47 protein-coding genes, 1 tRNA gene and 3 pseudogenes (2 of these 51 cut by a window edge) are annotated in these 57,671 nt (G+C 53.4%); 45 read left to right on the top strand and 6 right to left on the bottom strand.

The window, feature by feature from the left end; genetic code table 11:
- The 7 genes and pseudogenes from ltrA to ACNSPV_RS03660 all read left to right on the top strand — a co-directional run.
- Nucleotides 1-1,028: the 3' portion of a group II intron reverse transcriptase/maturase gene (gene ltrA, locus ACNSPV_RS03690; RefSeq protein WP_348583747.1), read on the top strand. 655 nt of this gene lie to the left of the window's left edge; the window shows 1,028 of its 1,683 coding nt (coding positions 656-1,683); its start codon lies off the left edge, out of view; the stop codon is at nt 1,026-1,028.
- Between the two features lie 73 nt (nt 1,029-1,101).
- Nucleotides 1,102-2,037, top strand: a pseudogene (locus tag ACNSPV_RS03685) (VirB4-like conjugal transfer ATPase, CD1110 family); the annotation flags it as partial.
- Nucleotides 2,034-3,707 (top strand): CD1108 family mobile element protein, encoded by a 1,674-nt coding sequence (locus ACNSPV_RS03680; RefSeq protein WP_348584581.1) that lies wholly within the window; start codon nt 2,034-2,036, stop codon nt 3,705-3,707. The pseudogene ACNSPV_RS03685 and the gene ACNSPV_RS03680, both read left to right, overlap by 4 nt.
- A 594-nt stretch (nt 3,708-4,301) precedes the next feature.
- Nucleotides 4,302-6,098 (top strand): reverse transcriptase domain-containing protein, encoded by a 1,797-nt coding sequence (locus ACNSPV_RS03675; protein WP_227613826.1) that lies wholly within the window; start codon nt 4,302-4,304, stop codon nt 6,096-6,098.
- 120 nt (nt 6,099-6,218) lie between these two features.
- Nucleotides 6,219-6,329, top strand: a pseudogene (locus ACNSPV_RS03670) (peptidase P60); the annotation flags it as partial.
- A 13-nt stretch (nt 6,330-6,342) separates the two neighbouring features.
- Complete coding sequence (locus ACNSPV_RS03665) at nt 6,343-6,609, top strand: DUF4315 family protein (protein ID WP_097839652.1); 267 nt, start codon at nt 6,343-6,345, stop codon at nt 6,607-6,609.
- On the top strand, nt 6,599-7,324 hold the full coding sequence (locus ACNSPV_RS03660) for a DUF4366 domain-containing protein (protein WP_348584582.1): 726 nt from the start codon (nt 6,599-6,601) through the stop codon (nt 7,322-7,324). Before ACNSPV_RS03665 ends, ACNSPV_RS03660 begins: the two co-directional genes overlap by 11 nt.
- Nucleotides 7,325-7,363: 39 nt before the next feature.
- Here the strand turns inward: ACNSPV_RS03660 and ACNSPV_RS03655 are convergent, their stop codons facing one another.
- The gene (locus ACNSPV_RS03655; protein WP_348584583.1) at nt 7,364-8,587 is read right to left on the bottom strand and encodes an ATP-binding protein; all 1,224 of its coding nucleotides are present in this window, start codon (nt 8,585-8,587) and stop codon (nt 7,364-7,366) included.
- A gap of 161 nt (nt 8,588-8,748) precedes the next feature.
- Between ACNSPV_RS03655 and ACNSPV_RS03650 the strand changes: the two genes are divergently transcribed.
- The 5 genes from ACNSPV_RS03650 to ACNSPV_RS03630 all read left to right on the top strand — a co-directional run bounded on the left by ACNSPV_RS03650 (nt 8,749) and on the right by ACNSPV_RS03630 (nt 14,079).
- Nucleotides 8,749-10,779, top strand: coding sequence for a DNA topoisomerase 3 (locus ACNSPV_RS03650; protein WP_418268293.1), 2,031 nt, complete (start codon nt 8,749-8,751; stop codon nt 10,777-10,779).
- Nucleotides 10,779-11,696, top strand: a complete 918-nt coding sequence (locus ACNSPV_RS03645; RefSeq protein WP_348584585.1) for an LPD16 domain-containing protein — start codon at nt 10,779-10,781, stop codon at nt 11,694-11,696. Before ACNSPV_RS03650 ends, ACNSPV_RS03645 begins: the two co-directional genes overlap by 1 nt.
- Nucleotides 11,686-11,889: a transposon-transfer assisting family protein gene (locus tag ACNSPV_RS03640; RefSeq protein WP_291018010.1), complete on the top strand. Its 204-nt coding sequence runs from the start codon at nt 11,686-11,688 to the stop codon at nt 11,887-11,889. The genes ACNSPV_RS03645 and ACNSPV_RS03640 overlap by 11 nt, the downstream gene beginning before the upstream one ends.
- Before the next feature lie 110 nt (nt 11,890-11,999).
- The gene (locus ACNSPV_RS03635) at nt 12,000-13,475 is read left to right on the top strand and encodes an ATP-dependent nuclease (protein WP_291018012.1); all 1,476 of its coding nucleotides are present in this window, start codon (nt 12,000-12,002) and stop codon (nt 13,473-13,475) included.
- Nucleotides 13,476-13,689: 214 nt separating this feature from the next.
- Nucleotides 13,690-14,079: a hypothetical protein gene (locus ACNSPV_RS03630; protein ID WP_113993120.1), complete on the top strand. Its 390-nt coding sequence runs from the start codon at nt 13,690-13,692 to the stop codon at nt 14,077-14,079.
- 321 nt (nt 14,080-14,400) lie between these two features.
- Here the strand turns inward: ACNSPV_RS03630 and ACNSPV_RS03625 are convergent, their stop codons facing one another.
- On the bottom strand, nt 14,401-14,931 hold the full coding sequence (locus ACNSPV_RS03625) for a hypothetical protein (protein ID WP_348584587.1): 531 nt from the start codon (nt 14,929-14,931) through the stop codon (nt 14,401-14,403).
- Nucleotide 14,932: 1 nt separating this feature from the next.
- On the opposite strand from ACNSPV_RS03625, the gene ACNSPV_RS03620 reads away from it, so the two are divergent.
- The 16 genes and pseudogenes from ACNSPV_RS03620 (at nt 14,933) to ACNSPV_RS03545 (ending at nt 34,812) form a co-directional block, all read left to right on the top strand.
- A complete protein-coding gene (locus ACNSPV_RS03620; RefSeq protein WP_332376699.1) occupies nt 14,933-15,289 on the top strand; it encodes a TnpV protein in 357 nt (118 codons plus the stop codon).
- Between the two features lie 161 nt (nt 15,290-15,450).
- The gene (locus tag ACNSPV_RS03615) at nt 15,451-20,544 is read left to right on the top strand and encodes a DEAD/DEAH box helicase family protein (RefSeq protein WP_418268292.1); all 5,094 of its coding nucleotides are present in this window, start codon (nt 15,451-15,453) and stop codon (nt 20,542-20,544) included.
- Nucleotides 20,545-21,134: 590 nt separating this feature from the next.
- Nucleotides 21,135-22,076: pseudogene (locus ACNSPV_RS03610) on the top strand (reverse transcriptase domain-containing protein); the annotation flags it as partial.
- Nucleotides 22,077-22,108: 32 nt separating this feature from the next.
- The gene (locus ACNSPV_RS03605) at nt 22,109-22,777 is read left to right on the top strand and encodes a DUF6551 family protein (protein ID WP_348585161.1); all 669 of its coding nucleotides are present in this window, start codon (nt 22,109-22,111) and stop codon (nt 22,775-22,777) included.
- 92 nt (nt 22,778-22,869) lie between these two features.
- Nucleotides 22,870-23,274 carry a type II toxin-antitoxin system PemK/MazF family toxin gene (locus ACNSPV_RS03600; RefSeq protein ID WP_418268291.1) on the top strand — a complete coding sequence of 135 codons (405 nt, stop codon included), beginning with the start codon at nt 22,870-22,872 and terminating at the stop codon, nt 23,272-23,274.
- 138 nt (nt 23,275-23,412) lie between these two features.
- A complete protein-coding gene (locus tag ACNSPV_RS03595) occupies nt 23,413-23,631 on the top strand; it encodes a DUF6462 family protein (protein ID WP_348584590.1) in 219 nt (72 codons plus the stop codon).
- A 123-nt stretch (nt 23,632-23,754) separates the two neighbouring features.
- Nucleotides 23,755-25,347, top strand: coding sequence for an AAA family ATPase (locus ACNSPV_RS03590; protein ID WP_348584591.1), 1,593 nt, complete (start codon nt 23,755-23,757; stop codon nt 25,345-25,347).
- Nucleotides 25,348-25,535: 188 nt separating this feature from the next.
- A complete protein-coding gene (locus tag ACNSPV_RS03585; protein ID WP_348584593.1) occupies nt 25,536-26,768 on the top strand; it encodes a site-specific integrase in 1,233 nt (410 codons plus the stop codon).
- A gap of 790 nt (nt 26,769-27,558) precedes the next feature.
- Nucleotides 27,559-27,807: a DUF6061 family protein gene (locus ACNSPV_RS03580; protein WP_348584595.1), complete on the top strand. Its 249-nt coding sequence runs from the start codon at nt 27,559-27,561 to the stop codon at nt 27,805-27,807.
- A 202-nt stretch (nt 27,808-28,009) separates the two neighbouring features.
- The gene (locus ACNSPV_RS03575) at nt 28,010-28,588 is read left to right on the top strand and encodes a GntR family transcriptional regulator (RefSeq protein ID WP_348584596.1); all 579 of its coding nucleotides are present in this window, start codon (nt 28,010-28,012) and stop codon (nt 28,586-28,588) included.
- Entirely contained in the window at nt 28,566-29,210 is a 645-nt protein-coding gene (locus tag ACNSPV_RS03570) for a GntR family transcriptional regulator (RefSeq protein WP_005940691.1), read from the top strand. Before ACNSPV_RS03575 ends, ACNSPV_RS03570 begins: the two co-directional genes overlap by 23 nt.
- 19 nt (nt 29,211-29,229) lie before the next feature.
- Nucleotides 29,230-29,850 (top strand): DUF1847 domain-containing protein, encoded by a 621-nt coding sequence (locus ACNSPV_RS03565; RefSeq protein WP_112144378.1) that lies wholly within the window; start codon nt 29,230-29,232, stop codon nt 29,848-29,850.
- A 426-nt stretch (nt 29,851-30,276) separates the two neighbouring features.
- A complete protein-coding gene (locus ACNSPV_RS03560; protein WP_348584598.1) occupies nt 30,277-31,545 on the top strand; it encodes an SLC13 family permease in 1,269 nt (422 codons plus the stop codon).
- A 74-nt stretch (nt 31,546-31,619) separates the two neighbouring features.
- Complete coding sequence (gene ttdA, locus ACNSPV_RS03555; protein WP_044953528.1) at nt 31,620-32,519, top strand: L(+)-tartrate dehydratase subunit alpha; 900 nt, start codon at nt 31,620-31,622, stop codon at nt 32,517-32,519.
- Nucleotides 32,519-33,145 carry a L(+)-tartrate dehydratase subunit beta gene (gene ttdB / locus ACNSPV_RS03550; protein WP_005940583.1) on the top strand — a complete coding sequence of 209 codons (627 nt, stop codon included), beginning with the start codon at nt 32,519-32,521 and terminating at the stop codon, nt 33,143-33,145. Before ttdA ends, ttdB begins: the two co-directional genes overlap by 1 nt.
- Before the next feature lie 392 nt (nt 33,146-33,537).
- Nucleotides 33,538-34,812, top strand: coding sequence for an SLC13 family permease (locus ACNSPV_RS03545; RefSeq protein WP_348584600.1), 1,275 nt, complete (start codon nt 33,538-33,540; stop codon nt 34,810-34,812).
- 487 nt (nt 34,813-35,299) lie between these two features.
- Here the strand turns inward: ACNSPV_RS03545 and ACNSPV_RS03540 are convergent, their stop codons facing one another.
- A complete protein-coding gene (locus ACNSPV_RS03540) occupies nt 35,300-35,437 on the bottom strand; it encodes a hypothetical protein (RefSeq protein ID WP_348584601.1) in 138 nt (45 codons plus the stop codon).
- A 210-nt stretch (nt 35,438-35,647) separates the two neighbouring features.
- Here ACNSPV_RS03540 and ACNSPV_RS03535 point away from each other — a divergent pair, with 210 nt between their 5' ends.
- The 6 genes from ACNSPV_RS03535 to ACNSPV_RS03510 all read left to right on the top strand — a co-directional run bounded on the left by ACNSPV_RS03535 (nt 35,648) and on the right by ACNSPV_RS03510 (nt 41,971).
- Nucleotides 35,648-36,706 (top strand): MoxR family ATPase, encoded by a 1,059-nt coding sequence (locus ACNSPV_RS03535; protein ID WP_348584602.1) that lies wholly within the window; start codon nt 35,648-35,650, stop codon nt 36,704-36,706.
- Between the two features lie 4 nt (nt 36,707-36,710).
- Entirely contained in the window at nt 36,711-38,468 is a 1,758-nt protein-coding gene (locus tag ACNSPV_RS03530) for a DUF2201 family putative metallopeptidase (protein ID WP_348584603.1), read from the top strand.
- 15 nt (nt 38,469-38,483) lie between these two features.
- Nucleotides 38,484-39,593: an RtcB family protein gene (locus ACNSPV_RS03525; RefSeq protein WP_348584604.1), complete on the top strand. Its 1,110-nt coding sequence runs from the start codon at nt 38,484-38,486 to the stop codon at nt 39,591-39,593.
- The gene (gene prfH / locus ACNSPV_RS03520) at nt 39,590-40,180 is read left to right on the top strand and encodes a peptide chain release factor H (protein ID WP_348584605.1); all 591 of its coding nucleotides are present in this window, start codon (nt 39,590-39,592) and stop codon (nt 40,178-40,180) included. Before ACNSPV_RS03525 ends, prfH begins: the two co-directional genes overlap by 4 nt.
- 86 nt (nt 40,181-40,266) lie before the next feature.
- Nucleotides 40,267-40,563 carry a hypothetical protein gene (locus ACNSPV_RS03515; RefSeq protein ID WP_339395505.1) on the top strand — a complete coding sequence of 99 codons (297 nt, stop codon included), beginning with the start codon at nt 40,267-40,269 and terminating at the stop codon, nt 40,561-40,563.
- Nucleotides 40,564-40,639: 76 nt separating this feature from the next.
- Nucleotides 40,640-41,971: a GTPase gene (locus ACNSPV_RS03510; RefSeq protein WP_348584607.1), complete on the top strand. Its 1,332-nt coding sequence runs from the start codon at nt 40,640-40,642 to the stop codon at nt 41,969-41,971.
- A 622-nt stretch (nt 41,972-42,593) separates the two neighbouring features.
- Here ACNSPV_RS03510 and ACNSPV_RS03505 read toward each other — a convergent pair.
- Entirely contained in the window at nt 42,594-43,163 is a 570-nt protein-coding gene (locus tag ACNSPV_RS03505) for a biotin transporter BioY (protein ID WP_348584608.1), read from the bottom strand.
- A gap of 532 nt (nt 43,164-43,695) precedes the next feature.
- Between ACNSPV_RS03505 and ACNSPV_RS03500 the strand changes: the two genes are divergently transcribed.
- The 11 genes from ACNSPV_RS03500 (at nt 43,696) to ACNSPV_RS03450 (ending at nt 55,927) form a co-directional block, all read left to right on the top strand.
- Entirely contained in the window at nt 43,696-44,271 is a 576-nt protein-coding gene (locus tag ACNSPV_RS03500; RefSeq protein ID WP_339395509.1) for a hypothetical protein, read from the top strand.
- 400 nt (nt 44,272-44,671) lie between these two features.
- Nucleotides 44,672-45,166, top strand: a complete 495-nt coding sequence (locus ACNSPV_RS03495) for an RNA polymerase sigma factor (RefSeq protein ID WP_249238031.1) — start codon at nt 44,672-44,674, stop codon at nt 45,164-45,166.
- Nucleotides 45,153-46,283, top strand: coding sequence for a DUF4349 domain-containing protein (locus tag ACNSPV_RS03490; RefSeq protein ID WP_348584609.1), 1,131 nt, complete (start codon nt 45,153-45,155; stop codon nt 46,281-46,283). The genes ACNSPV_RS03495 and ACNSPV_RS03490 overlap by 14 nt, the downstream gene beginning before the upstream one ends.
- Before the next feature lie 114 nt (nt 46,284-46,397).
- Nucleotides 46,398-46,474: transfer RNA gene (locus tag ACNSPV_RS03485), tRNA-Met, on the top strand.
- Nucleotides 46,475-46,531: 57 nt separating this feature from the next.
- Nucleotides 46,532-46,768, top strand: a complete 237-nt coding sequence (locus tag ACNSPV_RS03480) for a hypothetical protein (protein ID WP_339395511.1) — start codon at nt 46,532-46,534, stop codon at nt 46,766-46,768.
- Between the two features lie 145 nt (nt 46,769-46,913).
- Entirely contained in the window at nt 46,914-47,762 is an 849-nt protein-coding gene (locus ACNSPV_RS03475) for a PRD domain-containing protein (protein WP_348584611.1), read from the top strand.
- Between the two features lie 100 nt (nt 47,763-47,862).
- Entirely contained in the window at nt 47,863-49,980 is a 2,118-nt protein-coding gene (locus ACNSPV_RS03470) for a PTS transporter subunit IIABC (protein ID WP_249238034.1), read from the top strand.
- A 241-nt stretch (nt 49,981-50,221) separates the two neighbouring features.
- Nucleotides 50,222-51,664, top strand: coding sequence for an extracellular solute-binding protein (locus ACNSPV_RS03465; RefSeq protein WP_348584613.1), 1,443 nt, complete (start codon nt 50,222-50,224; stop codon nt 51,662-51,664).
- 34 nt (nt 51,665-51,698) lie between these two features.
- Nucleotides 51,699-54,734 carry a bifunctional diguanylate cyclase/phosphodiesterase gene (locus ACNSPV_RS03460; protein WP_348584614.1) on the top strand — a complete coding sequence of 1,012 codons (3,036 nt, stop codon included), beginning with the start codon at nt 51,699-51,701 and terminating at the stop codon, nt 54,732-54,734.
- Between the two features lie 43 nt (nt 54,735-54,777).
- Nucleotides 54,778-55,722, top strand: coding sequence for a GTP-binding protein (locus tag ACNSPV_RS03455; protein WP_348584616.1), 945 nt, complete (start codon nt 54,778-54,780; stop codon nt 55,720-55,722).
- A 58-nt stretch (nt 55,723-55,780) separates the two neighbouring features.
- The gene (locus ACNSPV_RS03450; protein ID WP_339395516.1) at nt 55,781-55,927 is read left to right on the top strand and encodes a hypothetical protein; all 147 of its coding nucleotides are present in this window, start codon (nt 55,781-55,783) and stop codon (nt 55,925-55,927) included.
- A gap of 51 nt (nt 55,928-55,978) precedes the next feature.
- Here the strand turns inward: ACNSPV_RS03450 and ACNSPV_RS03445 are convergent, their stop codons facing one another.
- Both ACNSPV_RS03445 and ACNSPV_RS03440 read right to left on the bottom strand, forming a co-directional pair.
- Nucleotides 55,979-56,494 (bottom strand): PTS glucose transporter subunit IIA, encoded by a 516-nt coding sequence (locus ACNSPV_RS03445; protein WP_348584617.1) that lies wholly within the window; start codon nt 56,492-56,494, stop codon nt 55,979-55,981.
- Nucleotides 56,495-56,650: 156 nt separating this feature from the next.
- Nucleotides 56,651-57,671, bottom strand: partial view of a threonine aldolase family protein gene (locus ACNSPV_RS03440; RefSeq protein WP_249238040.1) — the 3' portion only. Its footprint extends 2 nt past the window's final position; 1,021 of the gene's 1,023 nt are visible here — the last part of the coding sequence; its start codon straddles the right edge of the window (only 1 of its three bases is visible, at nt 57,671); the stop codon is at nt 56,651-56,653.

Genomic DNA, 57,671 nt, shown 5'->3' with positions numbered 1-57,671 from the left:
ACATTTTGAAGCAGTTCTTAAAGGCGGGATTTATCTATCAGCGCGAACTCTTTCCTACCGAGGAAGGAACTCCGCAAGGTGGTATTATCTCCCCCATTCTGGCGAACATGACGCTGGATGGTATCGAGAAGAAGCTGGTCGAACGCTTTCACACGAACGCGCTCGGTAAGGTCGATTCAAGATTTAAGAATGCCCACAAAGTAAACTTCGTCCGCTATGCAGACGATTTTGTGGTCACAGCGGCAACACCTGAACTGGCTCTTGAAGCAAAGGAGCTGATTCGAGAGTTTCTCGCTGAACGCGGATTGGAACTTTCTGATGAAAAGACCGTTGTCACCAACATTGACGATGGTTTCGACTTCCTCGGCTGGAACTTCAGAAAGTATAACGAAAAGCTGATTATCAAGCCTTCCAAAAAGGCGGTCAAGGCTATCGTTTCCAATATCTCTGACACGATTCTCCGCAGAGGAAAAGCGTGGCAGCAAGATGTTCTGATTATGAAGTTGAATGAACAAATTCGAGGTTGGACTAATTACCACCAGTCCGTATGCGCAAGTGATGCGTTCGCGCATCTGGATTATGTCCTGTACGAACTGCTGTGGCGATGGGCTAAAAGACGGCACCCAAAGAAGAACAAGTGGTGGATTTCCATGAGATACTGGCATCGTGTCGGTAATCGGAACTGGGTGTTCTCTACGGAAAACAAGGAGCTGATACGGGTAGACAGCACAGCCATTGTGCGACATACCAAGATAAAAGCTACTGCAAATCCGTTCCTCGATGAGGCGTATTTTCAAAAAAGGAAATTCGATAAAGGAATGCACCGGCTGACTGGAAAATTCAAGACGATTTGGAAAAACCAGAACGGGCTGTGCTACCACTGCGGAATGCCGATGGATGTAACGGAAGAAAGAGAAATCTTCTACCTTGCACCAAAAGCAAAGACTGGCGTGGAAGATGTTCGTAATATGCGCTACGTTCATTGCGCCTGTCAGAGAATTTATGCTGAGAACCGCTTGAAAAAGTGATGAAATGCTTGAGCCGTATGACGGGAAACTGTCACGTACGGTTCTTAGGCGGGAAGGCGGTGGTAACACCGCTGACCCAGCCGATTACTCGCCGCTGGTGAATCGTTTGAAGGGTCAGGTCATTAAAATCTCGCCCAACAGTACCCAGTTCATCAATCCCATGGACATTAACGCCAACTATTCGGAGGAAGATAATCCGCTTTCCCTGAAAGCTGACTTTATTCTTTCTTTGTGTGAACTGGTGGTGGGCGGCAAAGAAGGGCTGCTGCCGGTGGAGAAAACCGTCATTGACCGCTGTGTGCATCTGATCTACCGCAAATATTTTGCGGACCCCTGCCCGGAGAATATGCCCATTCTTGAGGACTTGTACAATGCCCTGCTCCAACAGGACGAGAAAGAAGCCCACCATGTTGCCACGGCTCTGGAAATCTATGTGAAAGGCTCCCTGAACCTGTTCAACCATCGCACTAACGTGAACGTCAATAACCGCATCGTCTGCTACGACATCAAGGAACTGGGCAAACAGATGAAGAAACTCGGTATGCTCATTGTGCAGGATCAGGTATGGGGGCGTGTCACCGCAAACCGCAGCAGTGGCAAGTCCACCCGGTATTATATGGATGAGATGCACCTGCTTCTGAAAGAGGAGCAGACTGCGGCGTATTCCGTGGAGATCTGGAAGCGTTTCCGCAAGTGGGGCGGTATTCCCACGGGGCTGACCCAGAACGTGAAAGACCTTCTTTCTTCCCGTGAAGTCGAGAATATTTTCGAGAACAGTGACATGATCATCATGCTGAATCAGGCGGCAGGAGACCGGCAGATTCTCGCAAAGCAGCTCAACATCTCGCCCCATCAGCTTTCCTATGTGACCCACTCCGGCGAGGGCGAAGGGCTGCTGTTTTTCGGCAACGTGATTCTGCCGTTCGTTGACCGTTTCCCGACTGATTTGGAACTGTATAAAATAATGACCACCAAGTTAGGTGAGGTTTCGGAGGGCGCACAGAAATGAGCAATCCGAAGCTGAACATCAAAGAGGAAACGTCTGCCAAAAAGACCCGTTCTCCTCCGAAAAAAGCCAAGGTAGAGCAGTCGGTGCCCAAAAAGAAAAAGCTGAAAACCGATGCAGATAAAGCTGCGGAAAAGGCACAGCATCTGCGGTTTGGCAAGGCGGAACTGACCCCGGACGAGTTGAGCCGTTTGAGCAAGGCACAGAAGCGGGAAATGTACGCCGCCCATGCCGCCCGGTCTGCGGTGCACCGGGAGGTTGACCAGTACGAGGATGACAATGTGGGCACGCAGGCTTTGAGCGAGGGCGAAAAGGCGGTGGGAAATATCCGGGATATTTCCAAAAGCCGCTATGCCCGCAAACTTAAAAAGAAAGCCAAGATGCAGGGCAAGAAAGGCTCCAAAACCGCAAAATCTTCTGCACAGGAGCCGTCTGCGCCACAAGATGCAGGTGCATCTGGCACCGGCGAGGGCGGCTCCAACTGGCTTTCCCGCTGGAAACAGCGGCAAGAAATCCACAAAAGCTACTATGCCGCCGCCCGGTCGGGCACGGCGGCGCAGACCGCAGGCGGCAAGGCGGCATCCAACGGTGCATCTGCTGCCCGGTCCGGCGTGGAACAGGCGGTGGAGAAAGGCAAAACTGCCGTCAGCACCGCCGTAAAGGGGCTGATGAATGCCGCCAAGGGCAACGCACACGTTCTGGTAATCGTGGGCGTTTTTCTTTTGCTCATCCTGATGGTGATGTCCGGCTTTTCCTCCTGCGGCATCCTCTTTTCCGGCGGCACACAGGTGTCCGGGCAGACCATGTACTCTGCCGAGGACAGGGACATCCGGGGTGCAGAACAGGACTACAAAAAACTGGAAAAAGAGTTGGACAAAAAGATCAAACGCATCCCCACCGACCACCCCGGCTACAACGAGTACCAGTACCACCTTGACCCCATCGAGCACGACCCATGGCAGCTGACTTCGTTCCTGACCACCTTGTATGACGATTACACTCGGTCAGAGGTGCAGGGCAAGTTGAAGGAGACTTTCAAAAAGCAGTACAAGCTGACCACATGGGTGGAGGTACAGATACGGTATAAGACCGTGTGGGTCATCAGTCCGGCAGGAATCCCTGTTCCCACGCAGGTGCCTTATGAGTATCGTATTTTTCACACAAAGCTGGTGAACAAAGGGCTGGAAGTCGTCATCCGAGAGGAACTGGACAACGACCAGTGGAAACGGTATGAGATCTTTCAGGACACCTTGGGCGGCAGACCTTATCTTTTTAATGGAGGCTTGCCGCCCGGTGGCTCGGATGGCTCCGGCACACCGGGCATCGGCTATACCGTTCCGGCAGAAGCTCTGACCGACAGCGAATTTGCCGCCATCTACAAGGAAGCCCAAAAGTATGTGGGCACGCCCTATGTGTGGGGCGGTTCTACACCGGAAACCGGGTTCGATTGCAGCGGTTATGTCTGCTGGGTCTACAACCAGAACGGCTACGATGTGGGGCGCACCACCGCCAACGGTTTGTGGAACAAGAGCCAGCACATCAGCGAGGCCGAAGCAAAGCCCGGTGACCTTGTTTTCTTCGAGGGAACGTATGATACCCCCGGAAAAAGTCACGTTGGAATCGTGCGTCCAGTAAGGACGATAGTAGAAGTAGAGAAAGGAGGCTGTGGCTAAGGTACTACCCCGCAAAGCAACGCGGGAATCCACCTGCTTTACCGAAAGTCGAAAGATGTACGGGAAAAGAGCACGGCAGGAAAGCGGTAAGTTGCCTAAAGACAATCGGGCACGACTGAACCGCAAGGATAAGTGAATATAAGGATAAAACTGAATTGTTTAAGGTGAGTTCCAAGCCCTCGTTACGTGTGGGCAAAGGAAAATTGTCTGAACCCTTTGGTACAGAGACCATAGGAAATAGAGTCCTTCCTATGGGTTGCTAATCCCCTGTACGGCACGTCGGAGAACCGATAGTAACGGAACGAAAGCATATCCGATAATTCACATTGACCTACTACTATCGTCAACTGGAGATTGTCTAAACCAGAACGCTTGAAAAAGCTATGTGTAATGCAGTAATGTGATAAATTTCAAAGCTATGCTAGAAAGATGACACTGAAAATCTGGCATGACAACGGAGCTTCTATAGTAGTCCGAGAATCCTGAATTGACAGGAAAAGCCGTAAAATCGGATGCGGGAAAGCCGCTCACATGGCGAAGAGAAGCAGTTTTTTGCGCATTAAAATCAGAAATTGATTAGAGAGGAAAGCCTCAATGAAATCAACAATGGAGATTTTAACAAAATTACAAGAAAATTCCCAAAAGAACCAAGATGAAGTGTTTACACGACTGTACCGCTATCTTTTGAGGCCGGATATTTACTTCATTGCCTACCAGCATCTTTACTCCAATAAGGGTGCAGGAACGAAGGGTGTGAATGATGATACGGCTGATGGATTTAGCGAGCAGTATGTGACAGCCATCATTGAAGCATTGAGAACAGGGTCATATGAACCCAAGCCGGTACGCAGAACCTATATTCAAAAGAAGAACGGTAAGCTGCGCCCGTTGGGACTTCCTGTATTCGCTGACAAGCTGGTGCAAGAAGCTATCCGTATGATTCTGGAAGCCATCTACGAGCCAATTTTCTCTATCTATTCCCACGGCTTTAGACCGGGCAGAAGCTGCCACACGGCACTTGCCATGATCAAGCATGAGTTTACCGGAGCAAAGTGGTTCATTGAGGGTGACATCAAGGGATGCTTTGATAATATCGACCATTCCACGCTGATTGATGTGCTGAACCGAAAAATCAAGGACGCTCGTTTTCTGAACCTGATTCGTATGTTTCTGAAAGCCGGCTATATGGAAGATTGGAACTTCCATGAAACCTATAGCGGATGCCCGCAGGGTGGAATCATCTCCCCGATTCTTGCAAACATTTATCTGAACGAACTGGACAGGTATATTATGCAGCTGAAGAAGGAATTTGACCACGGATACAATCCGAGAAACTTTACGGAAGAATACAACACGATAAGACACAAACGAGATGCACTGCATGAGAAAATCAAGAAAGCTGAAGGAACAATGCGGGAGCAGCTGATTGCTCAGCACAAGCAACTGACAAAGCAGTTGTTTCGGACACCTGCAAAAGCGTGTACCGATAAGCGATTGAAATATGTTCGCTATGCAGATGACTTTCTGATTGCAGTCAATGGGACAAGAGAGGAATGCGAAGCGATTAAGGCAAAACTCACGGATTTTGTCCGGGACACTCTGAAAATGGAGTTGAGTCAAGAAAAGACCCTTATTACGCACAGCAATACTCCTGCCCGATTCCTTGGTTTTGATGTTCGGGTGCGCAGGGATGCCAGTGTCAAACGCTCTGGAAAACGAAAAATGCGTACTATGAACAACAAAGTGGAACTCAATATTCCACTGAAAGATAAGGTGGAGACCTATTTACTGTCCCATAGCATCGCTGAAAGGGATGGAAAGAGGTTGATTCCTATTCATCGCCCAATTCTGCTGAACCGCACGGATTTGGAAATCGTAATGATTTATAATGCGGAACTCCGAGGACTCTGTAACTATTATGCCATTGCAAGCAACTTCAACAAGCTCGTTTACTTTGGTTATCTGATGGAATACAGCTGTCTGAAAACACTCGCAAACAAGCATCGCTCCCGAATTGCTAAGGTTCGTTATGAATACAGAGATGGGACTGGTGCATGGGGCGTTCCGTATGAAACCAAAAAGGGAAAACGCCGTATGATGTTCGCTAAGTACAGCGATTGCAAAGGCAAAGATTTGACGGAAAAAGTGCCCGATTTGGCGTATCGCTATTCGCACAACACAACCTCCTTCGAGGAACGTCTGAAGGCCAAAGTCTGTGAAGTCTGCGGCTGTACAGACAGCGATAGCTATGAAATCCACCATGTAAACAAGGTCAAAAACCTGAAAGGTAAAGCTGATTGGGAAAAAGTCATGCTGGCAAAGAGGCGCAAGACAATCGTTGTGTGCCACAAATGCCACATGAGAATTCATCATGGAACTAAAACGGAATAACTTTTGAAATGGAGCAAAAAATGGGGAGCCGTGTGCGTTGAGAGGCGCAAGCACGGTTCTGGGAGAGGTCTGTGCAAACCTGTCGTAGAAATACGATAAGGCGGCACTTTCCTACTCTACTACCTCGGAAATGGGATGATGGTGTCCGCTGGCGACCCCATCAAGTACGCAAACATTCACTCGTCCTACTGGGAGAAGCATCTCGCCGGGTTCGGACGGCTTTCAAAATGATTGGAGGAGTTTTATGAGCGAAAAATCGGATAAGCTGCGGGCGATGCTGGAAAAAGAGAAGGAGCGCCGCATCAAACTGAACAACCGCATCGAGATTTTGGAACGGCGCATTCAGGAAGAGGATTCCGCCGAGGTCAACGAGATGGTGCGGACCGCAAAGGTCACCCCGGAACAGCTTGCCGCCCTGCTGCGGCAGTCGGCAACCGCCACCCCGAACCCGGCTGCGCTGTCTGCTGTGGGTGCAACTTTTGAGAAGGAGGTCGATACAGATGAAGATTAAGAAACTGGGTACGCTGCTGGTATCGGCGGCACTGTGCGCTGGCATGGCGGCTCCTGCCTTTGCCTTTGAGGGCGAAGCTGCCCCGGTGGAACAGCCGATTCTGCCGGAAATCGTGGAGGAGGATGTTGTCACCGTCACGGACGAAACCTCTGGTGCCCTGACCCCGGAGGGCAATCTGACGCTGGTAGACGATTACCACACCAACTATTCGGATGGTTCTGGGCAGCAGTTCATCACGCTGGTATCGAAGTCGGGCGCGACATTTTATCTGGTAATTGACCGTAATGCCAAGGGGCAGAACACTGTCCACTTTATGAATCTGGTGGATGAAGCCGACCTTCTGGCTCTGATGGAGGAAGAAGCTGCCGATGCCTACACTGCGGAGAAAGAAGCGGCGGCACAGGCAGAACTGGACAGGCTGAAAGCCGAGGAAGAAGCCAAGAAAGCCGCAGAGGAAGCAGCAACCGCTGAACCGCCCAAAGAAAACAAGGTGACGAAGTACGCAGGCGCATTTCTGGGCGTAGTTGCAATGATCGCACTGGCTACGGGCGGCGTTTTCTATTTCTATCGCCAGCAGATGCAGAAGAAAAAGGCGGAAAAAGAAGCCCTTGACCCTGATGCAGATTACACCGAGGACAAGGGCGATTTCGATATCCCGACCGATGTGCCGGATGAGGACGAAGCCCCGGACGAGCAGGACACTGAACCCATCTGATTTCAAGGCGGCGTTTGCCGCCGTACATAGAAAAACGATTCAAATCGTCCAGATCGGAACGATGTAGTTGTCCCGGTCGATCACACCGACTTTGGGCTTCATGCAGACAATGGCACCTTTTCCGCGCGGAACGGATGCCTTGTCCAGCAGCGAAAACACCTTTGTCAGCTCCGTTCCGGGGTTGGAAGTCTTTTTGATCTCGATGGGATTCAGGACACCATCTTGCTCCAGCACAATGTCGATTTCCTTGGCATCCTTATCCCGATAATAGTACATGAACGGCTCCCTGCCGGTATTCAGATAGGTCTTGGCGATTTCGGAAACGACATAGTTTTCGAGGATAGCCCCATTCATAGCCCCGCATTCCAGAACTTCGGCACTGCTCCACCGGGTCAGGTAGCAGACCAGTCCGGTATCGTAGAAATAGAGTTTCGGAGTTTTTACCAGACGCTTCAGCAGGTTGTTAGAGTAAGGGTGCAGATAGAAAATGATTCCAAGCGTTTCCAGAATGTGCAACCAGTCTTTAGCCTGTTTCTGGTTGATGTCCGCATCCTGTGCAATGTCCGAAGCGTTCAGCATCTGAGAACACCGAGCCGCAACTGCCGTCATAAAACGCAGGAACTTCAAAGCATCAATCGCATCCGAAAGCTCTTTGACATCGCGCTCGATATAGGTGGACAGATAGCTGCTATAAAAAATCTGGCTGTTCGTGTTCTTCCCGCTTGCGATTGCCGGCATAGACCCTCGATAGATTCGCTCAAAAATGCCTTTGGTATCTACCGGCTTACTCTGGTTCTCTCGCTTCAGAAGTGCCTCCAAATCTACCCGGAACGGTTCTACTTCAGCTCCGTTCAGTTCTGACTGCGAAAGAGGGGTCATGGACAGCACAGCAACACGCCCGGCAAGGGATTCCTGTACACCGCGCATCAGCTTGAACACCTGCGAACCGGTCAGCCAAAAGGCACCCGGCTCCTGATGGGTGTCGGCATATACCTTGATATAGGTGAATAGCTCTGGGGCGTACTGCACCTCGTCAATCAAAACCGGAGGCTTGTGCAGCTGCAAAAATAGCTCCGGGTCATTTTTTGCCAGTGCCCGATCGTTCAAATCATCCAGTGATACATAGCCACGGGAACTGCCCTCCATAAGCTTTTTCAGCATAGTCGTCTTGCCAACTTGTCGGGGGCCCGTCACAAGAACGACCGGGTATTCCTTCGTGACCTGCTCCACAACTTTTTCCAGACTTCTTTGAATATACGCCATCTCATTCACCGCCTTTATGCTTCGGCTGATTTTTCTTACAATTCCATTTTAGCCGAAACGGTTGTAACTTGCAAGCACATTTTGCAATCCATAGAAAATTATAGAGGAGTTGATGCTTATTGTCTTATCGCTTAGTCATCAGTGAAAAGCCCTCGGTGGCTATGTCCTACGCCAAAGTCCTCGGTGCCACCAACCGCAAAGACGGTTATCTGGAGGGTAACGGCTATCTGGTAAGCTGGTGCGTTGGTCATCTGGTGGAGTTGGCACCGCCCAATGTCTACGATGAAAAGTTCGTCAAGTGGAGCATCGCAGATTTGCCCATCCTGCCGCAAAAGTGGCAGTACCTCGTGTCCGCATCCACCAAAAAGCAGTTCGATATCCTGAAAGACCTGATGCACCGCCCGGATGTAGACAGCATCGTCTGTGCGACGGACGCGGGGCGCGAGGGCGAACTGATCTTCCGCCTTGTCTACCAGCAAGCGGGCTGCAAAAAGCCCTTCTCCCGCCTGTGGCTGTCCAGCATGGAGGAAAATGCTATCCGGGAGGGGTTCGCCCACCTGAAACCATCAACTGAATATGATGCGCTGTACAACGCTGCACTCTGCCGGGAATGCGCCGACTGGATGGTCGGTATCAATGCGTCCCGGCTTTTTTCGTGTCTGTACGGTCAGCCTTTGGCGGTGGGGCGTGTTATGACCCCGGTGCTTGCCATGACGGTGGTGCGAGAAGCCGCCATTGCCGCCTTTGTGCCGGAGAAGTTCTACACGGTCGCCCTGACTCTCGCAGACGGCGGCACCGCATCCAGCAAACGGTTTGCACAGAAAATGGATGCCGAGCTGTTGCTATCCAAATGCCGAAAGGAGGAGCGTGTCACGGTGCAGAAGATGGAGCGCAAGGAAAAGTCCGAAAGTCCGCCGCCACTCTATGACCTTACCGCATTACAGCGGGATGCCAACCGCCTGCTGGGATTTACGGCACAGCAGACCTTGGATTACGCCCAAAGTCTTTACGAAAAACGGCTCATCACCTACCCCCGCACGGACAGCCGCTTTTTGACGGAGGATGTGGCGGCATCTCTGCCGGGACTTGTGGCGGACACGGGCAAGGCGTTTGCCGTGGAGGAACCGCTTCCCATCCATGTGCAGCAGGTCATCAACGGCAGCAAGGTCACCGACCACCATGCGCTGCTGCCCACGAAAAGCATGGCAAAAGCAGACCTTGCCGCACTCCCTGCCGGGGAGCGGAATGTCCTGCGGCTGATTGCCGCACGGCTGCTCTGCGCCGTAGGTGAGCCGCACCGCTATGCAGAAACCACACTCACCACCATCTGCACCGGAGAGGAATTTACCGCCAAGGGCAAGGAGGTTCTGGAGGAAGGCTGGAAAGCGGTGGAGCGCAAGGTGCTGGCAGACATCCTGAACCGAAAACAGGAACTCACCGCCCTGCCCAATGCGGCAGAAAACGAGTGCGGCATCCTCAATGCAGAGCTGAAGGAGGGTCAAACGTCCCCACCGAAGCATTTTACCGAGGACACCCTGCTGCACTCGATGGAGACCGCCAGTGCGGACAGTATGCCGGAGGGTGTGGAGCGTCAGGGCATCGGAACCCCAGCGACCCGTGCCGCTACTATCGAAAAGCTGGTGGCGAAAGGTTTTCTGGAACGCAAAGGTGACAGGAAAACGAAAGTGCTGCTGCCAACCGACAAGGGTAAAGCCCTTATCACCGTAATGCCCGAAGAAATCCAGTCACCGGAAATGACCGCCGACTGGGAAACGAAACTGTTGCGCATCGAGCGCGGCGAGATGGAGCTGGAAGAATTTATGACCGAAATCAAAGATATGATCTCCTCGCTGGTCAATACCACCGAGGCTATGAAGGGAGCAAATGTGCTTATGAAGAACAAAATCGTTGGTGTCTGCCCGAACTGCGGCAAGTCTGTTGTGGAGCGCGAAAAGGGCTATTTCTGTGAGAACCGGGAGTGCCGTTTCGTGCTGTGGAAGGACAATGCGTTCTTCAAGCGTCTGGGAAAGCGTCTGGATTCCCATGTTGCGGACAAGCTGCTGCGGGATGGTCGCATCCGCCTGAAGGACTGCCGCAGTGCCAAGGGCAAGACCTACAATGCTACCGTCCTGCTGTCCACCGAAGCGGATGGCCGCAGCAAGTTTTCTCTGGAATTTGAGGGTGGCCGCTGATGGATCAGAAAACGGAAGCCCTCTATCTCATCAACGGAGACAAATTTCTGCATCTGCGTGAAAATGGCGCAGGGGTCGGCTTTGCCACCTACAACTGCGCCACCGGTGAACCGCAGGAGTTTGGGCAGATCTCCAAGCAGAATCTGCCTCCGGATGGTCGCAATGCCATTCCCGCCGCCCGGAACTGGTATCTGTTTGAGCTTTCCAGCGATATCCGCAAGGCAATTCAGGAGGTCAGCTTGCAGCACCTCGATACCATCCCGCAGTCTGGTGTCCGCAGGCGGCGCATCTGGGATGACCCCACGATTCCCAGAGATGATGTCCGGCTCATCAACAGCCATTACGATGACCTCTACCGTGTGCCGAATCATGGCGTGATTCAGGTTGACCGCTCGGACGGCAGCAGCTACACGGCGCGTGTGGAACATCTGGATGATTACCATTTTGATCTGGGCGAATACGGAAACGTCTATCACATCTGTCAGTTTGGCGAGATGATGGAGCGCAGCGGTTCGACCGCCTATCCTGAGATTCAGACGCAGGATGAGCAGGGTGCATGGGAACTGGGCGGCAAGGGCTATCTTGCTGTCCAGTCCTGCGAGGATGGCTGGGATTATACCCTCTATCACAGCGATTATTCTGTGATGGATGGCGGGCAGATCGACGCACCCGAATTGACGATTCAGGAAGTCCGGGAGCAGATTCTGGAAGCGCACCACATGGAAAAGGGGCGGCGTGTGCTGAAGGACTATGACCTCATCATGGACAAGGTTGCCGAAGCCGAAGAACTGGGGCTGTCTGACCGTCCTTCCACACTGGAAAAGCTGGCAGAACTGGCTGGTGCAAAAGAAAAATGCGATGCCCCGGAATGCAACCCTTTTGGATGTAAGAAAGCGAGGAATTTCCATGAACTTTGACCACGAAGAACTGATGCTGATGATGCTTTACAACACCGGCACCCGGCTGGGGCTTATCCATGAACTGCGGCTCATGCAGTGCTACCTGATGCCGGATGAAACTGCCCTGCGGGAACTGTCCGAGGGCGTTATCGAAAAGCTGAAACTGCTGACCGATGCGGAGTTTTCCAATCTGGAATTTTCCCCGGACTGACTTTTGCCGCCTGCAGGCGGCGTACATAAGGACTACCAATTTCTTGAAAACATGATATACTTATTGCTGTACCTTGTTTCCATCAAGGCCCGTGGGAGATGATTGTAGAAATGAATAAAATAACATTAAAAGAAATCCGTTTCAAAAAATTAAAAGGGTTGTCAAACGTAACCATCAAATTCTCAAAGCCTCTAACAGCTATTATGGGCGTCAATGGGTCCGGAAAAACAACTGTAATACATGCATTAGCATGCTTGTACAATCCAGACGGGAACGGTGAGAATCATATATTTCCTGAATTTTTTACTCCAAATACAGATGCTTCATGGTCTGGCAGTGAATTGGAAGCCGTTAACGAAATTATTGGAACCGATGGTGTTCCTACATTGCTTCCACCTAAAAAGTATTACAAGGCGTTCGACCGCTGGGCACCACGTTATCAGACTCGTCCAAAGAGAAACGTATATTATATTGGAATAGAAACCTGCCTCCCGGATATTGAAAAGAAAAACCAAACAACAAAAATTTCATATGTTTCTCAATGCCAAACCAGCAATGTGGCACGAAAAACAATTCAAGGTGCAGCGGGCATTCTAAACAAAAATTATACTGCATTGATGGACAATTGCTATAAAGGAACTCATTTTCCGGGCGTTGAGTTAAGCGATGGTCTCAAATACTCATCACTTAGCATGGGGTCAGGTGAGCAGCGCACAATTAAAATTCTTGAAAAAGTCACTCGTGCAGAAAAATATTCACTAATTTTAGTCGATGAACTTGATTTGCTACTTCATGTATCTGCTTTTCGGAAATTAGTTAAAGAACTCAATAGAATAGCTGTTGAGAAGAAATTACAAATTGTATTCACAACTCACTCATTAGAAATTCTTTCTATGTCTGAATATATCGGAATACAATATATTGAAAATGTAACGTCCCCCACAGGATCAGCAAACTCATTCGTTTATGATAGACTCAGTGAAGAACTGATTTATAACATGTCCGGCGAATGTAATAAACCCGTCAAAATATATGTGGAAGATTCCCTTGCGAAAGATATTGTTCACGAAATTGTTAGAGACTTGCAAATGACATTTCTTGTTGAGATTTGCAAATTTGGCGCAATCGAAAACGCTTTCACCCTTGCCGCAAGCTTTATCATAGAGCAAAGAGATACTAGAAACATCCTTATTGTCACTGATGGTGATAAATACTGTACTGATTCCGAAAGGATGGATCACATTGAGAAAAAATTATGTGGGACAGAAGATGATGCTGAAGACAAACGTCAGGCAGCACTTCAGTTGATTCATCAATTTTCCTTACCCACTAGCACCCCACCAGAAAAATTTTTACATCAAATAATATTGGAAACATTTCCTCAAGATAATAGTATCTATCAAGCTGCTCAAGCGATTCAGGGCGTTAATGATTCGCATGAATGGATTAGTAACATTTGTGATCGATTGGATGAAAGCCAAGAGACAATTATCAGAGAAATTTTTAAATACGCGAGCAGCCATGAACTGTTCCTTTCTTATATTGACAATATAAAGACGTGGCTGAGCCAACACCAAAACATCTAACTGTCTGAAGGTACAATCAAAAGCTGAGATTGATAGTCACTGTGCATCTTCCGAGCCCGTGTTTTTCGCCAACTGATTTTTGCCGCCTACAGGCGGCGTACATAGAAAAAAGTTACAAACCCTAAAAGATGCGGTCTTGATAGCATCACTCCGTTCGTGTTATACTATTATTACTTTACCATTTCAGATTCAAAACAGAAAGCGAGGAAAGCCAATGGACAACGAACGCCGCTCCCCCATCGACCGACTGCTTTTTGCTACCTTCTTGAAGGGTCGTACATCTTCCCGTGACCTTTGGGATGAAAAGGGTGAGATGTCCCCTGAAGATAACCAAAAGATTGTGAACGAGACCAACGAGATCATCAACGATGATTCTACCTACCCGTTCATCAGCTATCTGACCGATCTTCTTGCAAAATCCAAGCCTTCCGATGCCGCTGTCAAAAAGCTGCATGATCTCATCGACCAGATTGCCGCAGCCACCGGGCATGACAGCATCGATATTTTCCGGGTGCTTCTGGCGAAGCTGATTGAAAAGCCCGAAGAACAGCAGACATTCGACACTCTGCTGGAACTGGCTGAAAAGATTGCCGCAAAACACTAAAATAACTTTACATGGAATCCATGGCGAGTGACCTATATGGTTGCTCGCTTTTTTCTTTACCCTAAAATCGGAAGGAGGAACGCAATGCCAAACAAAACCGAAGAATATCTTGCCCTTGCCCAGCGCACGGCCAACGGCCTGACCCGCTACTGGGAAAGCTGGACGGACTATCTGACCACCGCATCCCGGCTGTACAAGTACCCCTTTGCAGATCAACTCATGATCTACGCCCAGCGCCCGGATGCCACCGCCTGCGCCGACTTTGACATCTGGAACAACCGGATGAACCGCTATGTGCGCCGGGGTGCCAAGGGCATCGCCCTACTGGATGAATCCAGCGGATTTCCCCGCCTGCACTACGTTTTTGACGTAAGCGACACCGGGGTGCGCCGCAATTCCCGCGACCCGGAGGTGTGGCAATACAACGACGACCTGAAGCAGCCGGTTTCGGAAATGTTGAGCAAGACCTATGGCATCAGCGGAGAGCGTGTCAGCCAGCAGCTTGCGGATGTTGCCGGGAAGTTGGTCGCTGATTACTGGGATAACAACGGTGGAGACATCCGTGCCATCGTTGACGGTTCGCTCTTGATGGATTATGATGAAGCCGGGGTGGAGATGCAGTTCAAAAGCGCTGCTGCAATCAGCGTCACCTACACGCTGCTGGAACGCTGCGGGTTTGAGCCTGCCGGGTGGTTCGACAAGGACGATTTTCAGGCAATCTACAATTTCTCCACCCCGGATGCCGTCTTTGCCCTCGGCGCAGCCGTCAGCGACATGAGCCGGGAGGTGCTGCGGAACATTGAGCGCACCGTAAAAACCACCATTCGCCGCCGCAATGCAGAAAGGAGCCAATATGAATTTGAGCAGCAGGAACGTGACCTACTCGACCGTCGGGGACTACCAGCTCCCGAACCTGACCCTGAACCAGCCCCGGAAGCCGCTGGGCAGGTACGGCAGGCTGCGCCGGACGTATCTGATGCAGCAGCGCTCGGTGCTGTACCACACGATGCTTCTGAACGGGAGCCTGTATCCGCACCTGATGGAGGTGGAGCAGACGGCAGAGAGCCGGATGCAGCAGACCATGGCGCAGCTTCTGAAACAGGACCCCGCCCCGGACAAGGAGCAGAACCAGATGGCGTGGGTGCAGCACATGAACAGCCTGAAAGCACAGGCCGAGGAACTGGTGCTGACGGAGCTGATCTACAGCTAAGTTTTCTGGATGCGAACATCCCTACCGAAGCCCAGCAAATTGAAACCATCGACCGAGCGGAGAGCGAAAAAACGCCCTCCGCTTTTGTTTTGTCGCAGGCTGAAATTGAGAACGAGTTGCGTAAGCACGGTTCGGGATTTACGGGCGGCAAGCAGCGCATTATGGCGCTGTACCAGACCCAGCCTGACCGCAAACTCCGTGCCAAAGCACTGGCAAAGGAGTACGGCATTGGTGGGCATTCCCACGATTTTCTGGACGGAAGCCGAGGTTTTGTGAATCACGACTGGAAGGGACTGGAATTTGACCACTACCCCGACCACCAGAAAATTACCCTGAAATGGGCGCAGGTGGAACAGTATATCGACCTGATGATCCAATCCGACCGCTACCTCACCGACAAGGAGAAGGAACAGCGTACTGCCAGACAGGAAGCTGAGTGTCAGCTTCCGATGCTGGATGGCACTGTTGCCGCAGAGTACACTGCTCTGAAAGAACAGTATCCCAACACCCTCGTGGGCTTTGAACTGAACGGTAACTATCTGTTCTATGACAAGGATGCCGTTGCTGTGGAGCGGATTCTGCGCACCAATCTTCTGTCACAGGAAAATGTGCTTGGCAAAGTCAAAGTAACTGGTTTTCCGAGTGAGCAGTGGGCAGCAGAATCTAAAAAGCTGTGGGCAGCGGGCAACAACGTCTATCTGGCTGGCTTGAACGAAGATGGCTCCCACCACCAGGCAAAATATCTCCGGGAAGCGGATTATCTGCCAATCGGCAGCATCATCAAGCTGGATGGCCGGGATTTTCGGGTGGAACACGTTAATTTTACGTTCAAATCCGTCAGCTTGCAGGACATGGAGCTGACGAAAAACAGACTGCCCATTTTCCGCAATGAGCATCTTCCGCACATCAGAGAACTGTACGAAGAACAGCAGGCCGCAGCCATTGATCTGGTTCCCGAAAAAGAGGTCAGCTATAAGGTCGGGGACGAAGTTGTAGTAGACCTTCCCACCAGAACGATTGAAGGAACAGTAGGCTATATCGGTGATACCGATGTGCGCATCGACACCAGTGCACACGGGCAGTCGTGGGATAACGAAGTTATCAACAAACGTCAATTCGAGGACGCTCTGCGGCAGGTTGAGCCGGAACTTTCCGATGAGGAACTGGACGAACTGCCCATCTCTGCTGTGATGGACGGAAAGGTGCAGACCTTCCCGGATGCTGCTGCCTTGGATGAAGCCCTGAATGCTGAACCTGCGCCGGAGCCTGCTGGGAACTTCCGCATCACAGACGACCATCTGGGCGAGGGCGGCGCAAAGCAGAAGTATGCCCGGAACATTGAAGCCATCCGCACCCTGTTCAAATTGGAACAGGAGCATCGTGGTGCCACCGCCGAGGAACAGCAGGTGCTTTCCCAGTATGTAGGCTGGGGCGGTCTGGCGGATGCTTTTGACCCCGGCAAAGATAGTTGGGCGAAGGAATATGCGGAGCTGAAAGGGCTGCTTTCCGAGGACGAATACGCCGCCGCCCGTTCCAGCACCCTGAACGCCCACTACACCAGCCCCACCGTTATCCGTGGTATCTACGATGCCGTGGAGCACATGGGTTTCCAGTCTGGCAATATTTTGGAGCCGTCCATGGGTGTGGGCAACTTCTTTGGAATGCTGCCGGACACCATGCAGGATAGCCGCTTATACGGCGTGGAACTGGACAGCATCACCGGGCGCATTGCGAAAAAGCTGTATCCGCAGGCAGACATTACCGTGGCGGGCTTTGAGACCACCGACCGCCGTGATTTCTACGATTTGGCGGTGGGCAACGTGCCATTTGGTCAGTACAAAGTCAACGATAAGGCGTACAACAAGCTGGGATTTTCCATCCACAACTACTTTTTCGCCAAAGCCATCGACCAAGTGCGTCCGGGCGGCGTGGTGGCGTTCGTCACCAGCCGCTACACCATGGATAGCAAGGACAGCACCGCCCGCAAGCACATGGCAGAACGTGTTGATCTGCTGGGTGCAATCCGTCTTCCGAACAATGCGTTCCGTGCCAATGCTGGCACAGATGTTGTCAGCGACATTATCTTTTTGCAAAAGCGTGACCGCCCTGCGGACATTGAGCCTGCATGGGTGCAGCTTGGCAAGACCGAGGACGGATTTGCCATCAACCAGTATTTCGTAGACCACCCGGAGATGGTGCTGGGCGAGCTGACCACAGAAAGCACCCAGTACGGACGGGAGGAATTGACCGTTGCCCCCATCGAGGGTGCAAACCTTGCCGACCAGCTTGCCGAGGCAGTGCAGCATATTGAGGGGCAATACACCGAAGTTGAGGTGGAAACACCAGATATTGCGGATGCCGAAAATGAGAAGCACATTCTCCCGGCTGATCCCGATGTAAAAAACTTCTCCTACACTGTGGTGGACGGAGAGGTGTTCTACCGGGAAAATTCCGTGATGACGCAGGTGGAGCTGTCCGACACCGCCAAGGGGCGTGTCACCGGAATGGTGGAACTGCGGCAAATCGTAAACCAGTTGATTCAGGAGCAGCTGGACGATTACCCGGATTCTGCTGTGCAGGAAACGCAGGCGCGTCTGAACGCTGCCTACGATGCCTTCACTGCAAAGCATGGTCTGCTTAACGATCGTCGCAATGCACGACTGTTTGAGCAGGATTCCTCCTATTATCTGCTCTGCTCTCTGGAAAATCTCGATGAAAACAAGCAGTTGAAGTCCAAGGCGGATATGTTCACCAAGCGCACTATCCGCCCGGAGCGCACTGTCACCAGTGTGGACACTCCCAGCGAAGCACTCGCGGTGTCGATGGGCGAACATGGCAGAGTGGACTTGCCCTATATGGCAGAACTGCTCGGCACTCCCGGCGAGTATGACCGCATCACCACCGAACTTTCCGGCGTGATCTTCAAAGACCCCAGTGCAGACTCCACCGACCCGGAAGCAGGCTGGCAGATGGCAGACGAGTATCTGTCCGGCGATGTCCGTGCAAAACTCCGTATCGCACAACTTGCCGCTGAAACGAACCCCGAATTTGCAGTCAATGTTGACGCGCTCACTAAAGCGCAGCCCAAAGAACTGGAAGCATCCGAAATTGATGTGCGGCTGGGTGCAACGTGGCTTGCCCCTGAAATTATCCAGAAATTCATGCAGGAGACCTTTCAGGTTCCGTACTATCTGCGCCGTGATGTGAATGTGCTGTTCTCTCCGTATACGGCAGAATGGCGTGTGCAGGGAAAATCCGCATTGGGTCATGGCGATATTATGTCCACGGAAACCTACGGAACGCACCGTGCCAATGCCTACAAGATTCTGGAAGATACGCTCAACCTCAAAGATGTCCGCATCTATGATACCATTGAGGATGCCGAGGGCAAGCCAAAGCGCCTCCTGAACAAAAACGAGACTACCCTCGCCCAGCAGAAACAGCAGGCTATCAAGGACGCTTTTGCAAACTGGATTTGGCAAGACCCGCAACGGCGTATCTCTTTGGTAAAGCAGTATAACGAATTATTCAACTCTACCCGCCCCCGCGAATACGATGGCTCGCACATTCATTTTGTGGGGATGAACCCGGAAATCACACTCCGGGAACATCAGCGCAATGCCATTGCTCATGTGCTTTATGGCGGTAATACGTTACTTGCACACGAAGTAGGCGCGGGCAAGACTTTTGAAATGGCTGCATCGGCAATGGAGGCAAAACGCCTGGGTTTGTGTCAGAAAAGCCTGTTCGTGGTTCCAAACCATCTGACGGAGCAGTGGGCATCGGAGTTCCTGCATTTGTATCCCAACGCAAAACTGCTTGTTGCACGGCGCAAGGACTTTGAAACGGCGAACCGTAAAAAGTTTTGCGCCCGCATCGCCACCGGCGATTACGATGCCGTTATCATCGGGCACAGTCAGTTCGAGCGCATCCCGCTGTCTTTTGAGCGGCAGGAGCGCATTATTCAGGATCAGATCGCGGAAACGCTCTTGGCGATCAACGAACTGAAAGCCAATGCCGGAGAGAATTTTACCATCAAGCAGATGGAGCGCACCCGCAAAACGCTGGAAGCAAAGCTGGACAAACTGCGCGCTGACAGCCGCAAAGATGACGTTATCACCTTTGAGCAGTTGGGCGTTGACCGCCTTTTTGTGGACGAGTCGCATTTTTACAAGAACCTCTTTCTCACGACAAAAATGCGCAATGTCGCAGGATTATCCACCAGTGAAGCGCAGAAATCCAGCGATATGTTCGGCAAATGCCGCTATTTGGATGAAATCACCGGTGGGCGCGGCGTGGTGTTTGCGACCGGTACCCCGGTCAGCAATAGCATGACGGAGCTGTACACGGTCATGCGCTACTTGCAGTACAGCACCCTCCAACAGAAAAAGCTGACGCACTTCGACTGCTGGGCATCGACCTTTGGAGAGACCACCACCGCAATTGAGCTTGCCCCCGAAGGTACTGGGTATCGCGCCAGAACAAGATTTGCCAAGTTCTTTAATCTGCCCGAATTGATGTCGATGTTCAAAGAAGTAGCAGACATCAAGACCAGCGACCAGCTGCATCTTCCTGTGCCGGATGCAAAGTTTGAAACTGTGGTCGTAAAACCGTCCGAGATCCAGAAAGCAATGGTGCAGGAACTGAGCAAACGCGCCGCCGAGATTCACTCCGGCAATGTGGATGCGTCCGTTGACAATATGCTGTGCGTCACCAACGATGGCAGAAAAATTGGTCTGGATGTCCGCTTGATGAACCCTATGCTCCCGGATGACCCTAACAGCAAACTCAACGTCTGTGTGCAGAACGTGCTGCAACTCTGGGAGGACGGAAAAAATCAGAAGTTGACACAGCTTGTGTTCTGCGATCTCTCGACCCCGAAAAACGATGGCAACTTCAATGTCTACGATGATATTCGCAAGAAGCTGGTTGCCGCCGGGGTGCCGGAAAGCGAGGTGGAGTTCATCCACAGTGCTGACACCGAAGCGAAAAAGGCCGCACTGTTCTCCAAAGTGCGCTCCGGCGATGTGCGCATTCTGCTGGGCAGCACCGCAAAAATGGGTGCGGGCACCAATGTCCAGCAGCGTCTTGTTGCCGTGCATCATCTGGATGTCGGCTGGAAGCCTAGCGACATGACCCAACGCAACGGTCGTATCATCCGGCAGGGCAACATGAATAAGGAAGTCAAGGTGTTCAACTATGTCACGGAGGGGACGTTTGACAGCTACCTCTTTGTGCGACACGAAGTCGCTTAAATCAACTGTCTGGCTATGACCAGACCTGTTATTCCATTAGCAGTAGTCTACTGTCAACAAAGCAGCTGGTAACGGCTGTGAGGAAGCGTGACAGGACAAGGGTAGCCCCACCCGAAAGGGTTCAAGCCGAAACCGCGAGGTGGAAGCGATAAACTGCAAGCAACAATGTGGTTGGGGAGCCTGACTTGTATGGTATGGTTAATGTAATGTGAATCACTGTTAAACGTCGTTAAAGCTGAACAGGCTAAAGTTGCTGACAAGCCTGAACCAAAACGGTAACGCAGCTGGTTGCTCCTCTATAGAGTGGGAACACATGGATTCAAAAGCTGCTGGCGGAGAAGTGAAACCTAACCCATACTGTTGAATAAGCGGAACGTGGTAAGCCCGTATTTCCCCGAGCAATCGGACGGAAACCGTAAGGAGACTTTATGAAATGCGGGTAGAAGAAAGATGGAAAAAGCGAATGCCGACCCTGTAATGGGGACGGATAGAGGTTGCAACATCACCTCGTGCGAAAGCAGGCAGACTTCCATCTATGGTCTTTCTTTACGAGAGAATTTACAGAACTTTTCAAAAAGGAGGAATTGCAAATGAACGAGAAATCGTGTGCACCGACTTGCAGAGCGGGAAATTGGGACAGCATCGACTGGAACAAGGCTCGTGCTTATGTTAAAAAGCTGCAAATGCGTATCGTAAAGGCTCAACAAGAAGGTCATTACAGCAAGGTAAAAACGCTGCAATGGCTGTTAACTCACTCGTTTTACGCCAAAGCCTTGGCAGTGAAGCGGGTAACAAGCAATCGTGGTAAAAATACGGCTGGAGTTGACCATGAATTGTGGCTAACTCCTGAGGCAAAATTCAAGGCAATCAGTAAACTGAAACGGAGAGGATACCGTCCTCAGCCCCTGAAACGTGTTTATATTCCGAAGAAAAACGGCAAACTGCGGCCTCTGAGCATTCCGACGATGACAGACCGTGCTATGCAGACCCTATACAAGTTTGCATTGGAACCGCTTGCTGAAACCTACGGTGACCTCAACTCCTACGGATTCCGAATCGGAAGAAGCACACACGATGCAATCGAGCAGTGTTTCACCGACCTGAACAAGGGCAAGTCTCCTCAGTGGATTCTTGAAGGTGACATCAAGGGATGCTTCGACCACATCAGCCATGAATGGCTCATGGAGAATATCCCGATGGATACGCAGGTTTTACAGAAGTGGTTAAAGTGTGGATACGTTGATACAAAGCAACTTTTCCCCACTGAGGAAGGCACACCGCAAGGTGGAGCCATCTCGCCTACTCTGATGAATATGACGCTGGATGGACTGGAACGGCTCTTAAAGGAACGACTGCCGACCCGCAAAAAGGTCAATGGTAAAACTCATTTTAATAAGATGAACTTCGTGCGCTATGCTGACGACTTTATCGTAACCGGAGAAAGCCCGGAATTTCTGCGTGAAGAAGTGCTCCCTATTATCAGAGATTTCATGACGGAACGTGGGTTGCAGTTATCTGAAGAAAAGACGGTCAGCGGAATCTCAACGCCAACCGTGTCAAGCGAATCGCCGCCGAGTTTGATGAGCGAATCGCCAATGCCCCGAAGGTCAGCTACCGGGACGGTCACTACTATGTTTTCGATGGTCAGCACACCATCGCCGCCCGCAAGCTGCTGAACAACAACTGCGATTTGAACATCGTCTGCAAGGTTTATTCGGGATTGACGGAGCAGCAGGAAGCCTTGCTGTTTGCACAGCAGACCGGTGTCTCTGCACCGCTGACCGCAGGCGCAAAAATGCGCGCCAAGATTCGCGGCGGCGACCCGGAAGCCATTGCTTTCCTGAACGCCACAAACCGTGCAGGTTTTGGCCTGAGTTTCGCTCAGAGCCACGCAAAGTGGAAAATCGCTTGCATCGCTACGGCATTTGCCGAGTATCGGAAACACGGTGAGCGCATTTACACTGATGCGCTCCGTGTACTGGCAGAAGCATGGGAGGGCGATATCGATTCTCTCCGTGCCGAAGTGTTGCAGGGCGTGACCCAGTTCGTTGCTCTGTACGACCACGAGTATGACCCCATTCGCCTGATTCGGCAGCTCCAGCGCACCAGCCCGGTGGCGATTTATCGCAGCGGTCAGGCAATGACCGGGCCGAACTATCAGAAGTATATGCTTCAGATTCTGAAAGCCTACAACGGCTCCAGTCGAACGAAAAGCCTTCCCATCAAACAGTAAGTCATCTTCCTGCTCATGGCAGATTTCCTTTCTCACTGCAAAAGCCGTTCTGCCGGTCGGCTTTTGCTACATATTACAAAGGGGGCTTGATCATTATCGTTTATGTAACAAAAAATTTCGGATTCCGTCGCGGAGAAATCTACTTTGCCGATTTAGACCCACACTATGGTTCAGAACAGGGAGGTAAACGTCCTGTTATTGTTATTCAAAATAATACAGGAAACAAATTTTCACCGACTGTCATTGTAGCCGCAGTGACCTCTAAGATTTCCAAAAAGCCCAATCAGCCAACCCATGTTCTTATTGATAAGAATCCGGCGTTTAACCGTCCGTCTGTTGTCCTGTTGGAGCAGCTTTTCACCATTGATAAAGAACGCATCAACAATTTCATGGGGCTGACAAGCGACTGGGAAATGGCGCAAATTGAGAAAGCTCTGAAATGCAGTCTGGCACTGAATCAGGAAAATTTGGTTAAAAGCAATTCCAAAACAGTATAACAGGCAAAAAAGTTACAAACAGTAAATCCGGCAATTTTGGCATCCTTGCAATCACGGAGCAATCTGGATATCCTTGGAGCAGGATGGCATTCAACAACATCCGGGAAGCAATCATTCATAATAGAAAAGAGGTACACTATGGCATTTGCAAGAACTGAAGTCAAGGAACTGGAACCTATGGTCAAGTCGGGCAAGAAGCGTTTTGTCCGTTATCAGGAGGGCGCAGAACTCTACTCGATGGGTCTGCATACATTTGAACAACTCGCAAAGGAAGCAGGAGCAATTTACAAGATTCGCCGCGTGGTGCTGGTGAATCTGGACATCTTTGATGAATATCTGGACACCTTCCGTATGTGAGCATTTTGCACCTCCGGCGCACTGCCGGAGGTCTTACATAAAACCCTGTTACCCGTTCTTGTGATTCTAGGCAGATTAGAGTATAATGAACATAATAATATTCGCACGATGGGAGGTTCCTGCATGGGCAGTTATCTGAATCCGGGCAGCAAGGGCTTTCAGGAAAGCCTGAACTCTGAGATCTATGTGGACAAGTCCGGGCTGATCGAAAAGACGAACGCTGTCATCAATACCCGGCAGAAGTTCATCTGCGTCAGCCGCCCCAGACGCTTCGGCAAGTCGATGGCTGCGGATATGCTTGCAGCTTACTACGACCGCGGCGAAGATGCCGCGCCGCTGTTCGATCCTCTGAAAATCAGCAAGGCAGGCTCCTACCAACAGCATCGGAACCAGTACGATGTCCTCAAGGTCAATATACAGGAATTTCTGAGCATGACCCACAGCATGGATGAAATGCTGACCATGCTGCAAAAGTATCTGGTCTTTGACCTGACCGACCATTTTCAGGAGGTGCGTTTCCGGGATGAGAACAATCTCATTCAGGTGATGAAGGACATCTACGCAAAAACAAAACGGTCGTTTGTGATCCTGATCGATGAATGGGACTGCCTGTTCCGCGAATATCAGCAGGATCAGGATGCGCAGAAAAAGTATCTCGACTTCCTGCGGGCATGGCTCAAGGATAAGGATTATGTTGCGCTGGCCTATATGACGGGCATCCTTCCTATTAAAAAGTATGGCTCCCATTCTGCGCTGAATATGTTCACTGAGTATTCCATGACCGACCCCGGTGATCTGGCAGAATACTTTGGTTTTACCGAACAGGAAGTGGCTGCTCTCTGCGACAAGTATCAGATGAACTTTGAGGAAGCCAGAGCATGGTACGATGGCTATGACCTGATTGCACACCGGCAGTCCGGTGATGTGCATTATTCCATGTACAGCCCAAAATCAGTTGTGGAAGCCATGCTACGGCACAAGTTCGGCACCTACTGGAACCAGACCGAAACCTACGAAGCCCTGAAAATTTACATCCAGATGGATATGGATGGTTTGCAGGATTCCGTAGTCAGAATGCTGGCTGGTGAGCGTGTGAAGGTCAACACCGGCACGTTCAGCAATGATATGACCACTTTCTCCTGCAAAGACGATGTGCTGACGCTGCTGGTGCATCTGGGTTATCTGACCTACGATAGTTCCAGCGAAACCGTGACGATTCCCAACAAGGAAGTTTCGCAGGAGTATGTCAACGCCATCAGCACAATGAACTGGAAAGGTGTCATGGATTCCGTTGACGCATCCCGCAAGCTGCTTGAAGCATTGTGGGCAATGGATGCGGATGCTGTGGCAGCCGGTATCGATAAGGCACACGAAGAAGTTTCTATCCTGCAATACAACGATGAAAACTCTCTGAGCTGCACCATCAATCTGGCGTTCTATTTTGCGCGGGAGTATTACACGCTGGTGCGTGAACTGCCCGCAGGCAAAGGCTTTGCGGATGTGTGCTTTATTCCCCGCAGGCTGCATCAGGACAAACCCGCCGTGGTGATCGAACTGAAATGGGACAAGAGCGCATCCGGCGCATTGGCTCAAATCAAGAACAAGAACTATGGGGATGCCTTGAAGGACTATCAGGGAAACCTGCTGCTGGTAGGCATCAACTACGACAAAGCCACGAAGAAGCATGAGTGCCTGATTGAAAAGATTCAAAAGTAAATATTCCATACCGGGTCGCCGTTTCATTTGAAACGGCGATTTTTTGTTCCCCAGAATCCGACATCCTTGCAATGATGGAGAACATAGAGTATCCTTGGAGCAGGACAGCAAAAAGTGATTGCAAAATCTCTGATGCAGTCCATTAGGATATGGCTGTTTTCCTCTAATCTGAAAATGAGGTGAGAAGAATGGCAACAAAAGCAAGAAAAGATTCCCGTGGATACGCTTTGAAAAAAGGCGAATCCCAGCGTAAAGATGGCCGCTATGTGTTCCGCTATACTACGATTCGCGGTGAGCAGAAAGCGGTCTATGCAAAGGAGTTGAGCGAACTAAGAAAAAAAGAGGTCAAAATTCGCAGAGCAATCGAGGATGGTCTTGACCCCGACCGTGCAGAGCGCATTACGTTGAACGAACTGTTTGACGAGTACATTTCCCAGAAGTACGACCTGAAGCAATCCACCCTGACCAACTACAAGTATATGTACAACCACTATGTCCGTGTCGATTTCGGGAAACGGCGCATCAGCAAGATCAAATATACGGATGTGAAGAAGTTCTACTACTCCCTGATCATGGAAAAGGGCTTTAAGCCGAACAGCATGGAGATCGTGAATACTCTGCTGCATCCGACCTTTACAATGGCTGTCCGTGATGGACTGCTGCGGTTGAATCCTACGGAGGGAGTTATGACCGAAATCAAGAAAAGCCATAGTTGGGAAAAGAAAAAGCGTCATGCGCTTACCATTCCTGAACAGAAAGCCTTCACCAATTACATCGCCAACAGTGAGGAGTATCGCGGATGGTATCCACTGTTTACAGTAATGCTCGGTACTGGCTGTCGCATTGGCGAAGTATTGGGTCTGCGGTGGCAGGACATTGACTTCAAGAATCGAACGATCAGCATCAATCACAATCTGGTCTATCGCGTTCAGGAAGATGGTTCCTGCACGAATCATGTCAACTCTCCTAAAACCAGCGCAGGCATCCGTATCATCCCGATGCTGGATGATGTGTTCGACGCATTTCTGGAAGAATATCAGTATCAAAAGGTGATTGGATTCTCCACGGATGAAATTGATGGCTATTCTGGATTTGTGTTCTGCACGGGGGAAGGCAAGGTCTATCTGCCGGGAATGATCAATCGCACGATTCATGCAATCTGCGCAGACTACAATAAGGAGGAAGCAGCCAAGGCTGATGCAGAAAATCGTGACCCGATTCTCCTGCCCAACTTTAGCTGCCATCATCTCCGGCATACGTTCTGCACCCGCTTCTGCGAAAACGAAACCAATCTGAAAGTCATTCAGGAAATCATGGGTCATGCAGACATCACCACCACAATGGATGTGTACGCAGAAGCGACCCAAGAAAAGAAGAAAGCATCTATGACCGCATTGCAGAGTGCGCTGCTCGTGCGGTAAAATCGGATGCGATATAACCGAAATGTTCTCCTCTGCTGGGCAATGAAGCACATCGCGGATATCTACGTCCGACCGTCTGCCCCGAAAGCCGTCCTTGTCACCATCAGAACCCCCGAAAATGCGGTCTTGACCAGAACCGTGTACAACTTTCGTGGACAGTGTTGGAGCTTGTTGGACTGTTCCCATCGAAATCTCCCGATTTCGTGGATGCTGTTGGATTCTGTTGGACGAAAACAGAGCCGAATCTTGCAACATCCCCACGATGAAGCCAATTGAGCAGTAAATTTCCAATTTAAGCAAAACAAAGCCTGAAACTTCTTGATGTACCGAGAAGTTTCAGGCTTTTTCTTTTGATGGATTTCCAGCGAAAATTGCGCCATACGCCAATTTTACGCCAAACGATGCAGGATTTTGTGCAGAGCAAAAAGAGCGTTGTTCGCGTTTGCGCAGCGAAGCGGAGCAATGAAAGCCCCAGTGGGGCTTTTAAGCGACCGAACGGTCTTGCGTAAGCAAGATGGAGGGGCCTCGCCCCGACAAGTTCGCGTTTGCGCAGCGAAGTGGAGCAATGAAAGCCCCAGTGGGGCTTTTAAGCGACCGAACGGTCTTGTGCAAGCAAGATGGAGGGGCCTCGCCCCGACAAGTTCGCGTTTGGTGTAAGAATCGGGCATGTGGTGGATGGGTGTAGACCTGCAAAGGGCTGCATCACAAAGCGGATTCATGAATCTGCAAACGGACAGCCGGAACTTTCCACCGCAGAAGAAGTAAATGTGAAGAACGTGGAGGTTTTCTTATGAACAACCTGCTTTCCTGCCGCTACAACATGGACACCAACCGGGTGGAAGCCCGGTTCGAGGGTGGCACTACCCTTGCCATCGACTGCATCGCCGTGGAGGACGAATACGGCAACACCCCGGCACAGCGGGCAGAGCTGGACTGGTTGCTGTACAATAAGCCGCTGGAGTATGCTCAGCTTGTGCTGAGAGGGGAGATTGAGCATTATCTCTCGCTTGGTTGCGACCATGGAAGAATGGAAGATTGATTGACAAGGTTCCATAACAGTTAACACAGCTTGCATTTGCCCTGCAATTTTTCAGAATGGAACGCCCCAAGGGCATCCGGTCTATATCCGGCAGATTTTTCAGAATGAATCTGCCGGGTATTTTTGTTTGTCATAAAGGAAGTCTTGCTTTTTATTGTAAAATTGGATACAATATAAAAAAGACATTTGCACGGAGGACTCTATGGAATATATCGGCATCCAGAAGAAAAACGGCGGTGTGGTGGAAGCCCTGCAGCAGGCCATTTTATCTGGGCAGATCCCGGCGGGCACTGAAATGACCCAGAACGAACTGGCAGAGAGTCTCGGTGTCTCCCGGATGCCGGTGCGGGAGGCCTTGATGATCCTTGAATATCAGGGTCTTATCATCCGCCTGCCCAACAATCGGATAAAAGCGGCAGATTTGACCGAAGAGACACTGCGCCAAATTCTGGCATTGGGGGCTCAGTTGGAACGGCAGGCTATGCGTGCGCTGCCGCAGGATGCGATGTTGGCAGGCGGCGAGATGCTGCAGCACCGTACCCTGCGGACCGTCCTGCTATATCCGCTGCATCGCAAGCTGTTGGAAAGCATTCAGGAGACCTACATTGCCTTTGCCGTGAGCGCACGTCCTGCGCCGGTGAACGACCGGCTTGCCCGCCTGCTGATGCTGGATCGTCAGGGCTCCCCTGATGTGCCGGATGCATGGAACGCCTATGAAGAAGAACTGCTGCATCTGATTTTAACGATAAGGAGTCAATATGCTGGGACTGAAACCCATTAAGCTGCTACCTGCCCGCGAGCGGGTAGCTTCCGCTTTGCGGAAAGCCATTATCTCAAAAAGCATCCCGGAGGGTGCAGAACTCACGCTGGAAAACACCGCACAGGAACTCGGCGTGTCGGTCACGCCGGTGCGGGAGGCCTTTCAGATCCTTGCCCGTGACGGTCTGCTGGAGGTCAAGCAGAACAAGTGCGCCATTGTGTTGGGCGTAACGGAAAAAACGATTCGGGAGCACTACCAGCTGCGCGCTGCCTTGGAAGGGACGGCATGTATGCTCTGCTGCCAGAACAATGCCGACCTGTCCAAGATCAAAAACTGCGTGGATACTGCTGAGGAGGCTCTTTCTCTTCAGCAGGCCGGAAATTATACTGACTACAACCAGTCCTTCCATTTTGAGATCTGGGAAGCTTCCGGCAATGAAAAAATGCGCAATCTTCTCTCGGAGCTGTGGAACGGCCTGTCCATTGGCGTGGAGATGAGCGAGTTGGACTATGCCCTCAACTCCCAGAGCGAGCATAAAAAGATCTATGCAGCGCTGGAAGCACGGGATGCGATGGCCGCGCGGGCTGAAATGGAAAAACACATCCTGCGCAGTATGGACGATGCGCTGACCTATTATTTATAAGATCAGGGAGGAAAAAACAGTGTATACCTGTGCGAACTGTACGGTTCTGGCCTGCGCCAACAATGAGCCGGAAAAGATGCCCAAAAACTGCCCTATGCGGAATGCTTCGGTGATGGAGGCCGCCCGCGCCGGCTATGATCTGCCCGAGAATCACGATTTCTACGTCAACTGTTCGGCCATTGAGGGGCTGGGCTACTGTCAATGGCCCCGCCTGAAGGAGACGGTGGAGTTCTGCAAGCGGATGGGCTACCACAAGCTGGGTCTTGCATTCTGCAAAGGTCTGCGGAAGGAAGCCCGCATCGTGGCCGACCTGCTCCGTGCGCAGGGGTTTGAGGTGGTGTCGGTCATCTGCAAGACCGGTGGCATCTCCAAGGAAGAAGTGGGCATCCCGGAAGAGGTCAAGATCCACCCCGGCGAATTTGAGGCCATGTGCAACCCCATCGCACAGGCAAAGCTTCTGAACGAACAGCACACCGAGTTCAACATTGAGGTCGGACTTTGTGTGGGACACGACTCGATGTTTTATAAGTATTCGGATGCCATGGTCACAACGCTGGTGGCCAAGGATCGCGTTCTGGCACATAATCCCTGCGGTGCCATTTACTGTGCCGAGGGGTATTTCAAAAAGCGGCTGGAATAAAAGAAGGAAAAACGTGCGTTCTCCATCTGCTTTGGAGATCGCACGTTTTTTTGCAGAAGGCGGCGGAGGGAGATTTTCTTGTATCCTACTGTTTGTCTGGCGTGCACAAAAATTGGTACATAATCCGTGCAATGCGACAAAACTCGAAAAAAGGGATTGACAAATCTCTGTTTCGGGTGTATTCTCGTGTCGTCAAGTGGATACATTATCAAAGATTAGATATAAAAATTTAAAAAGACGCTGCCGAGATTCCCGGAATTCTAAGGTTCCGGGCAGATCCTTCCAGAACAAAGAAGGGCTGTGAGGGCACAGCACGGCAGCAAAGACTCTGCACAACGAGGTGCAGCTGGGGCGTTCCGAAAGTCAAGGCTGTTTTGCTCTGATGAAATGGATACATTATATTTCATTAAAGGAGGATTCCCCGGTATGTCAGCAGCAACTATCACCCTACTCTTTCTTCTCTTCGCGGTCGTCATGTTCGTGTTTGAGAAGATCCCCCTCGGCGTAACGTCCATGATCGTCTGTATCGGTCTGGTCGTTACCGGCGTGCTGGATGTCAAGACCGCTTTTGCGGGCTTCATCGACAGCAACGTCATCCTCTTTGTCGCCATGTTCATTGTCGGCGGTGCACTGTTTGAAACAGGCATGGCCAACAAGATCGGCGGCATTGTTACCCACTTTGCCAGATCCGAGCGCAGCCTCATCGTGGCCATCATGGTCATCGTTGGCCTGATGAGCGGCTTCCTTTCCAACACCGGTACCGCCGCCGTCCTGATCCCCGTGGTCATCGGCATTGCGGCAAAGTCCGGCTATGCCCGCTCCAAGCTGCTGATGCCGCTGGTATTTGCAGCGGCCATGGGCGGCAACCTTTCCCTCATCGGCGCACCGGGCAACCTCATCGCCCAGAGTGCTCTGGGTGAGATCGGGATGTCCTTCGGCTTCTTCGAGTACGCTATCGTGGGCCTGCCCATCCTCGCCGCCGGCATCCTCTTCTACGCCACCCTTGGCATGAAGCTGCTGCCCAACCACCCCGTCTCCGATGATGACTCCTTCAGCGGCGAGCAGGACTTCAGCAATGTTCCCAAGTGGAAACAGGTGCTCTCCCTTGTCATCCTCGTGCTCACCCTGCTGGGCATGATCTTTGAAAAGCAGATCGGAATCAAGCTCAACATCACCGGCTGTATCGGTGCGCTGGCTCTGATCCTCACCGGTGTCATCTCCGAGAAAGACGCCCTGAAGTCCATCGACCTCAAGACCATCTTCCTCTTCGGTGGTACGCTGTCTCTGGCCTCTGCACTGGATAAGACCGGGGCAGGCGCAGAGATCGCAAACATCGTCATTGGTGCTCTGGGCGAGAATCCCTCTCCCTACGTCCTGACTCTGGTGGTTTTCCTGCTCTGCTGCGTCATGACCAACTTCATGTCCAACACTGCTACTACCGCCCTGATGGTTCCCATCTGCCTGAGCATCGCACAGGGCATGGGTGCCGACCCCCGCGCAGTCCTGATGGCTTGTGTCATCGGCGGCTCCTGCGCTTACGCGACGCCCATCGGTATGCCCGCCAACACCATGGTGGTTTCTGCCGGCGGGTACACCTTTAAGGATTATGCCAAGGCTGGCCTGCCCCTCATTCTCATCGCAACGGTCGTCAGCATGGTGATCCTTCCCATCGCATTTCCGTTCTTCCCGCAGTAATACGGGCAGAGCGTTGAATAAGTGAAGCAAACGCACAAATGTACCAAAGCCAAATCATTCAAGGAGGAAATGGAATGAACAAACAGGAACAGGTGCAGCAGATGACGACCTATATGGCAAACTTTGTGAGCCATATCGCCAAGGTGCTGCCGGACGACATCATCAAAAAGCTGGATGAGCTGGGCGCACAGGAGGATGCTCCTCTGTCCAAGGTCATCTACGAGACCATGAAGCGCAACCAGAAGCTGGCCAAGGAGCTGAACCGCCCCAGCTGCCAAGACACCGGTGTGCTGCAGTTCTGGGTAAAGTGCGGCGTGGACTTCCCCCTCATCGGTGAGGTGGAGGGTCTGCTGAAGGAGGCTGTGGTCAAGTCCACCTTCGAAGCACCTCTGCGCCACAACAGTGTTGAGACCTTCGATGAGTTCAACACCGGTTTGAACGTGGGCAAGGGCACTCCCACCGTGTGGTGGGATATCATCCCGAACAGCGACAAGTGTGAGATCTACGCTTATATGGCAGGCGGTGGCTGCACCCTGCCGGGCAAGGCCATGGTTCTGATGCCCGGTGCAGGTTACGAAGGTGTGACTAAGTTCGTCATGGATGTCATGACCAGCTACGGCATCAATGCCTGCCCTCCGCTGCTGGTGGGCGTGGGCGTTGCCACCTCTGTTGAGACCGCCGCTCTGCTGTCCAAGAAGGCTCTGATGCGTCCTCTGGGCAGCCACAACGAGAACGAGCGCGCAGCCTATATGGAGAAGCTGCTGGAGGACGGCATCAACTCCATCGGCCTTGGTCCTCAGGGCATGGGCGGCAAGTACTCCGTCATGGGCGTGCACATTGAGAACACTGCCCGCCATCCTTCTGCCATCGGCGTTGCCGTCAACGTGGGCTGCTGGAGCCATCGCCGCGGCCACATCATTTTTGATAAAGATCTGAACTACACCATTGATACTCATTCGGGGGTGACTTTGTAATGCTGACCATTAAAGACGGAAAGAAGATCCTTACTACTCCGGTTTCCGCAGAGGACCTGAAGGACATCCATATCGGTGATGTCGTTTACCTGAACGGCGACCTGACCACCTGCCGTGACGTGGCGCACCGCCGCCTCGTGGAAGAGGGCCGCCCGCTGCCTGTGGATGTCAAGGACGCTGCCATTTTCCACGCCGGCCCCATCATTCGCCCTCTGGAGGACGACAAGTTCGAGATGGTGTCTGTGGGCCCCACTACCTCCATGCGTATGGAAAAGTTCGAGTATGAGTTCGTGCAGAAGTCCGGTGTCCGCGTCATCGTGGGCAAGGGCGGCATGGGCCCCAACACCGAGCGCGCCTGCAAGGAGTTCGGTGCCATCCACTGTGTTTTCCCTGCCGGTAACGCCGTTGTGGCTGCCACCGAGGTGGAGGAGATCGTCGAGGCCCAGTGGCGTGACCTCGGTATGCCGGAAACTCTGTGGCACTGCCATGTTAACGAGTTTGGCCCCCTGATCGTTTCCATCGACGCTGAGGGTCGCAACCTGTTCGAAGAGAACAAGGTCATCTTCAATCAGCGCAAGGATAAGGCCGTCGAGGAAATTTGCAAGCACGTTGGCTTCATCAAATAAGATCCAACTGCCTATACCCTGCGGAGAGCAACCATCCATCAAAAGCTTCTTCTCCTAAAATGAACTCACTATCACGTTAATTCTAACAACCATATTTGCTTTCACAGATCCAACAGACTTCTTATCATTTACTCCTATCTTCATTACCCTGTTTATCCTGCTTCTCCGCAAAACACCCCGGATGCTGTCTGCCATATCAACATCCGGGGTGTTGCTATTTGCGGTCAAATATGTGCACGGAAAAAATGCAGACAAAGAAGATCTTGGCCGTTCTTTTTGTTCTACACACCTTATATAAAGATCTTTTGGAAAATTGTGTTTTTCGACAAAAGTATAACAAATCCCTGCTTTGCATCTGCAAGGTGGAAGTAATCCACAGGAGGACAACCCAAATGAGCCCATTGGAGATCACACTGGTCATCCTGCTTGTAACGATCATCGCCTTTGTATCCGGTAAAGTCCCGTTCTCGGTCATTTCTACCGGCATCATTCTGGCGCTGATCCTCACCGGCATCAAGACCCCTGCCGAGGCCTTTGGCGGCTTCATCAACACGAACGTGGTCATGTTCGTAGCCATGTTCGTCATCGGTGCAGGGCTGACCAAAACGCCCCTGATTGACAAAGCCCAGAGTCTGGTCATCCGCTACAAGGACAATATGCGGATGCTGATCTTTCTTTCCTGCGTGGCAGGTGCGTTTCTGGGTGCCATCACCAGTGCCACCGCAACTGCCGCTATCATGATCCCTCTGCTGGTAGGCATTGCGAACGACATCGACGTGAGCCGCAGCAAGCTGCTGTATCCTTCTATGGCCTGTGCCAACATTGCCACCCAGATGACCTTTCTCGGTCAGGGTGCTTCCAACATGGCATGGAACGATGTCATGATGCAGGCCGGCGCACCGACACCGCTGCACATCTGGGATTTCACCATTGCGCGCATCCCGATGCTGACCATTGCCATCCTGTACATGACCTTTGTTGGCTATAAGCTGATGCCGGATATTCCCAACGAGCAGTTTTCAGATGCAGCACATACGGCTTCTGAGAGCGAAAAACTCAGCCCCTTCAAGCGCAAACTGGCTGTCCTGATCGTTCTGGTCTCCATTGCAATGATGCTGCTGGAAAATGTCATTGGTGTCAAGATGTATCTCACTTCCTGCATCGGCGCTGCCGATTTGGTGCTGACGGGTGTGCTGACCGAGAGGGAAGCCCTCAACTCCATCCACCAGCCGACCATTTTCCTGTTTGCCGGTGTGCTGGCTCTGTCGGACGCCATCCAGACCACCGGTGCAGGCGATGTGGTGGCAGACTGGATGATCCGCCTGCTGGGCGATACCACCAATCCGTACATCATTATGCTGGTGTTCTTCCTTGTTCCCTTCATTCTGACACAGGTCATGTCCAATCTGGCTACCCTGACCATCTTCATCCCACTGGTCACTTCCGCCTGTATCCGCATGGGCGTAGACCCCCGTGCTGCCGTGGTCGGCGTGATCACAGCCAGCTGTGTGTCCATCATGACCCCCATGGCAGCTCCCTGCCAGATCATGATCATCGAGCCGGGCGGCTACACCTTGAAGGATTATCTCAAGTGTGGTACCCCGCTGGCGCTCATCCTCATTGTCGTGTCCGTATTTTTCCTGCCGACACTTTATCCTTTTGCCTGATTCTATTTTCCCACCGCAGTAGTATCCGCAAACTGCATATCATAAATATGCCGTTCTGTTCGGCGCTATTTTTGAAAACCGCAATAAAAGCAGCAGAAATTTTTGAGCATCTCATAATTCTGTCAAGAGGGCTGGCACCGTCCGGCCCTCTCTCTTTTTGCCAAAGTTTCCCTTGTGTTTTCTTGCAAGCTGCCGAAATCAGCGTGTTCTCAAAAGTTCGCGTTTTCGAAGCGTAGCGCAGCAATGAAGTCCCCGGTGGGGCTTTTAAGCGACAGAACGGTCTTGCGTAGCAAGATGGAGGGGCCTTGCCCCGACAAGTTCACGTTGACATGGCTCGATTTTTGTGGTAACCTATTCCAACAATTTAATATAACATATTTACTTAGAGTTCCAGCTCGGCTCCCGAAGGAGCCGGAGCAAGTTTTTGACTTTCTTATCGCTACATAGCAAACCCGAACCAAGGCCATCCCGGAAGGGATGGTCAGGTTCAGGTTGTTGTGTGGCGATTTTTTATTGCCAAATCCAGCACCGCACCTTGAAAATCGAAAGACCGTCTGCATGGGATGCGGTTAATACGGAAAATAGCAGGATAATCGTATATCCGCTCATTTTTAGAATAGTCCATGCTTTCTCCCTCGTTTTTTATGTTCAGTATACGAAATTTCCCTTAAAAAACAATCTCAGGATAACAATAGTATAAGTTTGCAGGGTGACAGATTTTGTCATCCTGCTTTGCTATACTGTCCTCAAACAAACGGGAAAGGAGAAGCAACAAGATGAAATCTTTGAATGATAGAAAGAACACCATCCGAAAAATTATGGAGGTAAGATTACTTTGAATCTCGCAGTATCGGTTGACCAGAAACAGCTTCTGGATATTTTATTGAATGTTGGCATCGTTCGCCCTGTTTTTATCTGGGGAGCTCCCGGCATCGGTAAGTCGGCCATTGTAGAGCAGTTCGCCGCAGATATGGGACTGCCCTGCGTTTCTCTGCTGGGCAGTCAGCTTGCGCCGGAAGATATTATCGGTGTGCCGCAGATCGTAAATGGCCGCAGCGTGTTCTGCCCGCCTAAAATGATTGCGCAGGAAGAACCCTATTGCCTGTTTCTGGACGAGTTGAACGCCTGTTCTCAGGAAGTACAGAAAGCATTTTATTCCCTTATTCTGGAACGCCGCATCGGGGAATATCACCTGCCCAAAGGTTCTATCGTGATCGGTGCAGGCAACCGTGCGCAGGACAACGCCATCACCCGGCCTATGTCCTCTGCGCTACTCAACCGGATGTTCCATGTTGAGCTTCGCGCTGACAGCCGTATCTGGCTGGAATGGGCCGCAGGACATGGCATTCACCCTTATGTATACGATTATATTTGTTTCCGCCCCGACCAGTTGTGGAGTCAGCCTTCCAAAACGGAAGAGCCCTTTTCTTCTCCCCGCAGCTGGCACATGCTCAGCGATGCCATTATCAGTTACGGCGATTCTATTTCGGAACAGGAACTGGCGGTTCTGGCAAACGGCTGTCTGACCGCTGCTCATGCGGCACAGTTTGTGGCCTATGTCCGGCAGGTGCGGCAGGCATATTCTATCACGAAAATCATCAATGGAACGCAGAATTGGCCAGATGAACCGGAAGAGCGTGATGTGCTCTACTTTCTGTCGCAGAGCTTCCGGGCACAGCTGCTGAAAGAACTGCCCCGCAACCGTAGCAAACTCACTTCTGCCACGCAGACCCTCACACTGCGCGCAAAGGAACTGCTGGTTGAGCTGGCGGGCATCAGTCTGGAAATCGCACAGATGGCCATTACCCCAGAGAATGGCGAAACGCTTCCTGCGTGGTTCATCGTGGAAGTGACCCGTGACCTGCCCGCACTGACCAAAAAGAAGATGGGGTGACGATATGGGCCAAAAAAAGGAAAAAACGCAGCAGGACAGCATCCCCACATGGCGAAAGGCGGTTGAAAAAATTGAGAATGGCCCGCTGTTCCGGCTTGCATACTGCACGCGTGTGTACTGTTCTGAACGTTATCCCATGGCAAAAGCAGACTGGGCGTATAGCACAAACGATGGGGACATTTATCTGAATCCGCACCGGAAAGCATCCGTTGGAGAGTGGGAATATATCATAAGCCACTGCCTATTGCATCTTGGCTTCGGACATTTTCAGAAAGAGCGTATGAAAGATACCCGTTGGAATATGGCTTGTGATCTGGTCATTGCACGCTTCCTGAAGGACAGCCATATCGGCACACCGCCGCCGGAGTTTCAGCAGGAGCTGCCCTTTCCGGTCAAAGAGGAAGAACAGGCATTCCAGCAATTACAGACCGCCTCGGTTTCTGGAGGCATTTTCAGTACCATGACAGGCGGCAGACCCGATATGGTGTGGAACCGGGACGACATCAAAACGGATTATACAGAAATTTTTGCTCAGTCCCTTCAGGCATCCATGCAGAAGACCTTGATGGAATCCAGGGGAATCTCTACCGGACATCAGCATTACTGGATGCAGCCTGTCTATTTACAGGCACGAGACTGGTTTTTGTCCAGTTTTCCGTTGCTGGGTGCAGTGGCCTCGGCGTTCCGTATCGTAGACAGCGGAGATGTTGTTTCCCGGCTGAATATTCCGGTTGCAGCAGTCAGCCCGCAACTGGGCGAAATCTATATCAATCCTCGCTGCCGCCTGAATCTGGAAGAGTGGAAATTCGTGCTGGCGCATGAATTTCTTCATGCGGCTCTGCGCCACGACCTGCGCTGTGAAGATAGAATACCCGAACTCTGGAATGTTGCCTGTGACTATGTGGTGAATGACTGGCTCTGTGAGATGAAAGTGGGCTGTATGCCAGAGTCAGCACTGTTCGATAACCAGTTTCATGGGATGTCCGCAGAAGCGGTCTATGACCAAATTTGTGAGAATATCCGGCAGTACCTGAAAGAAAATCCGGGTGATCTGCTTTATGGCGATGGCTCAGAAGGGGTAGATTTGAACGGCAGCAAATTGGATTCTGTCTATCGTTCTGCCTTGCAGCAGGGGCTTGTATATCACACCCAACAGAACCGCGGCTATCTGCCTGTTGGGCTGATCGAAGAAATCCATGCGCTGTCCCGCCCGCCCATTTCGTGGGATGTGGAACTGGGCAAATGGTTTGATGAAAACTTTACGGTCATGGAAAAGCACCGTTCCTATGCGCGACTCAGTCGGCGGCAGAGTTCCACTCCGGATATTCCACGCCCCGCATGGCGGCTGGAAGAGCACCCGGAAAAACAGCAGACATTTGCGGTGCTGCTGGACACCTCTGGTTCCATGTCCCGTGGACTGCTGGTAGCAGCACTTGGCTCTATCGCAAGTTATAGTGAAGCCAGAGATGTGCAGGCGATCCGGGTGATTTTCTGTGATGCTGCTGTTTACGATCAGGGGATGATGACCCCGGAAGAGATCGCCGGAGCCGTTCAGGTAAAAGGGCGCGGCGGCACCCGTTTACAGCCCGGAATCGACCTGTTGGAAAGCGATACGTGTTTCCCCAAAGATGCGCCGCTGCTCATCATTACCGATGGAGCCTGTGACCGGCTCAATCTGCGGGGACGCAACCACGCTTATCTGATTCCATGGGGCAAGCGGCTCCCATATCCACCCAAAGGGCCGGTGTTCCGGCTGAAATAAAAGAAAGGCATTGCTTTGATTACAATACAAAATACTTATAATTCTGCGCTGGTTTACGCAGAGACTTTGGATTCCAGTGCAGAGGGTTTGATTCGTGCACTGTGCGGCAGTCCAATTTCAAAAGGCAGCAGCATCCGCATTATGCCGGATGTTCACGCTGGAAAAGGCTGTGCAGTCGGCACTACAATGACTATCAAGGACTGTGTGGCTCCCGGTCTGGTGGGCGTGGACATTGGCTGCGGAATGCTGGCAGTCAAGTTTCATGCAAAACGTCTGGAACTACAAAAGCTGGATAAACTGATTCACGATAAAATTCCAGCTGGAAAACAGGCACGCTCCGTGCCGCATCATTTTGCAGACAAAGCAGATCTGGACGAGCTGCTTTGTCTGCGTCATGTCCAGAAAGATAAGGCTCTTTGCGCTGTAGGCACATTGGGTGGTGGCAACCATTTTATCGAGGTTGATAAGGCGGCGGATGGCGCATACTGGCTCATTATCCATTCCGGCAGTCGGCGGCTTGGTGTGGAAGTGGCATCGTTTTACCAGAGCGAAGCCTTTCAACAGTGCCCGGCGGGTACACCCTTCGAGCTGGCTTATGCTGCGGGAAGCCTGATGGAAAATTATCTGCACGATATGAAAATCACGCAGACATTTGCCGAACTGAACCGCAGAGCCATTGCCAACGACATCATCAAAGGCATGAAGCTGGACGTGGAAGAAACCATTTCTACCATCCATAACTACATTGATCTGGATTCGATGATTCTGCGAAAAGGTGCAGTTTCCGCAAAGGCGGGCGAAAAACTCGTGATCCCAATGAATATGCGGGATGGCTGTCTGATTTGTGTCGGAAAGGGCAACCCGGAGTGGAATGAATCGGCTCCCCACGGTGCAGGCCGCCTGATGAGCCGTGCAGACGCACGGAACAGCTTTACGCTGTCGCAGTACAAAAAAGAGATGAAGGGTATCTATACCAGCTCCGTTGATAGAAATACACTGGATGAAAGCCCGATGGCCTATAAGCCGATGGAAACTATTCTCCGGCAGATTGAACCTACGGTGAAAATTGTAGAGCGGACAAAGCCCATCTACAACTTTAAGGCAAGTGAGGAAATTGCAAAATGATCTATCAAATCAGTTCGGGTCAAGGACCTGCCGAGTGTGAGCTTGGTGTGGCAAAATTTCTGGCCTACCTGCAAAAACATTACAAGATTTCTGTGCTGGAAACATCACAGGGGTACTACGAAAATACCTATCGTTCTGTGCGTATCACGACGGATACCGACCTATCGCAATTTGTGGGTTCGGTGCAGTGGGTCTGTCCAAGTCCTTACCGCATTGGTCACAAGCGCAAGAACTGGTTTCTGGATTTCAGCGGCTGTACGGAAGCCGAAACTGAAGTTTTTGACCCGAAACAAGTGCTGTTTGAAACCTTTCGCAGCAGCGGCAAGGGCGGGCAGAACGTGAACAAGGTAGAAACAGGTGTCCGGGTGATTTATCTTCCGACCGGACAGGCCAGTGTTTGTACCGAGGAGCGCAGTCAATACCTGAATAAGCAAAAAGCATTGGCGCGCCTCCGGCAAATGGTACAAAGTGAAAATCAGCAAAAACAAGCTGTTATCCGAAATGAGAACTGGGGCAGGCATACCAGTCTGGAACGTGGAAATGCACGGGTAAAGTTTGAAGGACGGTATTTTAAGCGAGTGGCATAATTCAAAACCGCTTCTTGTGGTTTTCACCTTAGCAGAGTATAATGGACGTAATAACAAACCATTGTATAAAGGAAAGGTGATTTCAAATGTTACAATCGTCTGCAATCGAAGAAGCACTGAAATTCATTGCTTCGCATCCTGAAATTGCGCTGAAATTTCTGAATGCTGAACTTGAGATGCCTAATATTCCTACGCCGACAATGGGAGGACATAGGTTCTGGACAACGCTTGCAGAGTTTAACGGGTATCGTCTGCAACAAAACCAGCTTACACATCATGCCAGAATTTTGAATGCTAATGATGTCCGTATTGCATGGGGAACGCTGAACGGCATGGAAAAAGCTCTTGACCGTCTGATTCTTTTTGCTCAAAAATACGCCTGACAAAGAAAGTTTTGATTGCATCTTGCAGAAAAGTTCTGAGATTAAAGATGTCCGTGCAAAAAGGAGAAAAGGAAATATGAAAGACGATTCGATGAAAATTGAACAGCGACTGCAGAATATGAAAAACTTCTACACTAAGGTAGGCGACTTGTTGGATAATCTTCCAGATGCGATTCCCGAAAAGGCCAGGCAGAAAATAAGAGATACCATTCTTGGTGATGAAGAGCTAAAAAATTTGATGGATGGCGTGGATTCTCACCGTCCGCCCCGGATTTTCCTCATCGGGCGGACAGGCGTGGGAAAAAGCAGCCTGATCAATGCCCTCTGCGGTGCATACGTTGCGCCTGTCAGTGATACCAGAAGCTGCACGGAGACAGCTCAGACCTACCAATGCAAGGATGGCGAGCGCACTCTAATGGAGATTCTCGATACACGCGGCATTGCAGAAAGTGACAATTTAAATGCAGAGATTTCGGCTGAGGAGATGCTGATCAATCAAGTCAAAGAATTCTCTCCAGATGTTGCTATCTTTATGCTAAACTGTACGCATCGAGATGATGTTGATTCCGATGTGAACTTCTTGAAGAAACTCAGCGAATCATATGCCCAAGCTTACAATATGCGGCTTCCTATTGTGGCGGTTGTTAATAAGTGCGATGAGATGGCTCCTTCACGGCTCAAAAATCCGAATGAATATACAGAGAGCAAAACAAAAAAGATCGCTGAGCAAGTTCAGCATTATAAAGAGATCATTGTAAAAAACAATCTGAAAATAGATGACATCATTGCGGTTTCCTCGTTGATTGACTGGATGACAGCTGATGGAACTGAAATCGATGCGGATTCCATTGAAAGCTTACCCGTATCTGACATTGAAAATCTTCAAATCGCATTTGATGGAAGATACCATATTGAGGAATTATTTAATATTTTAGAAAAGGCCATTCTTGATTTTAGTGCTAGAATGGGGTTAAGAATGGCCTTAAAGCTTCAAGAAGTTGTACGTCGAATTGCAAATCAACTGAATAAATCTTTCTCTGCAATGTCCGCAACTGTCGCACTTTCTCCTATTCCTATTTCAGACATTTATATCCTTCTACTGCTACAGGGCATTCTGGTTTGCCTTATTGCATCTCTCAGTGGAAGAGATATTTCACTTGATACAGCAAAAGAGTTTGTATTAAGCATGGGCGGAATTGCCGGTGCAGGTTATGGCTTCAGACTTTTGGCGCAACAAGCATCTAAAATTCTGAATGTCTTTTGGGCCGGTTCTGGATCGGCTGTGAGCGCATCTATTGCCGCACTGGGAACCTCTGCAATCGGAAAAGCTGCGATTGCTTACTACATTGATGATAAAACAATAGAAGAAGCAAAGTCTACATTTGAAGCATCCCGTAAAGAGGACTGAACGGATAAGTGTCACCCCAATTGCTGGACGGTCTCTGTAATGGAGTGAGATAAAAATAGCTATTAGATTATAACAAAAAGCTGTTGATTCTGGAGTTTGGCGTTGGCTCACGGAACCGGATGCGTTTTATATCACCTTTTACAAGGGCAATCTGTACATCCCACAAATAATCCAGGAGAAATCACTGGGTGTAGACGGTGACCTGAAAGAGCAGCTTGCTGCAATCAAAGCCGTGATGGAATGAAAAAACCTTGTCAAGAGGGCTGGCACTGTCCAGCCCTCTCTTTTTGCCAAAAGAATTTTTCGGAACTGAAAATGCAAAAAGCTGAGCACCTGTTTTTTCGCAGATGCTCAGCTTTGCTGTACTTTTTTCTCTGGATCTATGATGATTTTTTCAACTTTTGGGCTGCTTCAGGTGCTCTTTGCTGAAGTTTTCAACGTCTTTTGCCCTCGATATTTTGCAACAGCCCCTTGCTCTGCTGAAAAGTTTTTCCGCTGAGGATGCCCAGAGCATCGCGGAGGGCATTTTGAATGCTCCCATCTCCGGCATTGCCGCGCAGCGGCACATCATTTTGTGCCCGGCACAAACATCATTGCGCAGCACATCATTGCCGCAGGCACATCATTCTGAAACTGCACTCTGCAGTTTCAGCACACCGGCCTGCTCCAGACGCTTGCGCAGCAGTGCACCCACGACGCAGCTCACCACGATCTTGGCAAGGTCCAGCGCAATGAAGGGATACACGCACACCGACAGCGCATAGCTCAGCTCACACTGCATCTGGAACACGAACCATGCAGTGCCCAGCACATAGCAGGCAGCATCGCCCAGCACAAGGCCGATGCCGGAGACTACGGGCTGGCCCTTGCTCTTTTCGATGAACAGACCGCCGATGAAGGCCAGCAGCAGATAGCCCACCAGATAGCCGCCGGTGGGGCCTGCCAGCTTGGCAATGCCTGCGCCGTAGCCGGAGAACACCGGCACGCCCACCAGACCGATGAGCAGATACACCGCCACGCTCAGGGTGCCGAACTTGGGTCCCAGCAGCCATGCGGTCAGGCAGATGACAAAGTTTGCCAGCGAGATGGGCACGGCCCCGATGGGCACCGTCAGCGGGCCCAGCACGCACATTGCGGCGGCCATCAGTGCAGTGACGGCCATCTGATAGGTGGTCAGTTTTTTGTTTTTCATAGATTGAAATTCCCCTCTGTTAAAAATTTACAAGGCATCTGTGCCCGAGTATAGCGCAGCGGGGGACAGATGGTCAACAATAAAGTTTGCAGGGGGTTTACAATTCGGAACCTGATTGTAATACGGTGGAGAGTGTGCTAAAATAAAAATGCCGCCTGAGACGGCGGCGGGTGTTGTCTGCATAAAAAGGTGGTCTGACTTCCTCCGGCAAGTGTCCGGGGGCTGTGAAACCTTATTGCTCGGTTCCCCCGGACGCAAACGCGAAAGGGGGGATGCCTCATGAAGTTAGAAGACGTTCTTCAGCTGTTCGTCGTCATCGGCGGGACAGTCGGAATTACATTTCAGATCGCATGGGCAATCTTTAAGGAGATCCATAACAATAAGAAATGACCGCCCACAGTCTCGCAAACACTGAGCGGTCATTCTTATTGACTACTTAGCCGAAGAGAGCTGACCCTTGCGGGCAGCACCTTTTCTATTGATAGTATAGCCTGTTTTATACGGCTTGTCAAGAAAAACAAGGAGGTCCCTTATGGGTGGAGGACACGTATCGCGCCCCGATTTCGGGATGCCGCAGCCCGACCCGGCCTGCCCGCTGACCGAGTTCTATCTGCTTTTGCAGCACGCACTGGATGCGGCGGGCAGCTTTGCCCTGCCGGCGCTGTATGCCCGCGTGCAGGCACCGGCGCGGTGGATCGATCCGGACGAAGCGCGGGAGTATCTGACCCTGTCGCCCACGGAGCGGGAAGGGGATACCCGCCTTCTGGCCCCGGGCAATCTGCAGCTGCTGTACAGCACCCTGCATGTGGCACCGGACGGCGCGCCTGCGGCGCTGCTGCTCACCGGGGAGTGCACCCGCACCACCGTGGCGGTGCAGCTGCTGCCGCCCTTTGTGTGGGAGGACCCGCTGCCGCCTGTGCCGGATGCGCCTGCGGCGCTGGCGCTGCAGCTGACTATGCAGGATGTGGAGCTCATCGATGCCGACCCCGCAGCGCTGGGCCGGAAGCTGGTGCATACGGCACAGCACAAGCGCTGGCTGCATCACCCGAAGGCGGATACCTTTCTGGCCGGGCGGGTGGCCCTGCTGCAAAGGGTCTACCGTCGGTGAGAGAAGGATCTGAATGGCCGCCGCAACCCGGACAATATTTAATGTAATATTATTTTTAATTCAGCAATAGCAGACGGCCTGCGGGCCGTCTGCTATTGCATTTTCACGGGATGGGGTCGTTAAGATCGGTGGCTGGCTCCCTATGGGGAGCATCCGCGCCAGCGGGTGAGTTGGCAAAGCGGAGACGATTCTTGACCAAAAGGCCTTTTGCAACCCTTTTGTTTTTTGCGGTTTCATGGTATACTATCGCATACGAATGCGCACAAACGGCCTGTGTGCGCAGTTTTTCATAAAATTTTCCAGCAATGCAATCTTCGGGGGCGTTCAGCCGTGTATAGGGTGAATGTCCCCGTGGAATACGGATTCCACAGCCCTGTACAGGCGTAAAAGGAGAGCTTGAATGATGGGACAGCTGACCAGAAATGAAGTATTCACGCTGGCAGTGCAGAAGTACAGCGATGCTGTCTACCGTGCTGCCATGCACAACAGCCGATGCGCGGCCGATGCCGAGGATGTGGTGCAGGATGTCTACGAAAAACTCCTGCATTACAACGGCACCTTTGAGAGTGAGGAGCACCTCAAAGCATGGCTGCTGCGGGTAGCCATCAACCGCTGCCGGGACCTGACCCGTGCAGCGCACCAGAAGGACACGGAGCTGGACGAGAACCTGCCCGCACCGGATGAGTTTGCGGACGGCAGCGTGCTGGATGCGGTGCGCGCCCTGCCGGAAAACTACCGCAACGCCATCTACCTTCATTATTATGAGGGCTACACGGCGGCGGAGATCGGGCGGATGCTGGGTGCACCGTCCAACACGGTGCTGAGCTGGCTGCGGCGCGCAAGAGCACAGTTACATACGATGCTGAAGGAGGAGATCGAGGATGAGGTGGTATGAGTATAAGATGGAGACGGACGATCTCTGTGCACCGGAGGACCTGAAAGCAAAGCTGCTGGCCATGACCGACCAGCTGACCGAAGAGGAAAAGAACCAGCCCATGATGAAGACCCCGGCACCGGCCCGGCCTGCACCGGTGCAGCGGAAAAAGCCTGTCCGCTTTCCTGTAAAGCGGGTGGGCACACTGGCGGCCTGTCTGGCGGTGTGCGCGGTGGGCTACGGTGCCTTTGCCACCGGCATGATCGGCCTTGGCGCAAAGAGCAGCAGCCCGGCGGCCTATTATTCGGCGGACAGCTCTGCGGCCGCGATGGCGGCAGGCGGCGTGGACCGCGCCGCTATGGACAGCCCCATGGCCGCCGATTACAGCCTGAACAGCCTGTCACTGGAAAGCGGCGCAGACAACGGCACCGCTGCTTATTCGGAGGACGACGCGGCGGCAGCGGCCCACAGCACCGACCACGCAAAGATCATCTACACTGCGAACCTCAGTCTGGAAAGCAAGGACTACGACGCGGCCCGCGCTGCGCTGGATGCGGCGGCTGCCGAAGCGGGCGGATACATGGAATCCAGCAGCGAATACTCCGGCACCGAGGACAGCCGCAGCGTCAGCCTGACCTTCCGGGTGCCGCAGAAGAACTACGCCAGCTTTCTTGCGGCTGTGGCCGAAGCCGGCAACGTGACCTACAAAAACCAGCAGGCCGACGACGTGACCGCCCAGTACATGGATGTGGAGGCCCGGCTTGAGAACCTCAAGGCCCAGCGCACCCGTCTGCAGCAGCTGCAGCAGCAGGCCGAGACCCTTTCCGACCTGCTGGAGATCGAGTCCAGTCTGACCGAGGTACAGAGCCAGATCGAGAGCTGGCAGAGCCAGATGGACTGGTACAGCAATCAGGTGGAGCAGTGCACCGTCTGCGTGAGCCTGAGCGAGGTAAAGACCTACTCGCCGCCCAGCGAGGGCTTTGTCTCCCGCATGGCCGACGCATTTGCCAGCGGCTGGCAGAACTTTGCACAGGGCGTGCAGCAGCTGGCCGTCTTCCTTGCAGGCGCATGGCCGGTGGTGGTCATCGCGGCGGCGGTGGCTGGCGGCGTCGCAGTGTGGCGCAAAAAGAGAAAGTGAGCAGGCCCGGAAGGGAACCAGAAAATTTTTTCAGAAAAGGGTTGACATCCATCCCGCTGTGTGGTATTATACTTGAGCAGTCAGCGAGAACCGCTGAGAGCACAAAGTAAATATCGCGGGGTGGAGCAGTCTGGTAGCTCGTCGGGCTCATAACCCGAAGGTCGTTGGTTCAAATCCGGCCCCCGCAACCACCAAGCATCCTGAAATTTCAGGATGCTTTTTTGTTTTGCTTTTTCGGAAGGAAAATCATGGGCTTTTCCACAGGAGAGGGATCAACGGTGGAAAAACCCGGGGCAGGACTTCTCTTTACTCGTCATTCTGCTGTAAAATATCACCTGAATTTGGACAGCCTGATAAAACGGGACCGGAAGGCCATTTCCGCCTTGACGCCCTGCAAAAAATATGCTATTTTAAAAAAGCACAGAGCCGGTCTGCATTCATGCGGCGGGCCGCTTTGGGCCAGATCAAAAGAAAATCGTACGTGAGCAGCGTCGTTGGATTGTTACCGTTTGGCGGGCTAGACCAACTCTGCACAGCACAAGCCGAAAGCGTGTTTCAGCCTTCGGTGTTATTTGCTGTGTCAGGAGTGGTCTTTTTTTATTGCCTTTTTCGGCCTGAGGAGGAGAGACGATGCAATATACCGTCAAAAAACCGATCAACAACAACATCCTGCGGGTGGTGGACCCCACCGGCTGCGAGCTGATCGTTACCGGGCGCGGGCTGGGCTTTGGCGCAAAGCCGGGGTACAAGCTGGACGCCGGAAAGGTGGAGCGCAGCTACCGCATGACCAGCCCTGCCGTGCAGCAGAAGCTGGTGGAGCTGCTGGAACAGATCCCCTATGAGCATCTGCTGCTCACCGATGAGCTGGTGGCAATGATCCGCAGCCGGGTGAACTACCCGCTGAACGAGAGCCTGCTCATCACGCTGGCCGACCACATCAGCTTTGCCATCCAGCGCAGTGAGCAGGGCATCCGCTTCTCCAACCCGCTCATGGCACCGATCCGGGAGTTCTATCCGCAGGAGTACCGCCTTGGCATGGACTGTCTGGCCATCATCCGCCAGCGCTGCAAAGCAGACCTCTCGGACGACGAGGGCGGCTTCATCGCCCTGCACATCGTCAATGCGGAGCTGAACACCACCATGAGCGTGGTGAACGACGTCACCCGCTTTGTGGACGGCTGCGTGCAGGTGGTGGAGTGCTTCTACGGCTGCCATTTTGACCGGGACGCGCTGAATTTCAGCCGCTTCACAGTGCATCTGCGCTTTTTTGCGCAGCGGGTGTTTCAGGGCAAACAGGAGAGCGAGAACGATGCCCACGATGAGATGTTCCGGGCGCTGATCGCACGGAACTGCAGCGAACATTATAAATGTGCCTGCTGCCTTGCGGATTATGTGCGCAACACATGGAACAAGGAACTCTCGGACGAGGAGCTGGTGTTCCTCACCATTCACCTGAAGCGCATCCGGATGGGAAAGTAAGCCGCCCGCCTGCCGCACCGCCGTACCTCTGATTCTCCGCAGGCCGCGCCTGCGTGTGGATATATTTGCTGGATACAAATTTGGAAAAGGAGAATTGAAGATGAAAGACAAGATCTTTGGCGTGCTGCAGCGTGTCGGACGCAGCTTTATGCTGCCCATTGCACTGCTGCCCGTGGCGGGCCTGCTGCTGGGCATCGGCAGCTCGTTCACCAACGAGACCATGCTGGCGGCCTATGGCCTGAACAGCGTCATCCACCCCGGTACCCTGATCTACACCATTCTGGACGTGATGAGCCAGACCGGCAGCGCCGTGTTCAACAATCTGGCCCTGCTGTTCGCCATGGGCGTGGCCATCGGCATGGCCCGCAAGGAAAAAGAGGTGGCCGCCCTGTCCGGTGCGGTGGCCTATATCATCATGAACACGGCCATTCAGGCCATGATCAACGCCGCTGGCGGCGTGGACGCAATGCCCGCCAACTCCACCACCACCATGCTGGGCATCACCACCCTGCAGATGGGCGTGTTCGGCGGCATCGTGGTCGGTCTGGGCGTGGCAGCCCTGCACAACAAGTTCTATAAGATCGAGCTGCCGCAGGTTCTGGCCTTCTTCGGCGGCACCCGCTTTGTGCCCATCATCAGCTCCATCGTGTATCTGGTGGTCGGCATCGCCATGTTCTACATCTGGCCGGTGGTGCAAAGCGGCATTGCTGCGCTGGGCGCACTGGTGCTGGCTTCCGGCTATGCAGGCACCTTTATCTACGGCCTGCTGGAGCGTGCACTGATCCCCTTCGGCCTGCACCATGTGTTCTACATGCCGTTCTGGCAGACCGCTGTGGGCGGCACCGCCATCATCGACGGCGTCACCGTGACCGGTGCCCAGAACATCTTCTTTGCAGAGCTGGCCTCCAAGTCCACCACGGTGTTCTCGGTCAGCGCCACCCGCTTCATGGCCGGTAAGTTCCCCTTTATGATGTTCGGCCTGCCCGGCGCTGCGCTGGCAATGTACCACTGCGCAAAGCCGGAAAAGAAAAAGGCGGCAGGCGGCCTGCTGCTTTCTGCAGCCCTGACCGCCTTCCTCACCGGCATCACCGAGCCGCTGGAGTTCACCTTCATCTTTGTGGCACTTCCCATGTACGCCGTGCACTGCGTGCTGGCGGGCCTGTCCTTCATGCTCATGCATATCCTGAACGTGGGCGTGGGCATGACCTTCTCCGGCGGTCTGATCGATCTGGTGCTGTTCGGCGCGATGCAGGGCAACGCCAAGACCCACTGGATCTGGGTGGTCGTTGTGGGTGCAGTGTATTTTGTGCTGTACTACCTGATCTTCCGCTTCATGATCTCCAAGTTTGACTACAAGACCCCGGGCCGCGACGATGCCGAGGAGGTCAAGCTGTACACCCGTGCGGACGTGAACGCCCGCAGCGCCGCTTCCGGCAGCAACGCCCCCGCAGGGGATGACCCGGTCAGCGCCCTGATCGTGGAAGGTCTGGGCGGCACCGACAACCTGTCCGACGTGGACTGTTGCGCCACCCGTCTGCGCTGCACCGTCAAGGACGCTGCGCTGGTTCGGCAGGATGTGCTCAAGGCTTCCGGCGCTTCCGGCGTCATCTGCAAGGGCAACGGCGTTCAGGTGGTGTACGGCCCCAAGGTGGCAGTCATCAAGGCAAAGCTGGAGGATTATCTGGAAAATGCGCCCAAGACCCCGGCAGCGCCCGCAGCACCCGCCCCGGCAGCTGCCCCCGCAGCCCCGGCAGCAGCCGCAAAGGATACCGTGCTTGCAGCCTGCCTCACCGGCACCGTTGTCCCGCTGGCCGAGGTGAAGGACGAAGCCTTTGCCAGCGGTGCGCTGGGCGACGGCATTGCCATCGAGCCTGCGGTGGGTGAGCTGGTGGCTCCTGCCGACGGCGAGATCTCTTCCACCTTCGACACCCACCACGCGGTGGGTATGACCACCGTTGACGGCGCGGAGCTGCTGATGCACATTGGCATCGACACCGTCAAGCTGGGCGGAAAGCACTTCACCTACCTCGTCAATGAGGGCGACAAGGTGCGCAAGGGCCAGCCGCTGATCCGCTTTGACATCGAGGCCATCAAGGCCGAGGGCTATCCCGTCACCACACCGCTGATCGTCTGCAACACCGACGAGTATGCAGCGGTCACTCCCAAAGCCTCCGGTACCGTGAAGCAGGGCGATGCACTGCTGGAACTGAAGGGCTGATGCGTTTCTCCCAAAAGGCAGGGTTATCATAAAGCAAAGGGCCGTCTCCGAATGCGGGGGACGGCCCTTTGTGCTGCCCAAAAGCCGGTTTTTCCGGCCGGTCGGGGCCTTTCTCTCTGCGCTGTGGGTGATTTTTGCGCGTTTCTGTTTACGCCAGCGGAAAATGATGGTATGATAAACTGGATGTAAACTGGACACGGGCAGGCAAGCCTGCTGTGCAGCACCCGGAGGGAGAAAACCAATGAAAAACCATATCAAGTCGCTGCTGTGTGGACTGTGCGCGGCGGCACTGGCACTGGGCTGCGCCGGCTGCAGCGGCAGCGCCGGGCCAGAAGTGCCCGCCAAAGTGACCGATATCATGGTGTGGACCTATTACAATGGCGACCAGCTGGAAAGCTTTACCAGCCTTGTGAACCAGTTCAACGAGACCGTCGGTGCCCAAAAGGGCATCAAGGTGTCCACCGAGAGTCAGGGCAGCGTCAACGATCTGGAAACCAGTGTGATGGACTCTGCCGAGGGCAAGGTGGGCGCTGCCGCCATGCCCAATATCTTCTCGGCCTACGCCGATACCGCCTATGCGCTGGACCAGATGGGCATGGTGGTGGACCTTGCCCCCTGCCTGACCGAGGAGGAAAAGGCTCAGTTCGTGGAAGGCTACCTCTCGGAGGGGGGCTTCGGGGAGGACGACAGCATCAAGATCTTCCCGGTGGCAAAATCCACCGAGCTGTTGTTCCTCAATGATACCGACTGGCAGGCCTTTGCCGATGCCACCGATGTCCGATATGAGGACCTTGCCACCATGGAGGGGCTGACGGCCGCCGCAGAAAAATACTACAACTGGACCGATGCCCAGACCGCCGCGCCGGATGACGGCAAGGCGCTGTTCGGCCGTGATGCCATGGCAAACTATATGCTGGTGGGCGCACAGCAGCTGGGCGACACCATCTTTGCAGTGAAGGACGGCAGAATGACCGTCAACTTTGAGCGCGATGTGGCCCGCAGGCTGTGGGACAACTACTATGTTCCCTTTGTCAGGGGCTGGTTTGCCGCCACCGGCCGCTTCCGCAGCGATGATATCAAGACCGGCAATGTGCTGGCCTACGTGGGCTCCAGTTCCAGCGCCACCTTCTTCCCCACCAGGGTGACGAACGACGCCAACGAAAGCCATGAGATCAGCCTGAGGACACTGCCCGCCCCGCAGTTTGAAGGCGGCGAGGCGGTAGCGGTGCAGCAGGGTGCCGGTATGGTGGTGACAGCAGCCAAAGAGGAGGAGGTCGAGGCCTCGGTGGAGTTCCTCAAATGGTTCGTCCGGGCAGAGAACAACATTGCGTTCTCGGTGGGCTCGGGCTATCTGCCTGTTACCCGGAAAGCCAACGATATGCAGGAGATCCTTGCCAGCGGCCTGACTCTGGACGATAACATGCAGCAGACGCTGGAGGTTGCGGTGGATACGGTGAACGGGAATCGTCTGTATACGCCCCACGCCTTTGCAGGCAGCAACAGTGCCCGCAAGGTGCTGGAATATGGCCTGAGCGACCTTGCCGCAGCGGACCGCGAGACGGTGGTCCAGCGCATCGCCGAGGGCCGGAGTGCCGCCGAGGCAGAGGCCGAGTTTTTGACCGACGAGTATTTTGAGGCATGGTATCAGGACATCTGCGCAAAGCTTGCACGGTACGAGGGCTGAGCTGCGCGGGATACACGGAGAAAAAGAGGTGAGGATGATGCTGCACAGGCGGGCAGCGCAGGGCACACAGACGCCCCGGCGCGGAGAAAAGACACAACCGATCTTCCGCACCATTTTCGGGGCGATGATGCTGGTGCTGGTGGCAGAGGTCCTGCTGCTCATCATCAGCATCTACGTCACCAATGTGGGCGGCAGGCTGAACCAGAACGCAAAGGACATGCTTGCCATGCAGGTGCGCAACCGCGTCGGTTACATGCAGGACCTGATGCAGGATGCACAGAACCTGACCGAGCTCTCGGACTACATCGACCGGGCCACCCTTTCCATGGTGAACACGGGCCGTCTGGATCTGGATGCCCTGAACACCGACAGTGAACAGAGCAGCGCGCTGCTTGCCGCCATTGCACCGGAGCTGGTCAACACCCTGCGCGCACGGTCTGTCACCGGCATTTTTGTGGTGCTGAACACCGAGGACCTGCGCATTCTGGATGTGGGCAGCGGTGTGCCCGGCATCTACCTGCGGGATCTGGACCCGGACGCCCGCCCTTCGGAGGAGAATGCCGACCTGCTGATCGAGCGCGGCAGCGCGGCGGTGGTCAAGGCGCTGGGCATCACCACCGATAAAAGCTGGCAGCCTGTCCTGCGCTACTATGGCCTGAAGGACCGGGGCTTTTTCAAGGAGCCGTTCCTGCGGGCCTATGAGGACAATGCCCGCCTGAGCGAGGAATATTACGGCCGCTGGACCACCAGCACATACACGATCCCGGGCGATGACCGTTCGGCCATTGCCTACTCCCAGCCGCTGATCCTGCCGGACGGCACGGTGTACGGCGTGGTGGGCGTGGAGCTGCTCACTAGCTACCTGCAGGAAAAAATGCCCTATGCAGAGCTGCAGAACGAGAAAAACGGCGCGTATTTTCTGGTGTCCACCACTGCGGACGAGGACGCCGAGGAATTCGTGGTCAGCAAGTCGGTCACGTCCAGTCAGGACAGCGATGCACTGGCAGCGCCGGCAAGCATGATGCGCTGCGAGAGGCGGGCAGACGGCTGCTGGCTGAACCTGCACAAACGGGATTACTACGCGGTGGCAATGCCCATCAGCCTGTACAGCCGCAATGCGCCCTTCTCCGATGAGCACTGGCTGCTGATCGGCGCGGTGAACAGCAAGACGCTGTTTGCCTTTGCGCAGAATGTCCGGCATGTGCTCACCGCTGTGGTGGTGGGTACGCTGGTGCTGGGCATTCTGAGCAGCCTGCTGACCGCCCGCAAGCTGGCCCGCCCGGTGGAGCTGCTGTATTACGAGGTGGTGGACGGGCAGGAGAAAAAGAAGTTCCCGGAGCTGTCCCATACAAAGATCCGGGAGCTGGATCGTCTGGCTGATGCACTGACCAGCCTGAACAGCGAGCTGCTGAACAACTCCACAAAGTTTCTGCGCATCATGGATATGGCCAGTGTGGAGCTGGGCGGCTATGAGCTGCGGTTCGACACCGGCAGCGTGTATGTTACCGATAACTTTTTTTCCCTGCTGGGCGAACCCCAGCCCGCGGACCGCTTCCTGAGCGTGCGCCGCTTTGAGGAGACGCTGACCCGGATCCAGCTTTCCCGCCCCTGCACCACCACGGAAAGGGGAGACAAGCTGCTGACCATCCGCAAGGATGGCCAGACCCGCTACGTTCTGCTGCGCGTCACCAAAGACTGGAACGTGCAGGTGGGTCTGGCCGAGGATGTCACCATCGCCACGCTGGAGCGCCTGCGCATCGAGCACGAACGGGACTACGATATCCTCACCGGCCTGTACAACCGTCAGGCCTTCCAGCGGGTGTGCGGGGAGCTGTTTGAGGACCCGCAGCAGCTGGGCACCGCAGCCCTGCTGATGATGGATCTGGACAACCTCAAGCACATCAACGACACCTACGGCCACGACTGGGGCGACCAGTACATCCACCGCACCGGCCTCTGTCTGGCAGAGAACACCCCCGCCGGCACGGTGGTGGCCCGCCTGTCCGGCGATGAGTTCATGCTGCTGTTCTACGGTTATCTTAACCGGGAGCAGATCCGCGAAAAAGTGCGCATCCTGAGCGACGCCATGCACAAGAGCGTGGCGGTGCTGCCCGGCGGCAGCGAACTGCGCATCAGCATCTCGGGCGGCATGGCATGGTACCCGGAGGACAGCCGGGACATGGAGACCCTGAAAAAATATGCCGACTTTGCGCTGTATCAGGTCAAGCACTCCCACAAGGGCTGCCTGCAGGAGTTCAGCATGGAAAGCTACCGCAGGGAAGCCCAGACCGCACAGCTGCGGCGGGACTTCCAGCAGCTGCTTACCGAGGAACGGGTGTACTATGTGTTCCAGCCCATCTTCTCGGCCCACGATGGCCGGGTGATGGCCTACGAAGCCCTGATGCGCTCCGATATGGAGAGACTGCGTTCGCCTGCCACCATCATGAAGCTGGCGCGGGAGCAGGGAGCACTGCAGGAGATCGAACGGCTGACCTTCTTCAAGTCGCTGGAGACCTTTGACCACCTGCGCAGCGAGGGCCTTGTGCGCAGGGACGCGATGCTGTTCATCAACTCCATTGCAAGCATTGCCCTGCCGCGGGAGGACAGCGAGTATATGGACAGCCGCTGGCATGAGCTGCGCCGTCAGATGGTGATCGAGATCACCGAGGAAGAGGCGATCGACCGGGAAGCAATGGAAACAAAGCGCCGTGCGCCGGGCTTTTCCGGCATGTTCGCGCTGGATGATTATGGCAGCGGCTACTCCAACGAGGGCAGCCTGCTGGAGCTTTCGCCCCGGTTCATCAAGGTGGATCTCACCATCATCCGCGGCATCGACACCGACCCCGACAAACAGCAGATCGTGCAGAACATCGTGGCCTATGCCCACCCGCGCAGCATGCAGATCATTGCAGAGGGCGTGGAGACGGCCGAGGAACTGAAAAAGGTGCTGGAACTGGGCGTGGACGGCCTGCAGGGCTATTTCCTTGCAAAGCCCGCCAACATCCCGACCCGGATCGCGCCCGCTGCCCGGCAGATCATTGAAAACAGCCATAGCTCAGACTGCGGCTGATGTCCGGCCGGGAGCAAAAACAGCACGGGAGGTGCTTTTTATCATGGTACAGGTAGACCTTATCACCGGCTTTCTGGGGGCAGGAAAGACCACCTTTCTGCGCCGGTATGTCCGGTATCTGGTGGAACAGGGCCACAACGTCTGCATTCTGGAAAACGACTTTGGGGCCGTGAATGTGGACGCGATGCTGGTGCAGGACCTTCTGGGCCCCCGCTGCGACCTTGAGACCATCAGCGGCGGGTGCGACTGCGACACCCACCAGCGCCGGATGCGCACCAAGCTCATTGCCATGGCCATGCGCGGGTTCGACCGGGTGGTGGTGGAGCCCAGCGGCATCTTTGATGTGGACGAGTTCTTTGACGTGCTGCGGGACGACCCGCTGGACCGCTGGTATCAGGTGGGCAATGTGATCGCCATTGTGGACGCCATGCTGCCCGAGACCCTGTCCCCGCAGGCAGAGTATCTGCTGGCATCCGAGACCGCCAACGCGGGCCGGGTGCTGCTCAGCCGTACCCGGCAGGCCGGGCAGGCCCAGACGGCCGCCGCAGCGGCCCACCTGACCCGGGCGCTGGAAGGCTGCAAGTGCTCCCGCCGCTTTGCGCCGGAGGAGATCCTGACAAAGGACTGGGCGCAGCTCACCGAAGCCGACCTTGCCGCCCTTGCGTCCTGCGGATACCGGCAGGCCAGCTGCGAAAAGCTGCACTTTGATGAGCACGAAGCCTTTTCGTCCCTCTGCTTTCTGGAACAGCATCTGACGCTGCAGCAGCTGCAGGCTGCGGCAGACCGCCTGTTTGCAGACAGGGCCTGCGGCCATGTGCTGCGGGTGAAGGGCTTTGCGCCGGACCCGGGCGGGCAGACCGGCTGGCTGGAACTGAACGCCACCGCCGCCGGAAAAACGCTGGCCCCCATCCCGCAGGGACAGGATGTGCTCATCGTCATTGGCGAAGGGCTGGACAAAGCGGCCATTGAAGCACGCCTCAAGGCCTGAATTTTCAATACAAAAACAACAGAATGGTGAAAAACAGAAGGAGAAGGAGAAGGAGGTCATGAACAAGACCCGGCAGGCTCCCTCGGCACGGCGCATCATCGGCATGGTGGTGGGTGTTATCATCATCGCCTTTGGCCCCTTCATCCAGTTCTTCGATGGACATTTCGCCCAGAAAATGCTGAAATATAAACAAGAAAAGGAATAACAAAAAAGGCGTGGGCCTCCGAATGGAAGCTCACGCCTTTTACGATTACGATCAGAACTTGAACAGCGGGGTGCCTGCCAGCACATCGCCCTCAGCCAGCATCTTCAGCTCGCCCAGGTCGTCGCCGTTGGTCACGATGATGGCGGTTGCAGTGGGATGGCCTGCGGCGCGGATGGCGTCCAGATCCACCTTCAGCAGGGGAGTGCCGGCCTTGACCTTATCGCCCACCTTGACCAGTGCCTTGAAGCCCTTGCCCTGCATCTCCACAGTGTCCATGCCAACATGGATCAGGATCTCGATGCCGTCCTCGCTGGTCAGGCCCACGGCGTGCAGGGTGGAAGCCACCTGTTCCACGGTGCCGTCAAACGGAGCATACACGGTCTTGCCGGTGGGCTCGATGCCGCAGCCGGGGCCAAGGATGCCCTGTGCAAAAGTCTCGTCGGGGATGTCGGCCTGTGCCAGCACCTTGCCGCGGATGGGGGTCAGAACGGTCTTGCGCTGACCAAAGAATTTAGCGGTCTCTTCCTGCTCGGCCTTACCGCCGAACAGCTTATCAAAGAATCCCATGGTAAAATACCTTCCTTCCAATCACTTTACAGGAAGCGGCGGCGCAGTGCAGCCGGCCGTTTCCGAAACCAATGTGGTATACCCAAAAGATACCATATCGTGAAGAAAATTGCAATCGATATCCTGCATAAAATCGGCAGAAAATCTTCGGCAGGGTCACATCAGGGCAATCAGCTGTTCGATCTCCTCCATGCGGGTGGCCCAGCTGGTGGCAATGCGCATCACGGTGTGGGTGTCGTCGTACTTCTCCCAGAAGCCGAACTTTGCCTTACCTTCCAGCGCTTCCAGCTGGCTGTTTGCCAGAATGGGGAATACCTGATTGGTGGGCGATTCCATATAGAAGCGGTAGCCCTTGGCAGCAAGGCCCTCCTTCAGACGGTCTGCGGTCTCGATGGCGTTCCGGCTGATGCGGGTGTACAGATCATCGGTGAACAGCACGTCGAACTGCAGGCCCAGCAGACGGCCCTTGGCAAGCAGCGCGCCCTGCTGCTTGACCATAGTCATAAAGTGGGCCGGTGCGCCGTGAGGGAACACCACGGCCTCGCCGCACAGAGCGCCCACCTTGGTGCCGCCGATGTAGAATACATCGGTCAGGCGGGCAATGTCCTGCAGGGTGACGTCGGTGCCCTTTGCCATCAGGCCGTAGCCCAGCCGTGCGCCGTCCATGAACAGCGGCATCTTGTATTCCTGACACACGGCGTGCAGCTCTTCCAGCTCCGCCTTAGTGTACAGGGTGCCGTACTCCGACGGGTGAGAGATATACACCATGCCGGGGAACACCATGTGGTCGTGGTTGGCATCGGCGTAGAAGGTGGCGCACCAGCTGCGCACATCGGCAGCGCTCACCTTGCCCTCGTGGGCCGGCAGCGGGATGACCTTGTGGCTGGTGTACTCGATGGCACCGGCCTCGTGGGCGGTAACATGGCCGGTGGCTGCGGCCAGCACGCCCTGCCAGCGCTGCAGCATGGACGCAATGACGATGGCGTTGGTCTGGGTGCCGCCGGAGATAAAGTACACATCTGCATCCGGGCAGCCGCAGGCAGCACAGATCTTTGCCTTGGCGCTGGCGCAGTAGGGGTCGGTGCCGTAGCCGGACACCTTTTCAAAATTGGTCTCGGTCAGCTTTTGCAGGATCGCGGGGTGTGCACCTTCGCAGTAGTCGTTCTCAAAATAAAGC

The sequence above is a fragment of the Faecalibacterium sp. 3 genome, assembly GCF_048323735.1.
GTDB classification, from domain to species: domain Bacteria; phylum Bacillota; class Clostridia; order Oscillospirales; family Ruminococcaceae; genus Faecalibacterium; species Faecalibacterium wellingii.
The sequence above is the reverse complement of the archived record's forward strand: the minus strand, read 5'-3'. Positions and strand labels throughout refer to the sequence as shown.

Coding starts and splice junctions, on each gene's coding strand:
- ACNSPV_RS03680 (WP_348584581.1), top strand. CDS start 2,034: ATGAGCAATCCGAAGCTGAACATCAAAGAGGAAACGTCTGCCAAAAAG.
- ACNSPV_RS03675 (WP_227613826.1), top strand. CDS start 4,302: ATGAAATCAACAATGGAGATTTTAACAAAATTACAAGAAAATTCCCAA.
- ACNSPV_RS03665 (WP_097839652.1), top strand. CDS start 6,343: ATGAGCGAAAAATCGGATAAGCTGCGGGCGATGCTGGAAAAAGAGAAG.
- ACNSPV_RS03660 (WP_348584582.1), top strand. CDS start 6,599: ATGAAGATTAAGAAACTGGGTACGCTGCTGGTATCGGCGGCACTGTGC.
- ACNSPV_RS03655 (WP_348584583.1), bottom strand. CDS start 8,587: ATGGCGTATATTCAAAGAAGTCTGGAAAAAGTTGTGGAGCAGGTCACG.
- ACNSPV_RS03650 (WP_418268293.1), top strand. CDS start 8,749: ATGTCCTACGCCAAAGTCCTCGGTGCCACCAACCGCAAAGACGGTTAT.
- ACNSPV_RS03645 (WP_348584585.1), top strand. CDS start 10,779: ATGGATCAGAAAACGGAAGCCCTCTATCTCATCAACGGAGACAAATTT.
- ACNSPV_RS03640 (WP_291018010.1), top strand. CDS start 11,686: ATGAACTTTGACCACGAAGAACTGATGCTGATGATGCTTTACAACACC.
- ACNSPV_RS03635 (WP_291018012.1), top strand. CDS start 12,000: ATGAATAAAATAACATTAAAAGAAATCCGTTTCAAAAAATTAAAAGGG.
- ACNSPV_RS03630 (WP_113993120.1), top strand. CDS start 13,690: ATGGACAACGAACGCCGCTCCCCCATCGACCGACTGCTTTTTGCTACC.
- ACNSPV_RS03620 (WP_332376699.1), top strand. CDS start 14,933: ATGAATTTGAGCAGCAGGAACGTGACCTACTCGACCGTCGGGGACTAC.
- ACNSPV_RS03615 (WP_418268292.1), top strand. CDS start 15,451: ATGGCGCTGTACCAGACCCAGCCTGACCGCAAACTCCGTGCCAAAGCA.
- ACNSPV_RS03595 (WP_348584590.1), top strand. CDS start 23,413: ATGGCATTTGCAAGAACTGAAGTCAAGGAACTGGAACCTATGGTCAAG.
- ACNSPV_RS03590 (WP_348584591.1), top strand. CDS start 23,755: ATGGGCAGTTATCTGAATCCGGGCAGCAAGGGCTTTCAGGAAAGCCTG.
- ACNSPV_RS03585 (WP_348584593.1), top strand. CDS start 25,536: ATGGCAACAAAAGCAAGAAAAGATTCCCGTGGATACGCTTTGAAAAAA.
- ACNSPV_RS03580 (WP_348584595.1), top strand. CDS start 27,559: ATGAACAACCTGCTTTCCTGCCGCTACAACATGGACACCAACCGGGTG.
- ACNSPV_RS03575 (WP_348584596.1), top strand. CDS start 28,010: ATGGAATATATCGGCATCCAGAAGAAAAACGGCGGTGTGGTGGAAGCC.
- ACNSPV_RS03570 (WP_005940691.1), top strand. CDS start 28,566: ATGCTGGGACTGAAACCCATTAAGCTGCTACCTGCCCGCGAGCGGGTA.
- ACNSPV_RS03560 (WP_348584598.1), top strand. CDS start 30,277: ATGTCAGCAGCAACTATCACCCTACTCTTTCTTCTCTTCGCGGTCGTC.
- ttdA (WP_044953528.1), top strand. CDS start 31,620: ATGAACAAACAGGAACAGGTGCAGCAGATGACGACCTATATGGCAAAC.
- ttdB (WP_005940583.1), top strand. CDS start 32,519: ATGCTGACCATTAAAGACGGAAAGAAGATCCTTACTACTCCGGTTTCC.
- ACNSPV_RS03545 (WP_348584600.1), top strand. CDS start 33,538: ATGAGCCCATTGGAGATCACACTGGTCATCCTGCTTGTAACGATCATC.
- ACNSPV_RS03540 (WP_348584601.1), bottom strand. CDS start 35,437: ATGGACTATTCTAAAAATGAGCGGATATACGATTATCCTGCTATTTTC.
- ACNSPV_RS03530 (WP_348584603.1), top strand. CDS start 36,711: ATGGGCCAAAAAAAGGAAAAAACGCAGCAGGACAGCATCCCCACATGG.
- prfH (WP_348584605.1), top strand. CDS start 39,590: ATGATCTATCAAATCAGTTCGGGTCAAGGACCTGCCGAGTGTGAGCTT.
- ACNSPV_RS03515 (WP_339395505.1), top strand. CDS start 40,267: ATGTTACAATCGTCTGCAATCGAAGAAGCACTGAAATTCATTGCTTCG.
- ACNSPV_RS03510 (WP_348584607.1), top strand. CDS start 40,640: ATGAAAGACGATTCGATGAAAATTGAACAGCGACTGCAGAATATGAAA.
- ACNSPV_RS03505 (WP_348584608.1), bottom strand. CDS start 43,163: ATGAAAAACAAAAAACTGACCACCTATCAGATGGCCGTCACTGCACTG.
- ACNSPV_RS03500 (WP_339395509.1), top strand. CDS start 43,696: ATGGGTGGAGGACACGTATCGCGCCCCGATTTCGGGATGCCGCAGCCC.
- ACNSPV_RS03495 (WP_249238031.1), top strand. CDS start 44,672: ATGATGGGACAGCTGACCAGAAATGAAGTATTCACGCTGGCAGTGCAG.
- ACNSPV_RS03490 (WP_348584609.1), top strand. CDS start 45,153: ATGAGGTGGTATGAGTATAAGATGGAGACGGACGATCTCTGTGCACCG.
- ACNSPV_RS03480 (WP_339395511.1), top strand. CDS start 46,532: ATGGGCTTTTCCACAGGAGAGGGATCAACGGTGGAAAAACCCGGGGCA.
- ACNSPV_RS03475 (WP_348584611.1), top strand. CDS start 46,914: ATGCAATATACCGTCAAAAAACCGATCAACAACAACATCCTGCGGGTG.
- ACNSPV_RS03470 (WP_249238034.1), top strand. CDS start 47,863: ATGAAAGACAAGATCTTTGGCGTGCTGCAGCGTGTCGGACGCAGCTTT.
- ACNSPV_RS03465 (WP_348584613.1), top strand. CDS start 50,222: ATGAAAAACCATATCAAGTCGCTGCTGTGTGGACTGTGCGCGGCGGCA.
- ACNSPV_RS03460 (WP_348584614.1), top strand. CDS start 51,699: ATGATGCTGCACAGGCGGGCAGCGCAGGGCACACAGACGCCCCGGCGC.
- ACNSPV_RS03455 (WP_348584616.1), top strand. CDS start 54,778: ATGGTACAGGTAGACCTTATCACCGGCTTTCTGGGGGCAGGAAAGACC.
- ACNSPV_RS03450 (WP_339395516.1), top strand. CDS start 55,781: ATGAACAAGACCCGGCAGGCTCCCTCGGCACGGCGCATCATCGGCATG.
- ACNSPV_RS03445 (WP_348584617.1), bottom strand. CDS start 56,494: ATGGGATTCTTTGATAAGCTGTTCGGCGGTAAGGCCGAGCAGGAAGAG.